Genomic DNA, 57,671 nt, shown 5'->3' on the forward strand with positions numbered 1-57,671 from the left:
TACACAATCTCATATGATCAAGACGATGAAACAAATGAAAATGTTGGGAATGCGTATAATTCCTACATTATCAAATCCCTGCTTCGCAATAAATACGGTTATGATGGAGTTGTCTGCACGGATTGGGGAATCACAGGAGATGAACCGGTTACAGTTGATATTTTTGCAGGAAAGTCTTGGGGTGTGGAGCATTTAAGTGTAGCAGAACGGCATTATAAAGTATTAATGGCTGGCGCAGACCAGTTTGGTGGAAATAACGAAGCAGGACCTATTATAGAAGCCTATCAAATTGGTGTAAGAGAACATGGCGAGGATTTTATGCGGAAGCGATTTGAAGTGTCTGCTGTTCGACTACTATTAAATATTTTTAGGTTAGGGCTCTTTGAAAATCCGTATTTAGTTCCTGAAAAAAGTGCAGAGATTGTAGGGCATTCCGATTTTATGAAAAAAGGATATGAGGCCCAACTAAAATCCCTTGTTTTGTTAAAAAATCAACAAAATGTCTTGCCAATTCAAAAAGGAAAGACTGTTTATATTCCGAAACGCTATATTGCTGAGGGTAGAAGCTGGTTTGGGCATGTAATACCTGAAAGACTGGAATACCCTGTTAATTTAGATATTGTGAAAAAGTATTATAACGTAACTGATAATCCTGATAAAGCGGATTTTGCTATAGTTGTCATTTCTAATCCGGAAGGTGCTGGGTACAGTAGGGAAGACTTCGAAGCTGGAGGAACAGGATATGTTCCAATCAGCCTGCAGTACAAGCCGTATAAAGCAGAACATGCACGTGAAAAAAGCATTGCCGGTGATTCGAGAGAGGTTCTTGATCGAAATTACCTCAATAAATCATTCACACCACCGAATACAACAGATCTCGATTTAGTATTAGAGACAAAAAAAGCAATGAAGGAAAAACCAGTCATTGTTTCGCTTCTACTGTCTAAACCAGCTGTAGTTGAAGAATTTGAAAAAGAAGTAAATGTAATTCTAGCAAATTTCGGAGTTCAAGATCAAGCACTTCTAGATATTATCAGTGGGAACAATGAGCCATCAGGTCTTTTACCTATGCAAATGCCAGCAAATATGAAAACGGTTGAAGAACAATTTGAAGATGTTCCACATGATATGGAATGTCATGTCGATACAGAAGGAAACAAATATGATTTTTCGTTCGGACTTAATTGGTCAGGAGTTATTAATGATAAAAGAAAGGAAAGATACAATAAGGAAAAAATGGAAAAAAGTAGACTTTAGAAGCGGGAATTAGTGTGACACTTATACAGCTAAGCTTTAAATCAAAAGCCTTATCAAAAAAATGAGTTTGGAGACCATGAAAGGTAGATCATGTAATAATGATATTTTTATGTTATTAAAGAAGTTATCTGCAAGTACTGGTTGAAAACCTAAATTATTCTTAGCATGTGGAACGGAAGATTTCCTCTATGAAGATAATAAGAAATATAGAGATTCCATTGCTGAAATAGGTGTTGAACTAAGATTCAAAGATGGCCCAGCTGGTCACTAATGTAAGTATTGGGATACAAAGATAAAGAGATTAATTGGATTGACTCTCATCAGAAATTAGCAAAGTCATAGTTTAATATAAAAAAACAATCTAAAGTAAGTACGATTTTAGATTGTTTTTTTGTTAACAAAGCCTAAAATACTTTACTTGCTCCTTTTTAAAACCGTTTTCTGAGAAGATTCAGATGTAAATAGCTCGAATCCAAAACACCGCTAGACTGATGAAGTTAAAGAACAGACTTTTTCAGTTTTTGAACTTTTGCTCATCATAGTTAGACGGTGTCTTGCACTTTTAGTTCTTTCAAGATGATTACTCCCGATATTAATTGGGTATTCTGTAACAAAGATGCACAATTTTTTTTTGAAAATGTGATATAATTTTTACATAATTTCAAGGAGGTTTCCTCTATCCTGATAGTGCGAATTGGGGAATGTTCATGGATTTTTATTCGATAAAAGAATGGTTTACTCTTGAAAATGTAATAGACTTAATAGATAAATACCGGTCTTTTGGACCACTACCAGGTATTCTTTTACCTTTATTGGAAGCTTTCCTTCCCTTTTTACCTTTATTTCTATTTGTGATGGCTAATGCAAATGCTTTTGGCTTAGGATGGGGCTTTTTCTTGTCGTGGTTAGGAGCTTTGCTTGGCTCCCTTCTTGTTTTTTTGCTAGTGCGAAGATATGGAGAAACACGTTTTTTTCAATTTTTACAAAGGAACAAGAATGTACAAAACTTAACAGGATGGGTAGAAAGAAGAGGATTTGGTCCATTATTTTTATTATTATGTTTCCCTTTTACGCCGTCAGCGATAGTTAATATAGTTGCAGGGCTATCGAAAATCAATGTATATCAATACATGCTTGCTGTTATTGGTGGAAAAGCGGTTATGATTTTTATATTAAGCTTCATTGGCTATGACATTGTTTCTTTGGTTAAACAACCGATTCGTACAGGAATTGTTTTAGTAATTATTTTCATTCTTTGGTATGTTGGAAAGCATATTGAAAGCAGAATGAAGAACAAAGTCCATACACGAGGTTAAAAGTTGTCTAAATCGACAGCTTTTTTTATTTCTTTTGGGAATGTATGTTCGTTATGTTATAATAGTGATAGATTGTATATTAAAAAGGGGTTGGGAAAATTGTCGCTTCGTTTCGTCATAGGAAGGTCAGGAACAGGGAAGACTACTTTGTTCCTAGATGAAATCAAAGAAAAATTGATGAAACAGCCTGATGGTCACCCTGTTCTTTATATAGTTCCTGAACAAATGACATTTTTATCTGAATATCGGTTAGTTAATACTCCTGGAATATCGGGAATGATTCGAACTCAGGTGTTTAGCTTTACGCGATTAGCTTGGAGAATTCTCCAAGAAACTGGGGGAGCAAGCAGAAATCATATATCTAGTGTTGGTCTGAATATGTTAATTCGAAAAATTATAGAGGACCATAAAGATGATTTGAAGCTTTTTAAAAAAGCAGCTGATAAAAAAGGCTTTATTGAACATATTGAAAGATTGCTCACTGAATTTAAGCATTATTGCATAACACGTGAGGATCTCATTAATACACAAAAAGAGCTCTCATTTAAAGCGTCAACTAGAGCTCTTGCTGACAAACTGCATGATTTAGAACTCATCTATCAAAAATATGAAGAAACTCTTATTGGAAAATATATTGATTCAAACGATTATTTGAATTTGCTAGCTGATTCTATAAAGAATTCTAGCTATTTAAAGGATGCAGAAATATATATTGATGGATTTCATAATTTTACTCCACAAGAAAAAAGGGTTATAGAACAATTGATGATACATTGTAAAAGGGTGTCTATGGCTCTTGTTTTGAATCGTCCTTATAAAAATGGAGCGAAGCCTGATGATTTAAATTTATTTAGATTAACCGGAGAGACGTATTCGGACTTATTCGAGATGGCTCGTAATGGAGACATTTTAATTGAAGATGATGTGTTTCTTGCCGAAACGCCGAGATTCAAGGATGAAGGGTTACAGTATTTGCAGGAGAGATTCGATAAGCGTCCAATCAAAACATTTAATCATAATCCCGCTATTGAAATTAGAGCAGCAGCAAATAGACGTGCCGAGGTAGAAAGCATAGCTCGGGAAATTCGCAGGCTTATTAGGGAGGAAGGATATCGTTATAACGATATTGCGATATTATTACGAAATGGCCATGAGTATCACGAGATAATGGAAACTATATTTCATGATTACGAAATTCCTTTTTTCCTTGATCAAAAAAGGTCGATGTTAAATCATCCGCTAATTGAATTTGTACGTAGTGTACTTGATATCGTCCACAGCAATTGGAGATATGAGCCAATATTCCGCGCGATTAAAACTGATTTACTCTTTCCATTTGGAGCTGATATAAAGAGGCTTAGGGAACAAATGGATAGACTCGAAAATTACGTTCTTGCCCAAGGGATCAAGGGTGATAAGTGGTTAGATAAGAAACCTTGGCGTTACAAGCGTTTCTTTGGCCTTGACCATGGAGATTCTCCACAAACTGATGCTGAAAAGCAAATGGAAGCTGAACTAAATGAATCTCGAAACCTAGTTGTATTACCTATTTTGCGATTATCCAGAAAAATAAAAAAGGCAAAGAATGTTCGTGAACTTTGTGAAGCAGTTTATTTAGCTTTAGAAGATTTAGATATTCCAAATAAACTAATGGAAAAAAGTAAAATTGCAGAAGAAAAAGGACAATTGGTCATGTCAAGGGAACATGATCAAGCTTGGGATGCAGTAGTAGAAATACTTGATCAATTTGTTGAAGTATTGGGAGAGCAACCAATATCGATTGAAACATTCATTGATATTCTTGATTCTGGTTTGGAAGCTGCAAAATTTTCATTAATTCCTCCAGCGATTGATCAAGTCTTTGTCGCGGATTTGGAGTTATCGCGTCTTTCAAATATTAAAGCTTCTTTTGTCGTTGGGTTAAATGACGGTGTTTTACCAGCTAAGCAATTGGACGACGGTGCGTTGTCAGATGGAGATCGAAGCGAATTATATGCTACTGGATTAGAGCTTGCACCAGGCGGTAAAAAGAAGTTATTAGATGAAGACTTTGTCGCATATAGGGCTTTTACAATCCAAGAAGAACGTCTGTATTTGTCATATCCACTTGCTGATAATGAAGGGAAAGGTTTGCTGCCTTCACCTTATTTTAAAAGAATTAGAGAGATTTTCCCTGAAATAAAAGTATTAAGCGATAGTAATGAACCTAGTGAGCTTTTAATAAAAGATCAATTAGCGTATGTATCTCATCCAAATACAGCGATTGCCTATTTAACTTCACAGTTGCAATTAAAAAAGCGAGGATATCCAATCGCTGATTTTTGGTGGGATGTTTATAATTTTTATTTGGAACAATCCAATCATGTGTTAAAGGCGAAAAAAATTCTCTCAAGCTTATTTTATAATAATGATACAAAAACACTTTCACAAAATACAAGTAAAGAATTGTACGGAGAGGAAATGCTGGCTAGTGTTTCAAGGATGGAGCTTTTTCAAGGATGTCCTTTTTCTCACTTTACTTCACACGGACTCCGGTTACGTGAAAGGGAGATTTATAGGCTTGATGCGCCTCATATTGGGGATTTATTTCACGCTGCACTTAAGTGGATTTCTGATGAAGTCATTCGTAAGGGGCTTACATGGTCAAGTTTGACGAAGGAACATTGTGAATGGCTTGCAAAAATGGCAGTTGAACAATTTGCTCCAAAATTACAAAATCAAATTTTATTAAGTTCAAATCGGTATTTTTATATAAAAAGGAAGCTAGAACAAATTATTGGTAGAGCTTCGTATGTTTTAAGCAGTCACGCGAAGGTGAGTGGGTTTATGCCAGTAGGCCTAGAGCTTGACTTTGGACCGTATAAGCAATTGCCTCCTCTTGCATTTACTTTAAAAAACGGAACAAAAATGCAGCTTCAAGGTCGAATCGATCGAGTAGATAAAGCAGAAGACGAGAATGGTGTTTATTTACGTGTCATAGATTATAAATCAAGCTCCAGGGCATTAGATTTAAATGAAGTGTATCACGGCCTTGCATTACAAATGCTTACTTATTTAGATATTATTATTACTCATTCAAGCAAGTTGGTAGGAACAGAAGCCTCGCCTGCTGGAGTTCTATATTTTCATGTCCATAACCCAATGATTAATAACGATAAATTAATAACTTTGGAAGATATTGAAAATGAAATTTTAAAGGAATTTAAAATGAAAGGTCTACTACTTGGCGATTCTAGTATCATTCGCCTTATGGATAATTCCTTGGAGGCTGGAGCTTCAAATATAATATCTGCAAGCATCAATAAGGATGGAAGTTTGTCGGCAAATTCGCAAAAAAGTTCTGCAAGTGAAGAAGACTTTAAAGCAATTAGACGTTATGTCCGTAATCTTTATCAAGAAGCAGGTAATAGGATTATTTCAGGCGATGTCCATATTGATCCATATAAACTTGGAGACAGAACTCCTTGCCAATTTTGCTCCTATAAATCCATTTGCCAGTTTGATCAATCATTAGAAAGTAATGGGTATCGTATTATTCCACAGCAAGACTCTCTTGATGTACTTGCAAGGATTCGTGGGGAGGTTGTTACGTTTGAAGACAGTCATACCAATTAAGCCAGAACATGTAACATGGACAGACGATCAATGGAAAGCGATTATGGCTAAAGATCAAGATATCTTGGTGGCAGCCGCTGCGGGATCAGGAAAAACGGCAGTTCTTGTAGAACGAATTATTCAAAGAATATTAGCAAGTGAAGACCCTTTAAATATAGACGAAATACTTGTCGTTACTTTTACAAATGCGTCTGCTGCAGAAATGAGGCATCGTATCGGAGAGGCACTTGAAAGAGCCATAGATGAAGATCCTTTATCAACACATTTACGAAGACAACTCAGTCTATTAAATAGCGCTTACATTTCAACATTGCACTCCTTTTGCCTTGATGTTGTACGAAAATATTACTATATGATTGACATAGATCCAGGCTTTAGAATTGCTGATCAAACGGAGGCAGATCTCCTTCGTGATGAAGTATTAGATGAACTTTTTGAGAGTGAATACGGAAAAAAAGAAAATGACTCTTTTTATCATTTCGTTGATACATTTTCAAACGATCGACATGATGGTGCGGTTCAAGAACTTGTCCTAAAACTATATGATTATTCTCGTTCCCATCCAAATCCGTTCATTTGGCTAGATCAAATAGTGGAGATGTATGACGTTACCGAAAGTTCAAAAATTGAGAATCTCCCCTTTTTTGATGTTTTAAAATTCGATATACAACTCCAATTATCTGGGGCTAAAGAATTGCTTAAGCAAGCATTAGAACTATCAAAAGCTCCAGGGGGACCAGCTCCACGTGCGGAAAATTACTTAAGCGACCTTTCTATTGTAGAGAGGATGGAACATGCAGAAGCGCAAGGGTGGGACCCCCTATATAAGGTAATGAATGACTGGAGTTTTTCGAGAGCGAAAACTTGCAAGGGGGATGAATATGATCCTGCATTAACAAAGGAAGCAGATGAATTAAGAAAAGCTGCTAAAAGTATGTTGGACAAGCTTTCATCAGAATTGTTCTCGAAGTCACCCGAAAAGTTTCTTAAAGACATGCAGGAAATGAAACAAGCTATTGCTACATTAGTTGAGGTTGTAAAGCGGTTTTCCAATGTTTTTGAAAAAGAAAAAATGAATAAAGGTTTGGTAGATTTTTCGGACCTTGAACATTTATGTCTTGAGATATTAATGGATAGTGAAATTGAGAATAATAAAATTTTCCCTTCTGAAATTGCCATTAACTATCGTAATCAGTTTAAAGAAGTACTTGTCGATGAATATCAAGATACAAATATGGTTCAAGAAACGATTATTAAGTTAGTCTCTGCTGATAGTGAGTTTGATGGAAATCTTTTTATGGTTGGGGATGTTAAGCAATCCATCTATCGCTTTCGTTTAGCTGAACCGAATTTATTTCTAGGTAAATATTTGCGTTTTACAAGTGAAGGGGTGAATACAGGTCTTCGAATTGATCTTTCCCGCAATTTTCGGAGTCGAGTTGAAGTGCTAGATGGTGTGAATTTTGTATTTAAGCAAATTATGGGCACCATGGTAGGTGAAATTGAATATAACCAAGATGCAGAGTTAGCCAAAGGATCAGGATATCCAGTTGACGAAGCTTATCCAATAGAAGTTTGTATTATCGATCAATCTAATGATGATGTATCACATGAAGAAGTGCACGAAGACATTTTTGATAAAAGTGAGTTAGAACAGACGAAGCTAGAAGCACGCTATATGGCGGAAAAAATCAGAAAGATGATTGATGAGGAACATCCTATTTATGAATTAAAAACAAAGACTATGAGGCCAATCCGCTATAAGGATATTGTGATATTAGCACGTTCCTTAAGTTGGGCTCCTGATATTATGGAAGAATTTAAACATGCAGGGATTCCAGCACATGTTAATTTATCTACCGGATATTTTGAAGCGACGGAAGTGTCGATCATGATGTCTTTATTAAAAATCATTGATAATCCTGATCAAGATATTCCACTTGCAGCAGTTCTTAGGTCTCCAATTATTGGCTTATCCGAAGAGGAACTAGCGCATATTCGCTTGCAATCGAGAAGAGGAAGTTACTACGAAGCAGTCAAAACGTTTGCAGCAAATATGCCTGAACATTCTTTCGGTGAAGCTTGGGAGCAGGCTTCACACTTTTTAAATCAACTCAATGAGTGGAGAAATATGGCTCGAAACGGTGCTTTATCAGAATTGATATGGCAATTGTATCGTGATACTGGTTTTTATGAATTTGTCGGTGGGCTTCCGGGTGGAAAACAAAGACAAGCGAATTTACGTGCTTTTTATGACAGAGCTAGGCAATATGAAAATACATCATTTAGAGGGTTATTTCGTTTTCTTCGCTTTATTGAGAGAATGCAAGAAAGAGGAAATGATTTAGGAGCTGCAAGGGCTCTTGGAGAACAGGAAGATGTCGTTCGAATTATGACTATTCACTCTAGTAAAGGATTGGAGTTCCCGGTCGTTTTTGTTGCAGGAATTGCAAGGCAGTTCAACATGAAGGACTTGATTGCAAGCTATATGTTTGATAAAGAATTCGGCTTCGCATGTAAATATGTAAATCCAGAGAAACGTATTTCGTATTATTCACTTCCGCAGCTTGCATTAAAAAGAAAGAAAAAAATGGAGATGCTTTCTGAGGAAATGCGTGTCCTGTATGTTGCTTTAACTAGAGCGAAAGAAAAGCTTTTCTTAGTTGGATCAGTAAAAAATATTGAAAAAGAAATGAAAAAATGGATGAAAGCATCAAGACAATCAGAATGGCTCTTATCTGATCATAACCGAGCACAAGCCAATTCATATCTTGATTGGATTGGTATGACGCTAGCTAGGCATCGTGATGGAGATATTATTAGAGCTATAAGTGAAGGGCGATCGATTAAGGAGATATTAGATCATCCCTCAAGTTGGAAACTTGAAATTTTATCAAAAAACCAATTCGCTGAAGAGATTGAGAATATTGAACATATTGATTTAGAGTGGCTGGAATCTGTAAAAAAAGGAAATAAAATCGAAAGTGAATCTGAGCATAGGGAAGAAGTAGTGTCACGACTTTCATGGGAATATGCCTATCCTCAAGCAACAAAAAGGATGTCAAAGCAATCTGTATCCGAGATGAAAAGAATGTTTGAAATTAGAGATGAGGCAAGTGGAACACAAATCATTCAAAAGAAATCTACTCAGCAGTATGATCGACCAAAATTTATGATGGAGCGTGGTATTCTATCTCCAACGGAAAGGGGAACCGCCATGCATACTGTTATGCAGCATATACCGCTTAACGAGCAGCCAACATCATTTTCCGTGGAAATGGTTTTAGAGGAATTAATAGAAAAAGAAATTATTACAATTGAACAGGCTGAAGTAATTTCTAGTGAGGAAATTGTCCAATTTTTTGAAAGTAATATAGGCAAAAGAATGATTTCTGCTATAAAAATTCATCGAGAAGTACCCTTTACAATGGGGGTTCCGGCGAAGGAAGTTTATTCCGATTGGGACGGATTTGATGAAAATGTCCTTGTTCAAGGAATTATAGACTGTATTATTGAAGAGCAAGACGGGGTTATTCTACTTGACTATAAGACAGATGTTATCCAAGGTAGGTATCCAAATGGGGTTCAGCAAGCTAAAACAATACTGTCTAGACGTTATGAAACCCAATTAAATCTTTACGAAAGAGCAATTTCCGAAATATGGGGTAAACCGGTTATCGGAAAATATTTATATTTCTTTGATAGTGGGGAGTTTTTGAATCTTTAAAGAAAAGCGAAAGCACCTTACTTATTGACGAAATTGTAATCTAGTTTATTTTAGTAGACTATTTTTATTTGTAGTATGTCTATAATAAATGAAAGGCTGACCAAATTTGGTTCAGCCTTTAATTATTTCCAATTGTTGGTTGGTCAACTAAGTTTGAATCAACTGTTGGATTTACACTAGCTCCATTTAGAGTTATGATAAACCCGCCTGTATTACCAGATCCCGATCCTTCACTTGTCTTTGAAGCGCTTTTCGGAGAAATAACTGCGGAATCCCCAAAATGAACAACCCCACCACCAACATTAACAATTTGAACTGGCCCTACTATGGCTGGCATAAAATCAGTCCCTTCGTAACTCTACTCTTGTTCTAGGGCGGATTGCTCGATCTGAAAGCTGCCGTATATGGTCTACCTTTGCCTCCGAATAAACGTGTTCTGTATTTCCAATTTGAACCATACCTGAAGTAGAAATCCCTTTTATGGAAATCCTCCCTACACATATATTTGGTTTTTCATGATATTTCCTAGTAAATGGTGGGGGAAAGGCGAATGGTGGAATGGGTATATTTTCTGAAAAAATACGAGGCTGGTAGTTTGCTTCCTTCCCAAAATATAATTCTTGTTGTCTTTGGACTGCAAGAGCTTGTGTTGAAGGACGTAAAAATACAGTATCCCCTATTTCCAATACCCCGTTTGAAAGAATACTATATACCAGTATATGCTGCACAACGGAATTTCGTCCCCACATTTGTCTTACCTGGAAAGTGGGACAAATGGTCCGATGATTAAAGATTCAGCAGGTGTGTCAAATGTAGAGGCAAGTTGAATTGTGTTCGCATCACCGACTAAAAGTAACGCTGAAGTCGTTACCCCGATTACGTGAATTTCCCCTACGTTTAATTCCCGATTTATGACATTGAGTTCCATGATGATTATTTTCCTTCCTTTCTATTTTGAGGCATTTGAGCTATAAAAGTGTGAACCCCATTATTAATATCAGCAACGATTGTTTTGTACATTTTTTCAAAAAGCTGTTCATTCGTCATATTTTCATTCGTTCTCGTGCTGAAAAAATGAAGATAATGTTCTGCACGTGTTGGCAATTGTTTACGTATATCTTCTTTTATTAAGTTGAAGTAGGATTCTTCCAATTGAATACCAATTTGGCTTTCTGAATCATGTATAATGGCATCTAATTGCTGCTCAACATATTCATTCAATTTTTCAAGGAGATTTGTTTTCATTTGCTGATTTTCTTCTGGATTTTTTTCTTTCCTCATACTCGGTACAGCGGAAAAATCATCAATGTTATTTAAATCTGCTGGATTTAGACCGATATTTAATGTACCTTCCAATGTTTCCACTTTTAATTGGTCAAATTTGTATTCTAGCCTCTCTACTGTTACTGAAGGTTTTTCTTTTAATTTTTGTATATCCGCGGATAACTGAGCCATGGTTTCTTGCAGTCGATTGATTTCCTGTTGTTGCCAAACGACATAATCATGTAATTGTTTAAGATATAATTTTAGATCCATGTCATCTCCGCCTCATAATTTTATAGTGGTACTAGAATCGGATGCTCTATTGCCTCACCCATAGCTCCTTCTTTTGCTTCAGCGATAGTAGAAGGTGCAGCAGCTGTAAAACCACCCGTATTAAATAAATTGGAAGCTTCTGTAATAATTCCTGTTGTACCGATTTGTAGTACAGAGGAGTTAGTAATTCCTCCAATTTTAATCATATGAATATGAATCGATTGTTGAACATTAATGATCAAAGAATATCCCTCCCATTGGAAGTATCTAGTCTTTTTTTATTCCTCAGTAAACTTATCATTACGCGTTTAGCATGATATTCCTATAAGGTAAATCCTATTCCTTGATCAACTAAATCTGCATCAAACGTATTTGTAGATGATAATTCGTTAATAACTTTAACTTGATCTGCCGTATTAAAAGATCCAGCACCCGCAAAAACTTTCGTGGAAGATATGGGCTGGATTTGAAATACATCCCCAATATTAAAAACCCCGGAGGATGAAATATTAGCAATTTGAACGGCACCTACAAAAGCTGGCATCGCCGTTCACATCCTTTTTATATTAGAATATTTTTAGTCACTTTACCTAACAACGATCACTTTATCATATGAAGAGCATAAGGATTTGTGATTAAACTGCCTAGGGGTTAAAATGTAAAAGAATAAAATCTATAATATTGGATGTATAGGGGACGTGGGGGAGAAGGGAAATGGAACAAAGTTTGGCACCAATCCGCCCAGATGAGCGGATTCACTCAATTGATGTTTTAAGAGGAATTTCATTGTTAGGTATTTTACTTGTTAACATGATTAGTTTTCATTCACCATTCAGTTATTATAATCCGTATGAATGGTGGCAATATGATAATGCAACAGTATATATGTGGATTGATATTTTCGTTCAAGCGAGCTTTTATCCTATTTTTGCGATGATGTTTGGTTATGGAATGGTCATTATGCAAGAGCGCTTGAATAAAAAGGGCTACACCTTTTGGAAAATTAGTGTAAGACGATTACTTGTTTTATTATTGTTTGGAATATTTCACGCTTTTCTGATTTGGTATGGTGACATTTTAATTACATATGCAACGATGGGACTTGTCTTGTTGTTGTTGTTACGATTGTCGGGACCATTATTAATGGGACTCGGCGCAATTCTCTATTTATTACCCCAGCTCTTTTTTGGAGCTTTAATAATGCTTGCATCTTTTTTCAGTTCCGAATCGCTTACTGATTATATCGATATTGTAAGCCTTCAACAATCTTCCGAAATATATGCAAATGGCACTTTTGCTGATATTACAATGCAACGTATAGCTGATTGGTCTATGAATAATGGACCGAGTGAATTTTTTATATATCTTTTTATGATATTGCCTTTAATGATGATAGGTGCAGGAGCAGCTAAAATGGAATGGCTGCAAAAGGCTAACGTTCAGAGAAAAAAGTGGATCATTATTTTACTAACAAGTTTGCCTATAGCATTATTCGTAAAAATTCTGCCATTTTTATTTGGACTAACGATAAGTATTCAATATATACAAGATATGATAGGAGGTCCATTATTAGGAATAGCCTATATAGCTGTCATTGTACTATTAATGTCGTATAGGCCAATGGAAAAGTTATTAAAACCATTTGCATCTGCAGGAAGAATGTCTATTACCATATATTTATCACAGTCCATTATTGGAACACTTATTTTTTATAATTATGGACTAGGATTATATGGTGAAGTTTCCATGGCAACCGGTACTTTACTTGCTTTTGCCATTTATGTGATCCAAGTGATATTTGCAGAAATATGGCTATCAAAATTTAGGTATGGACCGGTAGAAAAATTGTGGAGAATGTTAACTTATGGAAGACGAAAGAAAGAACGGAGTGATAAAAATGAAATTCGTATCGTTTAAACTGAATGATGAAGAAAGATTTGGTGTAGTTGATATTGAAACATCAAGTGTGTGGGATCTGATTTCAATTTCTCAAGATAGTGGGTTGCCATGTTCCTCAACCTTAATCAAAGGTATTGAAGAAGGAGAGCATTTTATAAAAAATGTTGAAAAGCTATTAGAATGGGGAAATAACAACGAAAACAATTCATATTTAATCCCACTCTCTGAAATAAAATGGTTGGCCCCAATACCAAGAGTAGCAAAAAATATTATGTGTGTTGGTAAAAATTATCGTGAACATGCGATTGAAATGGGGAGTGAAGCTGATATACCCGAACATGTTATGGTGTTTACAAAAGCCCCGACAACAGTGATTGGACATAATGATCCAATTGATGCCCATACAGATATTACTGACCAGCTAGATTACGAAGGTGAGTTAGCCGTCATTATTGGAAAAAAGGGAAAAAAGATTTCTCAACAAGATGCACTTGAATATGTATTTGGTTATACGATTTTAAATGACATAACTGCAAGAGATATACAACAGCGTCATAAGCAATTCTTTATTGGGAAAAGTTTAGATTCGTCATGTCCTATGGGACCATGGATTGTCCACAAAGATGACTTAAACAATCCAAACCATTTAAATATAACGACAAAGGTAAATGGAGAAATTCGTCAAAACTCAAATACCGAACATTTTATCTTTCCTGTTGAAGAAGTCATTTCGGTGTTGTCGCAAGGTATGACGCTTGAGCCTGGAGATATTATTGCTACAGGAACGCCAGCAGGAGTAGGAAAAGGCTTTAAACCACCAAGGTTTTTAAAGCAAGGGGACGTAATAGAAATTGAAGTAGAGGGTATTGGTAAATTGAACAATATTGTGAAATAATTCATCAATAAATGTGGGCTCAAGAAAAATATGGTAAGATTAGAGAAATTATGCCACTTTGAACTGAATGAAGGAGGAAAGAAAAATGTTTGATAATACACACGCGCATATTACTACATGGGCCATTGCAATTATTTTATTTATCGTTGCAGTATTTTTACACAAAGCAGGTAATAAAAAAGCAACGAATATTGTCCAAATGATATTACGTGTTTTTTACTTATTGATCATTGCAACAGGAGTCATATTATTTGCAAAACATAGTAGCTTCAATCCCGCTTTATACGGAATAAAGTTTTTATTTGGTATAGTAGTAATCGCAATGATGGAAATGGTTTTAATTCGATTGAAGCTTGGTAAAAAGACAGTGCTATTCTGGTCTATCCTTATCATTGCTTTCATTATTACATTCTATTTAGGTGCTAAACTGCCGCTAAATTGGAACTGGTTTGCATAAATTTTCAGTCTTACCATGAAAAATGTAAAAACCATCGTAAATGGTTTTTACATTTTTCTTTTTGGTGACTTTTAGGCAATAGTTCATTAAAATAAAGTTAAAGATTATGGCAAAAAATGTCGAAATTGATACAGCGGTGGTGAAGGGCAACTTGAGTAAATCATATACTTATATATATAAAGACAAAAACGATTTGCTTGATTTTATGAACACGCAAAATTTTGCGAGCAATGAATTATATGTAATAAAAGCTTCTTTACCAGATTGGGAGAGTACAGAAATTAATCAATTAAAAAAATTTCTATTGAATTTTCTGCCTAATTCCGTGTTTATTCCAGTACATTCATATAATATAGACGAAGCCTCATTGACATTTAATCGTTATGGATCAATAACTGAAACGTTTAATCATGAAAAAGTAAATCACATTGAAAATGATTCAGCGATGGCTGATTTACTTAATATCACAACAAATCAATATATCAATTTATCAAAAAAATATAATGAAATAAAAGAATACTTTTTTTCCATCGTTGAGAATATACCAGATATCATTTTTACTACTGATTTAAACGGATGTTTCACAAGTATTAATACTGCATTTAAAGAAACATTTGCATTGAACATGAATGAAATAAAAGATAAATCTGCACTTGATTATGTTACTGCTAAAGATGTACCAATAAAAAGGTATTTTATAAAAGCAGTTCATGGAATCCCCGTTCAATTTGAACTTAATCAAATCGTTAAAACAGGAGATTTGGCTACTTTTATTATCCATATGATTCCTATTAATGTTCAGGATAAGACCGTTGAGGTTTTTGTCATTGGACGTAATATTACAAAGCAAAGAAAAATAGAAAAAAAGATGGAGAGAATTGCATATTACGATGCTGATACCGGACTTCCAAATCGTATGAAATTCGATGAGATTCTTCAAAAAAGAATCACAAAAGCAAGAAAGGGAAATAGTGAATTTATCATTATGTTTCTAGATTTAGATCGCTTTAAAACCGTCAATGATATGCTCGGTCATAAATCCGGAGATAAAATATTGAAGACAATTGCAAAAAGAATATTTTCATTAATTCCAAAAGATGCTTACCTTGGAAGATTTAGTGGCGATAAATTTTCTATAATAATGCCAGATGGGACAGAACCAGAGGTAGTGTTGCAAATTGGTAAGGAATTATTGCAATCCATCCAAATGCCATTGCATTTTGAAAATCAGGAATTGTATGTGTCAGCAAGTATTGGAATTAGTACATATCCTACAGATGCCAACGATAATGTTAATTTGATGAAGAATGCAGATGCAGCATTGAATCGAGCAAAACAACAAGGTGGAAGTTCAATTGTTTTTTTCTCGGGAGAAATGAATAAAGAAACATGGCAGCGAATAGAAATCGAACGCAGTTTAAGGAAAGCACTTGAAAATAATGAGCTATATATAGCGTACCAGCCGATTATTGATATTAAAACGGGAAATCTTTCTACTTGTGAAGCATTACTTAGATGGGACCATCCGGAGTATGGATTAATCCCGCCGATACAATTTATTCCCATAGCCGAAGAGATTGGTTTAATACATTCTTTCGGAAACTGGGTTTTGAAAAATGCATGTAAACAAACGAAAGAGTGGCATCAAAGAGGAATTGAAAACTTAAGTATTTCGGTCAATGTTTCAGCCTTTCAATTCCAGAATAAGTTTTTCATAGAAGAAGTTAAAGAAGCATTAAAATACTCAGGACTTGAAGCGAAATATTTACATTTAGAATTGACTGAAAGTGCCATGCTAAACCATACTATGGAAGCAATCAATACTATGCATATTCTAAATGAAATAGGTGTAAACATATCAATTGATGATTTTGGGACAGGATATTCATCTTTAAGTTATTTGAAACAATTACCAATTCATCGATTAAAAATAGATCGTTCCTTTATAAATAATATTAAAACAGACTCAAGAGAATATGCTATTGTAAATGCCATAATGACGATGGGACATGGTCTAGGATTAAATGTAGTTGCTGAAGGCGTTGAAACAAAAGAACAATTAACCTTATTAAAAAAATTAAAATGTGATTATATACAAGGTTACTTTGTCGAGAAACCAATGCCACCAAAAAAGTTTGAAGAATGGTATTATAGTACTGATTTAAAGTCAAAGCTATATTATTAATATACGTTTTTAATGTTGTCAGGAGGCAATAATATTGTTTAAAAAAGTTTTATGCTTCATTTTTTCTACGTTTTTACTACTTTCTGCTATAAATGTTCATGCTGATGAACAAAAATCTTGGGAAGATGAAATTATTTATTCTTTAATGGTCGATCGATTTAATAATGGCGATTATAACAATGATTTTGATGTCAATTTGACCGACCCTAATAGTTACCAAGGCGGAGATTTTAAAGGAATTAAAGATAAATTGGATTACTTAAAAGAGATGGGATTTACGTCTATACAGCTTTCACCTATTTTTGACAATGAAGATGGTGGATACCATGGAGCGTGGATTAAGGATTATTATAATACGGATGAACATTTTGGTAGCATTGAAGAATTTAAACAATTAGTTGATTTTTTTCATAAAAACAATATGCGTATCATATTGGAATTTCCTATTCAAAAAGAAATGGGTACCGATGAAATCATTGATGTTGTAAAATGGTGGATTAATGAAACAAAAATTGATGGGTTTAAAATGACAAATATTAATGCAAAGCCTGTACTATTTTGGAAAGAGGTTCTTTCTGACATATCGAGCTTTAAGGATAATTTTTATTTATCAGGGGCTGCTAGTAACTTAAGTGAAGAAGAAATGAACGAATACAGTGAAGCAGGATTTACTAGTATTTCTGATAGTTCTTTAGTAAGACCATTACGTGATGCCTACTCTAAAACAGATGTTTCCGCATCAGCATTGTTAAATTCGTACGGTCACTCCACATCAGGATTAAGGGAAGCTTTTTTTGATAATCAGAATACAGATAGATACACAAGAGAAATGGTAAATAATAATACTTATCCTGTTACTAGATGGAAAGTAGCTCTTAGCTTCTTATATACGCAACCTGAGATTCCAGTTGTGTATTACGCAACAGAAATTGCAGTTAATGGTGGTGAATCACCAGATAATACTCCAATGATGAATTTCAGAACAGATAAAGAGATTATTGATTATATTGCTGATTTGGGTAGAGTTCGAAATCATCAAAAGGCGTTGACTAGAGGTACGATGGAATTATTGTACGAAAAAGACGGGATGACCGTTTTTAAACGTCAATTTAATTCAGAAATAGTAGTAGTTGCCATTAATAACACAAGTGCCGATCAAAGTGTTACCCTCCATGAGGATAAACTTGAGAGTAATAAAGAATTACGAGGATTACTTGGAACAGACTTAGTACGAGTTGATAATAATGGCAATTACAAAATCGCGATAGAGCGCGAATCAGCAGAAATTTATAAGTTAACAGAAAAAAGTGGATATAATATCCCATTCATCTTATCAATTTTTGTTGTGTTTGCAGCCTTTATTCTCTTTATGTATATAACATGGAAACGCGGAAAGAAATTGAATCCAGAAGAAAAGTGAAACCGTCAAGGCTTGACGGTTTCATTTTTTTAGGTAGTTAACTTAGGCTTTCACTGTCTAAATTTTGACACTATCAGTAGGAGTTCAAAAATGAGAACCTGCTTTAAGGAAGGAGTATGAAATCCTTCCAGGAACAATTGCTTGTCGCTTAAGTTATGCACCTTTCACTTTTCTAGTTAGCCATTAATGACCTCTCCGCCATTAATGTGAAGCATTTGGCCAGTAACATAACTGGAATCATCGGATGCTAGGTAAACATAACCAGGACCTAATTCAGAAGGTTGTCCAGGACGACCTAATGGTTGGGTTCCACCAAATTTACTAACCTTCTCTGCATCAAATGTAGCTGGGATAAGTGGTGTCCAGATAGGACCAGGTGCTACACCATTTACGCGAATTCTTTGTGCTGCGAGTGATTTTGATAGTGATCTTGTAAATGAAACGATCGCACCTTTTGTCGCTGAATAGTCTAATAATTCTGGGCTTCCCGCATATGCAGTGATTGATGCTGTATTAATGATGGAGCTCCCTGCTTTTAAATGGGGGAGAGCAGCTTTTGTTAGAAAAAAATACGCATATATATTTGTACGGAATGTTTTTTCAAGTTGAGATTCGGTAATGTCTAATAGACTTTTTTGAGGATGTTGTTCCGCAGCATTATTTACAAGAATGTCAATTTTTCCAAATTCCTCCATCACTTGTTGTATTACATGTATACAATGCTGTTCTTGACCTACATCTCCTCGGATTAATTTACATTTTCGGCCCTCTTTTTCAACAAGTGCTTTTGTATTTTCTGCATCTTGCTCCTCTTCAAGGTAACAAATAACAATATCTGCACCTTCCTTAGCAAAGTGCAGAACAACAGACTTTCCAATGCCGCTATCACCACCTGTTACGATAGCAACTTTTCCCTCTAGCTTTCCACTGCCTTTATAAGATGGTTTAATTGATTCTGGCTCAGGGTTCATTAACGTTTCGAGACCGGGTTGCTGTACTTGTTTTTGCTTAGGCATCGTTTGTTTCTCATTATTCATGTGATCACTCCTAAAAAGATTGATAAAAATAAAGAACGGATATATACATTGATATACCCGTCCACTTGTTTTTTATTCTTATCTATAATTTACAAATTGTACATCTATCGAGAGATCTGCAGAACGGATACTATTAATGATCTGTTGCAAATCATCTCGATTTTTGCCAGTAACTCTAATTTGGTCGTCTTGAACCTGGCTCTTTACTTTTAATCCACTATTTTTAATGAGAGTGTTAATTTTTTTAGCGTTTTCTTTATCAATGCCTTGAACAATTTTCGCACGTTGACGTACAGTTCCACCAAATGCATTTTCCATTTTTCCATAATCCAGATTTTTAACTGGTACTTCACGCCGTATTAATTTTCCAATCAACACGTCTTTAAGTTGTGACATTTTAAATTCATCATCAGAAATAAGAACAAGTTCTTCATTTTCAAGTTTAATGTCACTTTTGCTGCCTTTAAAATCATACCGATTTTGGATTTCTTTCAAGGCAATATTAATTGCATTAGTGACTTCTGACATATCGACTTTAGAGACAATATCAAAAGAGTTTTCCTTAGCCATTTTCTACCTCCGTTGCACCATTTTCCACCATTATAGTTGATTTGCAACGTTCCAACAAGACTATAGAAAAACAGCTAATCAAAGTATTATAGGTGATCTGTTTTTTTAGAGTATTTGTCTTTACCTTCCTGGAGATTCTTTTCTCTTAAAAGGTTCTTTTCTTCGCGTGCAGCTTGATTGTCTCTTGGCTTTTTATCATTATCAGATGTATTGTAGCGCATTATATTTTCTCCTTTCAATAGGGGATTTATTAAATAGTAGTATCTCCCACTATTAGAGAAAAATATTATGCTTGTTTTTCATTTAAGAAAAAAATGGCCAATGTCCCTGGACCTGCATGAGCGGCAATAACAGAACCAATAATATTAATGTAAAAGTTCTTTGTTCCAAATCGATCTTCAATCATCTTTTTTACTTCAAGAGCTGTTATTTCATCATCACCGTGACTAATCCCTATTGTCTGGTTACTTAGATCGACGCCTCTTTCTTCCATCACGTCTAGAATTCTCTTAATGAGTTTTTTCTTTCCTCGAATTTTTTCGATTGGTACGAGTTTACCATCTTCAACATGTAATAGAGGTTTTATATTTAACAATCCGCCCAGAAAAGCGGATGCTTTAGAAAGTCGGCCACCTCTAGCAAGGAAATCTAAATCTTCAACTGTAAATAAATGTTCCATATGTTGGCTTTTGAATGTGATATTCTTAATTAATTCTTCTTTTGTAGTACCTTTTTTAATTTGTTCAACAGCAGACATAACGGTTAATCCATAACCAAGAGAAACACATTTTGAATCAATGATTGTTAAATCTAAACTAGGGTATTCTTCTAGTACTTGATCACGAATCATAACGGATGTTTGATATGTTCCTGAGAGCTCTGAAGACAAGGCTATATAGAGTCCTGATTCACCAGACTTTGCTAAGTTCGTAAATAATTCTTCAAATTGTTGTGGTGAAGCCTGCGATGTTTTTGGCATTTTTCCTGCACGAATTTCTTCGTATACCTTTACCGGTTGAATCGTTAGCAAATCTTTATACTCATCGTTATCAATATGTACTTGTAGTGGGATTAATTGAACATCATGTTCTTGAAAAAAAGATAATGGCAAGTCTGATGCGCTATCTGCAAATAGTTTAATTGACATAAAAATTCACCTCTTGTGGGAAAATAATGTTAAATTTTTTGGGTATATATTATTCAGAAAATTATTCCATATTTTTAGTGTACCGAGTTTATATGAAAAGTACAATCGTTTATAGGAAAAAAGAAGGAGGGGATGGTTGTTGGTGAAAAAACAATTTTCTCTTAGGACTCATACAAAAATTTTTGTAGTTGTGTTAATCGGTGCTTTTTTAAATGCCGTTGCATTAAATTATTTTTTAATCCCAGCAGGTGTTTATGCAAGTGGTGTAACAGGAGCAGCTCAGCTAGTTTCAAATATTTTATCTGATTTTACACCTATTCACATATCGACTGGAATACTAATATTACTATTCAATTTGCCGGTAGTCATTTTGGGCTGGCTTAAAGTAGGTAAATCTTTCACAATGTATAGCTTTATTTCAGTTTTGTTAATGAGTATTTTTTTAGAGGTTCTTCCAGTCATAGCAAAAACAAATGATATATTACTCTATGCAGTTTTTGGAGGGGTGATTGCAGCTGTCGGAATCGGTATTACATTAAGAGTTGGAGCTTCAACAGGAGGATTAGATATAATTGCGATGGTTCTTTCACGTATGAAGGATAAGCCAGTAGGGATCTATTTCTTTATCATTAATGCAATTATTATCGCTACAGCTGGAGCAATATATGGTTGGGATAAGGCGCTTTATACATTAGTTTCGCTATATGCATCTACTAGGGTAATTGATGCAATACATACAAGGCATCAGAAATTGACAGCAATGATTGTTACGAAAAAGTCTGCTGAACTAAAGGAAGCAATCCATGCTCGTATGGTAAGGGGAATAACAGTCGTACCAGCAAAAGGCGCTTTTTCTAATGAACAAAAGGAAATGATGATGATTGTAATTACACGTTATGAATTATACGAACTCGAACTAATTGTTAAAAAGGTTGATCCGAAAGCTTTTACAAATATTGTTCAAACAACTGCTGTTTTTGGTTTTTTTAGAAAAGATTAATAACATAGCCCGAGGCGATATTCTTGAGGAAGGAACATTTATAGTTCAATTTTTGGATGCTTTTTTTACTGAGATAGATTGGCACAAAGATTTGGAACCATTGAGGGGTGACGGGAATTATTCCTAAATAAATATAGCATGAATAAAACGGGAGAAGGACTCCCGTTTTGAATGTTATTGAAGACGATCAAGTACCTTTTGAAATTCACGAAGTTGCTCTTGCTCGGCGAACGTCGAATTGGCATAGGCAGAGGAAAGGGCGTTCTTCGCTACTTGTAAGGCACTTTCCTTTTCGTCTGTGGAACCTCCTGTTAGGAAGAGTTCTTCTGCGTGTTCAACAAAATCCCGAGCTTCCTGGAATAATCTGTTTCCCACTACTCACTACCTCCTAGAGATTCCTCATTTTATTTTCCGCTTCCTCTAAGGTTGATCTGTATGGAAAACGTTCTGCATGTTTTTCTATTGAATTCTTACCATGTATGATAAAACGTTTTGATTTACTCTTTTTACCCACACGTATCACTCCTCATTAGAATTGGAAAGGGAACGTTTACTTACGTTCTATCGTATTATTTGTAATTTGGTTGTTAAAAACACGTGAAAGATATGGTAGTTCTAAGCTCATTTTTTGAAATTCCCAAAAAAGGAGTGCTAATATGTTATATGAAGGCTGTTTTTATGAAGGACACAGCTCTTTTCTCATCAGAGTAACTAAGTGTTGAGCTTCATCTGATAATTTCAATTAATATAAAATAGCAACAATGTTTAAGAAAAGAGCATATGTGAAAGAAAAAAGGGAAAAGGGGATAGCATCGTGATTGAAATTAGAAAAGAACAAGTAAATGATATTCCGTTACTACATGTAGTAAGAAACGGAAATGAAGAACAGATGCTACCGCTTATTATATTTGTCCATGGATTTACTTCTGCTAAAGAACATAACCTTCATTTTGCTTATCTCTTAGCGGATAAAGGATTTCGTGTTCTCCTACCTGAAGCCATGTTTCATGGTGAAAGAAATAATGGAAGAAATGATGATACAATAATGTATCATTTTTGGGATATCGTTATGAACACGATTTCCGAATTGGAGGAAATAAAAGCCGATTTTGTTAGAAGAAGGTTAGCAGATTCTGAAAAAATTGGCTTAGCCGGCACTTCGATGGGCGGTATTATTACATTAGGTGCTCTTACACAATATGAGTGGGTTAAGACAGCCGTATCCTTAATGGGAAGTCCTCATTATGTGGCATTTGCAAAAGCGCAAATTGACCAACTTAAAAAATCAAATCCAAGCTTGTCTTTGCCAGAAGAAGAGTTAGAAAAAATGTATGAAGGATTGAAAAAATATGATTTAAGTAATCAGCCGGAAAAACTTCGGGGAAGACCAATAATGTTTTGGCATGGAAAAAAAGATCCAGTAGTTCCTTTTCAGCCTACATATAATTTTTATCAAAATATTAAAACGGATTATGAAAAAAATCCGTTCAATTTGAAATTTATTGTTGAAAATGAAGCCGATCATAAAGTAAGCAGGGAAGGGCTATTACAAACAGTGGATTGGTTTGAAAAGCACTTATTATAAATAGCATATAGGACAAATTGGTGTTAGCGTGGTGCCTTTATCCACAATTAGCGTATATTGGTCAAACTATTTGATATTGTGAAGCCCTCTGTCCAACATAAAGTATTTGACGCATCATTTGCTAATGTGAATCTTTTGTACAAAATAAAGTGTATATAAGACAAACCTTTTGTTAGTTTAATCCTAATGTTTTTACGTGGTAAATCGAAATTGTTAACACCATATATTGACAGAGTCTAATACACAAAAACATTGTTAATATAATAAGTTCATTTCAGTTTGTTTTTTTTTCATGTTTGGTATGATAGTAAGGGAAGCATTTTATTTCGTGAAGGAGTGTGTTGAAATGGATGAGGCTTTGAAGGAAAATATTTACGGCGCTCTTGAGCAAGTGATCGACCCTGAATTGGGTATTGATATAGTAAACCTAGGTCTAGTTTATGATGTAGACCTTAACGATGAGGGCGTTGCAAAAGTGACGATGACGCTTACTTCTATGGGCTGCCCACTGGCTCCAATAATTGTCGATCAAGTACAAGCTGCACTTGCAGATATTCCTGAGGTTAAACAAACAGAAGTTGACATTGTTTGGAATCCGCCGTGGACAAAAGACAAAATGTCACGATATGCTAAAATTGCACTTGGCGTAACATGATAAAGGAACGCCGTTATTAAGTACCCACATTTAAAAAATAGCGGAATGCTCCTTTTCATAAGAAGCTTTCCGCTATTTTTACATATGTTTTCAACTAAGGAGATGATTTCAATGGATTTAAGTAAAATGACTACGACGATGCAGGAAGCATTTGCAGAAGCGCAGCGAACAGCCATAAGGCTCAATCATCCGGAAATTGATATTGTCCATATTTGGAAAGCATTATCAGATCGAGATGATAGTCTCCTTAATAATTTATACGAACATTTAGGATTAGGAAAAAGTGCATTACAACATAAAATAAATGAAGTACTAAATAAAAAGCCGGAAGTAACAGGTTCGGGCGTAAAAGGCGGTCAATACTTAAGTTCTGATGTACAAAATCTTATGAATCATGCTGAGAAAGAAAAAGAATCCTTTGAAGATGAATACTTATCTGTTGAACATTTTGTACTCGCATTAATGGAACAAAAAGGAAATGAACTCGCCATATTTTTAGTTCAACATGGAATAACGAAACAACATTTACGTGCTGAAATTGAAAAAGTGAGGGGGGGACAGCGAGTGGTATCACAAAATCCAGAAGCAACATATGAAGCATTAAAAAAATACGGCAGGGATTTAGTAGCTGAAGTAAAATCTGGAAAGCTGAATCCTGTAATTGGCCGAGATAATGAAATTAGGAATGTAATTCGTATCCTTTCTCGAAAAACAAAAAACAATCCCGTGTTAATTGGAGAGCCCGGTGTTGGAAAGACTGCTATCGTGGAAGGGCTCGCTCAAAGAGTTGTTAGGAAAGATGTACCGGAAGGGTTAAAAGACAAAACCATTTTTGCGCTAGATATGGGTGCCCTTATAGCAGGTGCAAAATTTCGAGGGGAATTCGAGGAAAGGCTAAAAGCAGTTTTACAGGAAATTAAGAAAAGTGATGGGAAAATTCTTCTCTTTATTGATGAAATCCATACGATTGTTGGAGCGGGAAAAGCTGAAGGTTCTATGGATGCAGGAAATATGTTAAAGCCTATGCTAGCTAGGGGAGAACTGCATTGTATCGGAGCTACGACACTTGATGAATATCGACTTTATATTGAAAAAGATCCTGCACTTGAAAGACGTTTCCAAAAAGTATTAGTTCCTGAGCCGACTTTAGAGGATACAATCTCAATTTTACGTGGATTAAAGGAACGATTTGAAATTCACCATGGTGTCAATATTCATGATAGAGCACTTGTCGCAGCTGCAACATTATCAGATCGTTATATTACCGATCGTTTTTTACCTGATAAAGCGATTGATCTTGTTGATGAAGCTTGTGCCAATATTCGTGTTGAGATTGACTCGATGCCAAGTGAACTTGATGATATTACAAGAAGAGTTATGCAGCTCGAGATTGAAGAAGCCGCTCTCAGGAAAGAAGAAGATGAAGCGAGTAAAGAAAGACTTGGAATTCTTCAAAAAGAGTTGGCTGATTTAAAAGAAAAGGCAAATGAAATGAAAGCAAGATGGCAGTCAGAGAAAGATGAGATATTACAAATAAAAGATAAACGTGAAGAGCTGGAGAAATTGCGTAGAGATTTGGAAGACGCCGAAAATGAGTATGACTTAAACCGAGCCGCGGAACTTAGGCATGGAAAAATACCTTCAGTCGAAAAAGAATTAAAGACATTAGAAGAAAAGTTACAAATGCATCAAGAAGATGAACACCGTCTCGTAAAAGAAGAAGTGACTGAAGATGAAATTGCAGATATCGTTTCTCGCTGGACAGGGATTCCTGTTTCAAAGTTAGTAGAAGGTGAACGGGAAAAGCTATTAAGGCTTGAAAGTATATTGCATAAACGAGTAATTGGCCAAGATGAAGCTGTTGAATTAGTTAGCAATGCAGTTCTTCGTGCACGCGCTGGAATCAAGGATCCGAATCGTCCAATTGGTTCATTTATCTTCCTAGGTCCCACAGGAGTAGGGAAAACCGAGTTAGCAAAAGCACTAGCTGAAACACTATTTGATAGTGAGGAACATATGATTCGAATTGACATGTCTGAGTATATGGAAAAACACGCTGTTTCAAGACTTATTGGCGCTCCTCCAGGATATGTGGGGTATGAAGAAGGTGGGCAGCTTACCGAGGCGGTTAGAAGAAAACCATATTCTGTCATTTTGCTTGATGAAATTGAGAAAGCTCATCCTGAAGTATTTAATATATTGCTTCAAGTATTAGATGATGGAAGGATTACAGATTCACAAGGAAGACGGATTGATTTTAAAAATACAGTCATAATTATGACTTCAAACATAGGTTCCTCATTTTTATTAGAGCGTGAAAAAAATGAAGAGCATATTGATGAAAAAACAAAAGATCTTGTGATGGCTCAACTAAGAGCTGCTTTTAAGCCGGAATTCTTAAATAGAGTGGACGATATCATTTTATTTAAGCCACTAACTATTGAAAATATTAAAGGAATAGTCGGTAAATTGGCAGAGGAGTTACAGCTTCGTTTACGTGAACAAAGTATTCAACTAAAGATTTCCGAACATGCAAAAGAGTTTATTGCTCATTCTGCTTACGATCCGGTTTACGGTGCCCGTCCATTAAAAAGATATATACAAAGTCAGATCGAAACAAAACTTGCAAAGGAAATTATTGCAGGGACTGTTCGCCCATATGATTCTATATTAATTGATGTGGAAAATGAAGAACTGACAGTTTCTGTACAAAAATAACAAAATGGGAAAGGAGAGATATACTCCTTTCCCATTTTAATGTTCCTCAGCAGCAGCTGGAGGTGGAAGAATTGTTGAAACAACAAGTATCAATATAAAAGCACCAATCCCTAATATAGATGCTGTTTTAAAATCATATTGGGCAGATAGCATCGATCCCGCTACGTAAGTTAACATATGGACAAGAATAAAAGTCCAAATAAAACCCCATACAAATTTCATAAAATTCACCCCAATTCAAAATGAAATGTATGTAAAAGAATTTTTACCACATTGATATACCTATAAAATCATACCATACATAACAGTAATGTAAAAGTGATAATTCTGTGATCTAGGTAATACATTACTCCACTTGCATAGGATGTAAGTAAGGGATATTTAGAAAGGAGATGGACGACTTGAAATCGGCCGTTGTATTTGGGGCGAGGCAGCCTCTCGGTTACGAACTTTGTGTTCAATTACTGGAGAAAGGATATAAGGTATATGCAAAAGATTTTGCTGAATGGCAGAATGAAGATCATGAAGAAAAATGGTTATATATTGGAAGAAATGCTAATTTACAATACGAGCATTTGAACCATATTTTCGAAGAAAAACATGATTCAATTCAATATTTTTTCATTCCACTTGCTGATTTTTATAAGAGAGATTTTCCAGAGATTCAAGAACGTTTCACCCAATTATTAAAAGAATATGGCAAAGAGAATGTATTCTCAAATTCAAACATTGTCCTCATTCAATCATCCGCTATTCATTTTAGAAATTCAAACTTTTATTCAGAAATAGAAAGGTTTAAAAAAGAAATACAAGAAAATATAACAAATGTAATTGAATATTGTATACCTATCAATGAACAAGATAAATTCCTTCTTTCCACAACTAATCAAAGAGAGGATTGGTGCACTTTAAAAATCTCATTATCTTCGAATTCGATTGTAAATGAGATTATTGAACATATAGAGACGACTGCGTATTAAAAAAATAATGGTTATAATTATTATACTTTTCAATTATTAAGTGATAGGCTTAAGTGTAAAGAAAACAAAGAAGGGGGATAATTGGACAAGTATTTACATAATACATAAAATGGGAATGCCCCCAAACGAAATAGAACCAATCCCGATTTACAAGAAATCGCTCCGATGTTATAATTAGTACCAAGTCTTAATATATGATAATAATTTTATGTTTAACGAAAGTAGGGATCGGCTACATGAATGCTGGAGTAATCGGGGTTGGAAAATATGTTCCTGAAAAAGTCTTAACAAATAAAGACTTGGAAAAAATGGTGGATACATCAGATGAATGGATCAGGACACGAACTGGCATCGAAGAGAGAAGAATAGCGACCGATGATATGGATACAGCTGATATGGCGTATGTAGCTGCTCAAGAAGCAATAAAAAATGCGGGACTATCTTCTGATGATATTGATATGATTTTAGTTGCAACAGTTACACCTGATCGTCCTTTTCCAACGGTAGCATGTACATTACAAGCTAAATTAGGATGTACTAAAGCTTCTGCTATGGACCTTAGCGCAGCATGTGCAGGTTTTATGTATGGAATAGCTACAGCGAAGCAATTTATAGACAATGGTGCTTATAAACATATTTTAATAGTTGGCGCTGAAAAACTATCCAAAATTACAGATTGGAATGACAGGAACACTGCAGTATTGTTTGGAGATGGTGCAGGTGCTGTAGTTATGGGACCAGTTTCAGATGGAAGAGGAGTTCTTGCATTTGAATTGGGCGCCGATGGTACAGGTGGAAACTATCTTTACCAAGAACAATTTATTATGATGAATGGTAGAGAAGTTTTTAAGTTTGCAGTAAGACAAATGGGTGAATCATCGGTAAATGTACTTGAAAAGGCAGGTCTATCGAAGGATGATGTTGATTTCTTAATTCCTCATCAAGCTAATATTCGAATAATGGAAGCTGCAAGACAAAGGTTAGACCTACCTGAAGAAAAAATGTCCAAAACAATCCATAAATATGGAAATACATCATCTGCCTCGATTCCAATGGCACTCGCAGATGAATTGGAAGCCGGAAAAATTAAAGATGATGACATTATTGTAATGGTTGGTTTTGGCGGAGGACTAACTTGGGGTGCAGTAGCTCTAAAATGGGGACGTTAAATACATCGCTTTAAAACCTTCTTTGTTTATTTAAAGGAGCTGATATTGAATGAAAAGAAGAGTTGTAGTTACTGGAATTGGGGCTGTGTCTCCAGTAGGAAATGATGCATTGGAATCATGGCAAAATGTAATCGCAGGTAAATCAGGAATTGGTCCACTAACACGATTGGATCCTGATCAATATTCTGCGAAAGTCGCAGCAGAAGTAAAAGATTTTGATATAGAAAAATATGTCGAAAGAAAAGAAGCTCGCAAAATGGACCGTTTTACCCATTATGCGATAGCAGCTGCGCTTATGGCTGTTGAAGATGCTAAGTTAAAAATTGACGATAGCAATGCTGAAAGAATCGGAGTATGGGTTGGTTCTGGTATTGGTGGAATGGAAACATTTGAACAGCAATTTGAAACATTCCAAAAAAGAGGGTATCGACGAGTAAGTCCATTCTTTGTACCGATGATGATACCGGATATGGCTACAGGGCAAATTTCAATATACCTTGGAGCGAAAGGGGTCAACTCTTGTACGGTTACAGCATGTGCTACAGGTACAAACTCGATTGGTGATGCTTTTAAAGTTATCCAACGTGGCGATGCTGATGCAATGATTGCTGGAGGAGCAGAAGCACCGATTACACAAATGTCGGTAGCTGGATTTTGCGCAAATACAGCATTATCCACAAACCCAGATCCACAAACAGCAAGCAGACCATTCGATTTAAACCGAGATGGTTTTGTCATTGGTGAAGGAGCGGGTATTGTTATCCTTGAAGAATTAGAGCACGCGTTAAGTCGCGGTGCCCATATCTATGCAGAAATCGTTGGGTATGGTTCTACAGGGGATGCCCATCATATTACCGCACCTGCTCCAGGTGGAGAAGGTGGCGTTCGCGCAATGAGAATTGCTCTCCAAGATGGAGGTCTTGCTCCTGAGGATATAGATTACATCAATGCTCATGGTACTAGTACTCCGTATAATGATAAATATGAAACGATGGCTATAAAAGAAGTGTTTGGTGAGCATGCATATAAATTAGCAGTGAGCTCAACAAAATCGATGACAGGTCACCTTCTAGGAGCGGCTGGTGGTGTTGAAGCTATTTTCTCAGTCATGGCTATAAAAGAAGGAATCCTTCCGCCAACAATGAATTACGTAACACCGGATCCCGAATGTGATCTCGATTATGTTGCAAATGAGGCAAGAAAAGCTAATGTTAAGGCAGTCCTGAGCAACTCACTTGGTTTCGGCGGACATAACGCGACTATCGCTTTTAAAAAATATGAATAACCTTGAGAACACGATCTAATGATCGTGTTTTCTTTTTTTTTCGATGATAGCTGATTTTTGATAATAGAGCTGATGGAGACAGCCAACAGAATTTTTTCAGAAAAATCTATGTACCTCCCTTTGTATTTTTTAATAACATAACAAAAGGAGGCGGTTAATAATGGGGGTAATTGAAACTGATAAATGGTTAGAAAATTATTTTAATCAGCCTTGGGAGCTAAGCAGGCTAGCAAAACCAGAAGTTGATGATGCCGAGGATTTTTATGAATACTTAACGAGATTTGGTATGTACAGACCTTCACGAAATGCGTATGAAATTTTAAATAAATTAAAGGAAGAAAAAGTTTGGGATAAAATAAACAATATTTACTTAAAGTATCGTAAACAATGGAAAGGTCCAGCAGTAGATATTTATATATTTCCTATTCAACAGCAAACTTCTTTATTTCGCCGTAGAACTAATGGAAGATCGGGATTGGCTTTTCATAACAAATTATTTCTATTCATTTCTGAAGGACTTAATGAAAAAGAGCTTGAAGCTCTCTTTGTTCATGAATATCATCATTCCTCAAGATTGAGCAGGATTAAAAAGAAAGAAAATGATTATACATTATTGGATTCGATTATGTTTGAAGGATTTGCTGAATTAGCAGTTCTCAACAGTTGTGGAATAAAATACTTAGCTCCCTGGACGAATTTATATACTAAAGAAAGACTCAGAAACGATTTAAGACGTATGTATGAACCAAATTTTTATATAACTCGAAAAGCTCGTGAGCACGATGACCTATTATTTGGAAGAAGAGGAGTTCCATTAATGTTAGGTTATGCGATTGGATTTGAAATGGCTAAAGGTTATGTAAGGCGGAATAAGATAACAATACACGATACATTTTCGATGCCATCTGAAAAAGTCCTCTCAAATAATGAATTTCTGGAATCTTAGAGCTAATGAGACCGGGACATAACTATTTTCGACAAAGATAAATCCGAACAATAGGTTGATTAGTTTATATACCTGCTCCAGAAATATACTTCGTTTCCGTAGGCGGCTGGTGAGCCTCCTCGCTCGTCCCGTCCCGAGCTGCGGGGTCTCACCTATGTCTTTCCTTCCACAGGAGTCTTCGCATATTTCCTCCGCTAAGTTAGATCATTTTTCATCTTTAGGTTTAATTGTTTTAGTTATGTCCTAGCCTCTTCTTTTTTGTGCATGTCCTATCCATATAATACATATATTCAGAATGAGGACGAGCTAAGGAATAGGATGTGCAAAGCTATGTTTTTTAGAGGGTGTATTGTGCTGCTCGGTTTTGGCTTTGCGGTATCGGGTGGCGTAAGTATAATCGGCTATTTAAACCTACTTGCAATGGGACGAGGTTTTATTGATTATCTCATTTTTATTACTAGAAGACCTGAATGTTACCTTTTGCCAATTGGAATCATAATGATTACTGGGGCTATTTTTTATAATGATGAGAAAAAAAGCAATGACCAGATTTAAGAGGAATAATTTAACTTAACCCTGCCTATACTGATTGACAAAAGGTGATGAAGTGAGGGATATAAGGATGCTATATCTTCATGATGTATGGGTTAATTGGTTTGAAGGAGAGGAAAACGGCTATAATGTTTGCCATTTTCATGAGTGGCGAAGGGGAGAAGATGTCATCGAACTCCTCGATCAAGTACCGTTATTGTTGATAGAGCCTGTCCTCTTCCACTACATAGAAAATAATATGGCAGAGCTGCCACAGACTTTATTAAACGATGTTTATAAAAAAGCATATTTAAGAAAAAATCACGAGCGGGTTCAATTGGAATATTGCTTTGTAGTAACAGATGGAAAAGGAATAATAGCAGTTGATACAATCGGCTATTCAATTCCCCTCAGGAAAAGTAGGTTAATTCCTCGTCAAGAACAGTTAGTATTCGAAATGACGGCGAAAAATGAACCATTTCCTTATAAATTTGATCAAGAGAATATTAGTAAGGAACACCATATCTTGTCGCCGGAGCCTGAATTAATGTACGGTTTGACGAGGAAAGAACGGCAATTAAAACACTTAATGTTTATGGCGTTAGATCAACTATATACATCAAAAAACACTCCAGAAATTCGTTATTGGTACACGGAATGGGCTCCTGGTAAATATCATGAAATCCAAACAATGGATTTTGACGAAGTATGGAATTGTCTTTACGAAGAAACGAAGGTTGGTTGGTCGGAAAAACATGTTATGCTTTGTGAAAATCTTATAAAAGGTCAACCATTCTTTGAAAAACTATGGGATATGGAATGTGATTCAAAAGTGAACTAGTTTTAAGAAAATGAAAGAGCCAGTCTCAAATAAAATGAGATTGGCTCTTGTTTTGATTAACGTCTTTTTCTTCCTAGACCCATAGCATTTTCCATTTTCTTAACCATTTTATTTGCTTTTCTTGATGCTTTTTCTGCTCCAGCATCAAGAATATCATCTAGTTCTTTTGAGTCAAGCAATTCTTTATACCGATCTTGGATAGGGGTTAACGCTTTAATTACCACATTGGCAAGATCCGCCTTAAAATCTCCATAGCCTTTTCCTTCGTAATCTTGTTCAATCTCAGATATCGGTCTATTTTCTAAAATAGAGTAAATTGAAAGTAGGTTTGATACTCCAGGTTTGTTTTCTTTATCATATTTTACAATACCATCAGAGTCTGTCACAGCGCTCTTAATCTTTTTCTCAATTTGATTAGGCTCGTCTAATAATGTAATAAAAGCTTTTTGATTTGCATCGGATTTACTCATCTTTTTCGTTGGTTCTTGCAATGACATAATCCTTGCTCCAACCTTTGGAATTCTTACTTCAGGTATCGTGAAAATATTATTATAACGGTTATTGAAACGTTCAGCCAAGTCTCTCGTTAACTCTAAATGTTGCTTTTGATCTTCCCCAACTGGGACAAGATCAGCGTCGTATAAGAGAATATCTGCAGCCATTAGTGGTGGATAAGTCAGTAGTCCAGCAGAAACAGCCTCTTTCCCTGATGACTTATCTTTAAATTGTGTCATTCTCTCTAATTCACCAATATATGAAATACATTGTAGCATCCAAGCAGCCTGTGAATGTGCTGGAACTTCCGATTGAATAAAGAGAGTTGCTTTTTCAGGATCTAATCCAGCTGCTACATAAAGCGCTGCTAATCTTTTAATGTTTTTCCTTAGTTCTAGACGATCTTGAGGTACCGTAATAGCATGTTGGTCGACAACACAGTAGTAACAATCATAATCATGCTGTAATTCGATAAACTGTTTAATGGCACCTATGTAGTTTCCAAGTGTTATCACACCACTCGGTTGAATTCCAGAAAATATGGTTTTCATGTAAAAGCCTCCTTAATATTAGAAAAGCGCAAACGTCTTGTTAATCGACGTACAGGCCCACAGGTGGGTCCGTCGACGTTCCTTTATCGGCCTTAGCCTTGAGAGGAAAAGGAAGAAGTACAAGTCTGGCTTCATTACGTAAATGAAAAGGACAAGAGGTGTTTGCTAGTCGATATCTGCTTGTGCTAGCAAGCGAAAATCTTATTTAAAAAAATAATTGATTTGTATCAATTTATATTTTTAAAATATAAAAAACCATCCGCCTTGAAGAGGATGAATGCTTATCAGAAGTATGATAAATGCGAAAATCCTTAATTAATTATAACCTCATAAAATATGACAATCAAGCCAGGTCGAAAGAATCAACTTTACATTTAATCATGAATCATTCAATAAAACAATATCAATTATTTAGAATCCTTGTTAAAATAGAACAGGACATTAAATCTTATATTAAGACAAGAAACGCCAAAGGGAGAGAGTTAAGTTGAGATGGTTTAAGATTGTCACAGTTGCAGGACTTGCAGCTTCATTATTATGGCAGCTTCAAACAGAAGGTGCATCTGCTGACGAGCTAGAAAAGGTAAAAAACCTCGATACTAGGCAGTTGTCTATTCAGAAAAAGGTTTTGCCAGATAGTCTTCCTCGTTTTGTTTTTAATTCAGGTCGTCACTTTGAATATCCTGATGCTGTTCGAGGGATTTATGTGACTGGCCATTCTGCAGGTGGAAGCAGATTTAATGAATTAGTAAAATTAGTAGACTCCACAGAACTGAATGCTATGGTTATTGATGTTAAAGATGATTGGGGACAAATTACATATAAACTTCCTGATGATTCTCCATTTGCTCATTTAGGCCAAAATTATATAAAAGATCCTAAAGAAATGTTGGATGTATTGGAAGAAAAACAAATATATCCAATTGCTAGAATCGTAGTTTTTAAAGATTCTACATTACCGAAAACGAGGCCAGACCTTTCATTTATGGATGGTAAGAACGTATGGGTAAATGGTAGAGGCGAATCATTTGTGAATCCATTTTTAAAAGAAGTCTGGGACTACAATATCGATATTGCCATTGAAGCCGCAAAACTAGGTTTTCAAGAAATTCAATTTGACTACGTCCGTTTTCCTGAAGGCTTTGAAAAACGTGATGCAGAGTTGAAATATGGGATAGGGGATTATAAGGATTCCAAGGAAGACAATGTTCAGAAACGTGTTCAAGCTGTAACAGATTTTGTGGCATACGCAAGGGAGAAGTTAGCTCCTTATGAAGTTAAAGTGTCTGTTGATATTTTTGGATACACTGCAACTTTGCCAGAAGCTCCGGGTATCGGACAAAATTTCTCTAAAATATCTGAGAATGTAGATGTAATCTCGTCGATGATCTATCCTAGTCATTGGACTTCATATTTTGGTATTGCCAAACCCGACCTAGAACCATATAAGCTTATTAGAGAATATGCGAAGTTGGAGAAAGCAAAACTAAGTGAATTGAATAGTCCTCCTATATCACGTCCTTGGATTCAAGATTTTACAGCCTCTTATTTAGGAGCGGGAAATTATCAAGTTTACGGAAAAGAACAAGTAGAAGCTCAAATAAAAGCTCTTTACGACGAAGGCATTAAAGAATATCTACTTTGGAATGCAGGAAATAAATATTCACCGAATGTGGATTATACTTTTGATAAAAAATAGTGCCGGAATTTTTTCGGCATTATTTTTCCTTTTTGGGAAACTATATATTGAGAATCTTGAGAATCTCTTTTAATGAACTTGATTTGCTTCGAGTTTATTCATTTAACATTTACAGAAGCTAAGAAATGTAAAAAAAACAACAAAAAATATGCAACTTTTTGTTTAAAAATGATTTGGTGGTGGTATAAAAAATATATAAAAAAGGGACTATAACAGCAGTACATATTTCATAGTAACAGATTTAGAAATTCCTTAATAAATCTATTCATTATGCTAGAAATAGTGTATAATGAATTAATAAGGGTGTTTCTATATTTGGATTTATATTGAAACATGATATCTAAATTCTGTAATATAAGAGCAATTTTATAAAGAATTTAATTCTTAAAAAAGGAGTGTGATTTGTATTATGGTAACATTGTACACATCACCTAGTTGCACATCTTGTAGAAAAGCAAGAATATGGCTTGAGGAACAAAGCATTCCATATAAAGAAAGAAATATTTTCTCAGAACCACTTAGCTTAGAAGAAATAAAGGAAATCCTTAGAATGACAGAAGATGGTACAGATGAGATTATTTCTACACGTTCAAAGATATTCCAAAAGCTAAATATTGATTTGGATTCCCTTCCACTTCAGCAATTGTATGATTTGATCCAAAAAAACCCTGGACTTCTAAGAAGACCAATTATTTTGGATGAAAAAAGACTACAGGTCGGTTATAACGAAGATGAAATTAGACGCTTCCTCCCAAGGAAAGTAAGAACATACCAATTACGTGAAGCACAGAAAATGGTAAATTAAGCTTTTTGAACATAGATTATATGCAGAAAAAAGCGGCTGTTCCTAAAAGCCTGTAAGGCAAAGGGGCAGCCCCTTTTTCATTAGAATAGTTATAACAAAAAATCTAATCTCTTTATCTTCTTACATCTATGGACCCATGTTTGTAAGCTAGGACTTCGGTCGACTAAGCTTCCGCTTTTTTTGCCTAGCTGTAAGTGCCATCGCCTCGAGGTCAAATAACCCGAGTCTTTATAAAGTAAAGTATAACTTTTCACGTCTCAAAATATGGCTTTTCGCAGATAAGCGGTTCCGTTCCGCTTTTTATATAAAAATTTTGAAAATTGGCTTGATTTTAGTGAGTATGTTAGATAAAATAATCGAAACATAAATAATAGCTGTGTTGGGCACTTGACCATTTTTTAATTGGGAATATCTTTTATTTCCAATTTGACTACAGTTATCATAAAATATAAGTACAAGGAGAAAAGCATTAAGCACTAAGTACTTTGAGTACGGGATGATGATCCCTTCAACACCCAATTATAGAAGGGAGAGTTAAATGTATGGAAATAGAACGTATTAATGAACACACTGTTAAGTTTTACATTTCATATGTTGACATAGAAGAGCGTGGGTTTGATCGAGAGGAAATTTGGTACAATCGTGAAAGAGGAGAAGAATTGTTTTGGGAAATGATGGATGAAATTCATCAAGAAGACGATTTTGTTCCAGACGGACCTCTTTGGATTCAAATACAGGCAATGGATAAAGGGCTTGAAGTAATCGTAACTAAGGCACAACTGTCAAAGGATGGCCAAAAATTGGAGCTCCCAATCTTGTCAGATAAAGGCGATATCCATGTAGATGATAAAATCGAAGAATTTTTAGACCAGCATTTTCAGGTTAAGCATTATGATGATGAAAAAGTTGATGATTTAACTGAACTTGAATTTGTTTTATGGTTTAGGGACTTTGAGGATTTAGTTGCCCTTTCCAAAGTACAAGACCTAGCTGAAATGGAAACAAAACTTTATTCTTATGAAAATAAATATTATTTATTTGTTAAGTTCGACGAAGACCTATATGACGATGACCAGATTGACGATGCCCTAAGTGTTCTCCTTGAATATTGTACAGAAAGTAATTACACCATTCATCGTATTGGCGAATATGGAACAAGCATAATCGATACTGATGTTTTTAACACACTTCGTCAATATTTTAAATAATACGACCGATTTCATTATGATGGATCGGTCTTTTTTTGTGCTTAACAAAAACGACTTTCGGTGGATCAGAATTTTTGCTTACCTCTTAAGGTTCGAACCAGCTTTTGTTCTTAAATAAAGGAATTTGAGATATTTTGTAGAATAGTTTATATAAGAAAGGAAGTGGTGTTTATTGCTTACAGCGTTAAATAAAGAAGGAAAACAAATTACCTTAGTTAAATCTTTTCATAACAAAGAAATAATTGAAAGGATGCGTAGTGAAAAATATTTTTGTCCCATATGCAAGGAATCTCTTATTTTAAAAGCCGGTCATATTCGCATTCCTCATTTCTCCCATACCCGAGACTCTCTTTGTGCCACTTTTTTAGCAGAACCCGAAAGTCCTCAACATCTAAAAGGCAAAAAAAATTTGTTTGATTTTTTCATGAATGAAGGTTTAAATGTTTCTTTAGAACATTATTTACCTGAGATCAAACAGCGTGCTGATCTATTCGTACAATTTCAATCTCATTCTTTCGCTATTGAATACCAATGTTCTCCCCTTTCTAGAAGTATATTAGAAAAACGAACTAAAGGGTACAAAAGTATAGGAATTGAACCATTATGGATTATTGGGGGAAAACCTTACCAAAAAAGTCGAAAAGACATCTATCTTTTATCGGATTTTAACTGGGCAATGTTAAGGAGGAAGAGAAAAGGTGGACGTCATCTTTTAAGTTATGATACTGAGAGCAAAAAATTTTATTTGTTATCAAATATTACCTCATTTTCTCAAAATAAAGTTTCAGCAACTTTGTTTTCTCGCCAAATATCTACTGCCACGCTCCCATTAAGGTTTCCGCAAACTTCAAAGAGTATTAACCATACATTGTGGCTCCAAAACAAAAGAAAATGGCTCCATCATAAAGTTCAAAATGGTAATCTTGTAAATGATCTCTTTCTAAAAAATATTTATACCTCTGGACATAACCCTTTTTTACTACCTCCTATATGTGGTCTCCCGGTGCAATATATGGAGAATTTTTATTCCCACCCCATTGAATGGCAGTTTCTCATTTATCTAGAATGCTTACGAAAAATACAAGTAGGCAAACGTATCTCTTTAAAATATATTTATCAAAAAATTCAAGCCTGGGAAAAGGCAGGATTAATTGTTATTCGAAATTTTCCTTTAGATCAAATAAACAATTGGAGAAATGCTGTCGAAAATTACTTTAGCTTATTAACAGAATTGGAATATTTCTCGAATTTAGGCGAAGACTTATTTGAGAAAGAAAAACAAATAAAAATACCACATTCTATTGAAGAAGCAACACTTTGGGAGGATAAGGTTTTTCAAAAACTAAATAATCGGAGCTCAAATGACTCGGAAATAGACGAATCTTGTTTCTTATTTGAATATATAGCAGGATTCTCCAAATTTAAGTAGAATAGGTATAGGTACAATAACTTTCGATATACGAAAGAATTAAAGAAAAAAGAATGGAGGATTTCAATGGCCAACGAAAGTGCAGTTAAAACACTTCCTGCCCGAGCTGAGATACAAGAGGAAATGACATGGAGGCTGGAAGATATTTTTTCATCAGATGATTCTTGGGAGAAAGAATATGATGATATAAAAGAATTATTAAAAGATGCAAGTCAATTTAAAGGTAAACTAGGTGATAGTGCGGAGCAATTATTTGAAGCACTAGATTTCCAATCAAAAGTTTCAGAACGTATGGGAAGACTTTATACATATGCACATATGCGATATGATCAAGATACTGGGAATTCCCTTTATCAAGGTTTTAATGCGAGAGCGGAAAGTTTGTATTCTATATTAGCAAGTGAATTTTCCTATATTGTACCGGAGATTTTAGACATAGAAGAAAGCAAAATTTCTCAATTTTTAGAGGGAAATAAAGAACTTCAGTTATACAAAAAAGCTTTGGAAGAAATAAACTTGCAAAGAGGCCATGTGTTATCAGCAGAACAGGAAGCATTACTCGCTCAAGCATCGGAAGTGTTAGGTGCTTCAAGCACTACCTTTGGAATGCTGAATAATGCTGATTTAGAGTTTCCTGTCATGAAAGATGAAAATGGACAAGATGTACAAATTTCTCACGGCAACTATATTCGTTTTTTGGAAAGTTCTGATCGAAGAGTTCGTGAAGAAGCTTTTAAAAAGGTGTATGAAACATACGGCAAATTCAGCAATACATTCTCTAGTACTCTAAGTGGCGCAGTGAAGAAAGATAATTTTTATGCAAAAGCTAGAAATTATAAATCTGCAAGACATGCAGCGCTATCAGCAAATAACATTCCAGAAAGTGTATATGACAATTTAGTTGAAACGATTAATAAGAACCTCCATTTATTGCATCGTTATGTAAAGTTGCGTAAAAAAGTCCTTGGTGTCGATCAATTGCATATGTATGATCTTTATACGCCTTTAGTAAAAGATGTAAAGATGGATATACCTTATGAAGAGGCAAAAAATTTGGTAGTTGAAGGACTTGCTCCACTTGGAGAAGAGTATGCTAATATTCTTAAAGAAGGTTTTGAAAATCGTTGGGTTGATGTATTTGAAAATAAAGGAAAACGGAGCGGCGCTTATTCATCGGGTACATATGGAACCAATCCATATATACTAATGAATTGGCAAGATAATGTGAATAATTTATTTACACTAGCCCATGAATTTGGTCATAGTGTGCATAGTTACTATACAAGAAAATCACAACCTTATCCATATGGAGACTATTCCATTTTCGTAGCTGAAGTCGCTTCTACATGTAATGAAGCACTTCTCAACGATTATATGTTAAAACGGACAGATGACAAGAAGGAACAATTATATTTGCTTAACCATTACTTGGAAGGGTTCCGCGGAACGGTTTTCCGTCAAACAATGTTTGCGGAATTTGAACATATAATTCATCAAAAAGCTCAAAATGGGGAAGCATTAACTGCTGATATGTTAACCAAGGAATATTATGAATTAAATAAGAAGTACTTTGGTGATGAGGATATTTATATCGATGAAGAAATCGGACTAGAATGGTCGAGAATCCCTCATTTCTATTACAATTATTATGTTTATCAATATGCGACAGGATTTAGTGCAGCAGCTGCGTTATCTAGCCAAATTCTCGAAGAGGGAGAACCGGCGGTAACACGATATATCGATTTCTTAAAAGCAGGTAGTTCCGATTATCCAATAGAAGTATTGAAAAAAGCAGGTGTAGATATGACTACTGCCGCTCCAATTGAAGCAGCATGTAAGGTATTTGAAGAAAAGCTTGCTGAAATGGAACAACTATTATCAGAATAAAAAAACAAGGAGAGGTGCTTCCTGCAAAGTCGTAGTATTTTACTTTGGGAGGAGGCATCTCCCCTTTATTTAATTGGACATTGTTAATCTGGAATGTTGTTTTCTGCTATAGGTGTTACTTGCGAAGATCGAAATGTGGAGAACCTTATACCTAACGCCTGCAATATCTCAACTTTTCCATATTCCAGAAGGAGTCTCACAGCTTTGTTCAAAGTCCGCTAAGTCTTTTTAGTGGAGAAAAGGGAACCTTTTATCCTTAATTGTTTTTTGGGGAGCTAAATTAAAGAGCTCCTTTTTATCCGAGTCTTGTTCGGCACCATTTTCTTTTTTTAATGAAACCCACGAAATTTGTTTCTGCCGTTTAAAAAGTTCAATAATAAGAGCAATGAGATAAAAAGTAAAGGTGATGTAATATAAATCGGAATTAAGTTCATCAAACCGAGGATATTAAAGAAAAAGCAGAAACCGATGAATGTCATCATTATGAAAATAACAATTTTTCTCAGATCCCCGTCTCCTTTCTCGCATTATTAATAACTTATATGCAAAAAATCCACCAGTCATACTTTTAAAAGAATATCTTGTGAAAAAAACTTTAAAAAATAAATAGAATGCAGGGCAAAACCTAGCATTCTTTCCAAAAATGTAATATTGATTTTTTCTCTACAAGTGGTTTGGTTTATAGTCTACAACAAGTCGTACCTGTTCTTTTCCTTGCTCATAAGTCAACATTGATTCACATACGTTATGATTATTGATGCTCAGTAAAACTGATATTAGAGCAAGCTCTAAAACATTGCTATCTATAGACCACCGGATGTGTATTTCCAAAAATGTCCGTTTTTTGCGTTAATTTTTTGTACCTTTCGTTGTAGCTGCAATTTTTTCATTTGCTTTTCTATTTGTTGGACAGGTACATCATAAATCATAGCAAGATCTTTAGATGCCATGATTGGGTTAGTGGACAAGAAAAGTTCTAATGGGGGTTTTTCAGCTGGCTTTGGGAACCGTTCAAGCATTTCGGTTAATAGTTGGACGTAAATATCATATGAATATAGCCCGGTTATTTTTAAACCTTCATCTTCTATGTTCTCGTTAAAAAATACCATTGCAGGCATTTCGTTAACTTCCATTTCAGAGGAAATTTTTAAGTCACATTGAAATGCATTTGCAGAGCTTTGTGAATAAACATCACGAATAAATTCCTCTATATCTAAGCCTACATGCTTGGCACATTGTTGTATGACATTAATATCTGTAATATCAGCATTTTCCACGAAAAGTAATTCTTGCAGTCTTCTAATAAACCGAATTCCAGCTTTTTTTCCCTGCAGCTCAGCAGCTTTAATGCTAATTGCCGCCAAATGGGGTGTGGGAAAAATTTGATGATCATTTTTTAATTTCTTAATATTTTTCTTATCACCTAAATTAACACCCTTTTGATTCCAGAATGAAAGATTACCACATAAAACGTATTTTAAAGTAAAATAATCCCCATATTCAATTTGTAGCTTATTAATAATAGGTGATAATGACCAGCATTCCGCACAGAAAGGATCGATAAACAAGTAAATCTCCATAGGCTTATTGTCCATATAATGCGAGTTTATATTATTTGCTGACCGATTGTTATTCAATTCCATTCACCTGTTACTATAGGTATTATGTCAATATGCCTTTCGACATGGAATGTAATTTTAATATATTTATTAGCACTAAGTGCGTCATACGGCCCAACACGTTTCATAACCATATGAATCGCTCCTTTTTCTAAAATTGTATGTTTATTGTAGCAACGAGAACGTAATAACTCAAACAAATAGCATTGGATTAAAAAACAATAATAAAAAAACTGCCCAACAATGGACAGTTACATTCATTTATACTGATTTTCTTAACTATAAAATGTCTCAGTAACTTTACGAACATAGTTCTGTGTTTCCGTAAAAGGTGGAATACCGCCGTATTTATCCACATTTCCTGGCCCCGCATTATAGGCTGCTAGTGCTAGTACAAGATTACCATCATACTTGTCTAGCATAGTTCGTAAATACTTGCTTCCACCCATCACGTTTTGCAATGGATCAAAAATATCGGAGACACCTAGACCTTTTGCCGTTTGTGGCATAAGCTGCATCAATCCGGAAGCTCCAGCATGACTGACAGCACTAGAATTAAAATTTGATTCATGCTTAATGATTGATTTTATTAGTTTAGCAGGAAGGTTGTACACTTCAGAAGCTTTTTGTATAATTTCTTCTAAACTTTCCGGTACTTTAGTATTATCCTTAACTGTTGCATGTATGTTGGATGCCATTTGAATGGCACTTTGACTGGATAAAATAGGTGAATGATTCAATTGCATTTTGTATATAGCACCTAGAGTATTATTATCTAACGTTTGTGGTGCAGAAGAATTAACAGAGCTCATAACTGTTTGCTGTAATAATTGTGCAAACGAATTATTATCTTGATTAAGTTGATTTTTATCTATGGAAAAACTCTTTAATAATTGTATGTCAAGAACCGTTTTTAATTGCCCAAGTGTATTCATGGCGATACGTCCTTCTTTCCTTGTGTTACTTTGTATAGCCTGCTAATTTTATTATCGGCATATTGAATCTTGATGTTTAACTTATCAAGCAGCTTATAAAATTTTTTTTCGCCTTCATCTCGATTGCTTGTTTCATATTCTATCTCAAAGTCTTCAATTCCTTTATAAAAACTATGATCAAATACTAGAAGACCATTTTCATATTCTATTTCAGCTCGTTCCGTACGAAGTGACCCAAAAAGAATGAATTCATTCAAATTGATGTGCATTTGAAGTAATTCGTCTTTTACTTCACCGCTTGGAAAAATAGAATTTTTCATTAATAAATCTGCTTCTGACTGACTTATAGTATCATTTATCTCCCAAAGTCCATTAACTGCGGGTTTTTTTAATGTTAGCTCATACTTTTCGGATAATTCTCGAATACGTAAAGCGGCCCCTAATTTTTTTAAAGAGTAATTTTTCGTATCAAAATAGTGATTTGTCTGTGAGAAAAAATTTTTTTTGGTAATTTGAAAAGTTTTCAGAAGAAGTTGGAATTCTTCTTCGGTAACCATATTTTTAAATTCAATTTCGAGGTTTTTAGACAAATTCGGTCTTCCTTCCATATAAAGCTATTCTTATTATTACCTTAATATGGATTGATTTCAATAATTGATGATAGTCAAACTTTAAGAATTTATTGTTTGTGCTAAAATAAAGAGGTAAATCTTTCATAAAGTGTCAGCTCCAGCGTCAATCGACTAGTAAACTTCTTGTCCTTTTCTTTTGGGTATGAGAGTGCAGATTCGTCCTGTCAGACTTATCGTGCTTCCTTTATCTTACTCTTGGTCCGAAAAAGGAACGTCGACTAAAACAGCTACTTCCTGTGGCGACGTCCAAGAATCCACATCCTGTGTGCCACAGTACGTCGATGAGCAAGGCGCTTACGCTTTTCTTATTAGGCATTATTTAAGAGGTGACAATCTAGTGAACCACTGGGAACAATTTTTAGCTCCATATAAGCAAGCGATAGATGAATTGAAAATTAAATTAAAAGGCATGAGAGGCCAATTTGAACAAGAACATATACATTCACCAATTGAGTTCGTAACTGGACGAGTTAAACCGATTGCGAGCATATTAGATAAAGCACAACAAAAGAATATTCCATTGGACAAAATTGAATATGAAATGCAAGATATTGCTGGACTTAGAATGATGTGTCAATTTGTTGATGATATTGAAACAGTTGTAAAGCTACTGAGAAAGCGGAATGATTTCCGAATTGTGGAAGAACGAAATTACATATCAAATAAAAAGCCAAGTGGATATAGATCTTATCATGTTGTTATAGAATATCCAGTCCAAACGATTAATGGCGAGAAAAAAATATTAGCTGAAATCCAAATCCGTACACTTGCAATGAATTTTTGGGCTACGATAGAACACTCTTTGAACTATAAGTACAAAGGGCAATTTCCAGAAGAGATTAATAAGAGGCTACAAGGTGCAGCTGAAGCAGCCTTTCGTTTAGATGAAGAAATGTCACAAATTAAAGAGGAAATTCAGGAAGCACAAGTATATTTTACGAAAAATAAAGAAGCTGTTAAAAAGTTGGATAAGAGAACCGAATAGGGAGAATTCATATTTGCATGAAAGGATGAGAATTGTGAAATTTGCGATTACATCGAAAGGAAATCCAACATCCAATGCATTAATGCATAAAATGAGAATGTATTTGCAGGATTTTGATATGGTATATGATGAAGAACAGCCGGATATTGTTATTTCCGTTGGCGGAGATGGCACATTACTTTATGCTTTCCACCGCTATAGTTCGAGATTGGATAAAACTGCTTTCGTAGGGGTTCATACAGGACATTTAGGCTTTTACGCCGATTGGGTGCCGAGTGAGATTGAAAAACTGGTTATTGCCATTGCGAAAACACCATACCAAATTGTCGAATACCCATTGCTGGAAGTTTTAATTAGATACCGCCACGGTGGAAAAGAAACACGTTATTTAGGATTAAATGAATCTACAGTAAAGAGTATTGTGGGTACCCTTGTTATGGATGTAGAGATTCGTGGTGATCATTTTGAGCGTTTCCGGGGTGATGGTTTATGTGTCTCTACCCCATCTGGAAGTACTGCATATAATAAAGCGCTAGGCGGGGCAATTATTCACCCATCACTTCATTCCATTCAGCTTGCTGAAATGGCATCGATCAATAACAAAGTTTTTCGAACGGTTGGCTCACCGCTCATTTTGCCAGAACACCATACTTTAGTCCTGAAGCCTGTCAAAACTTTTGATTTTCATGTAACTGTCGACCATTTAACAGTCATGCATCGTGATGTAAAATCGATTCAATTCCGTGTGGCAGAAGAAAAAATTCGTTTTGCTAGATTCCGTCCTTTCCCATTTTGGAAAAGGGTCCACGATTCATTTATTTCTGATGGTGATTAATTATATGGATTACTACTCGTTAAAATGGACCATTGAAAAAGCAGATGCTGGGCAGATTATTAAAGAATTTTTATATACAAAAGGGATATCGAGAAGAGCATTAACAAACATCAAATTTACAGGCGGTTCGATAAAAGTAAATGGAGAAGAACAAAATGTCCGCTATCTTTTAAAGGAGTTTGATGTATTAATCGTTGATTTTCCTCCGGAAGAATTAAATGAAAGAATGAAAGGGGAGAATATTCCTCTTTCTATTTATTTCGAAGACCAAGATATTATTGTTCTAGAAAAGCCACCCTATATGAGCACTATTCCGTCACGTGAACACCCAACTGGAAGCCTTGCTAATGCACTCGTGTACTATTATGAGAGAACTAATAATACTTCAGCTATTCATATCGTAACACGATTGGATAGGAATACATCGGGCTTAGTATTAATTGCTAAGCACCGTCATGCACATCATTTGCTAAGTTTGCAGCAACAAAATGGAAAGATTCAACGTTATTATGAAGCTTTTGCAGAAAAAGCTTTTGATGAAATTTCCGGCTGTGTCGATGTCCCAATCGGAAGAAAACAATCCAGTATTATAGAAAGGGAAGTAAGGGAGGATGGCCAAAAGGCGGTTACTTATTTTGAAGTAATACGTAACTATCCTGAATTTTCCCATATAAGACTTAAGCTAGAGACGGGGAGGACTCATCAAATTCGAGTGCATATGTCTTATTTAGGCCATCCCCTTCTTGGTGATGATTTATATGGTGGTAATCAAAAAATTATTGGGCGCCAAGCACTTCATTGCAGAGAATTATGTTTCGAGCATCCAATTACAAGAAAAGAATTGTCATTTATTGCTCCACTTCCTTTAGATATGGAAACAATTATTAAGAAAGAAAACGTGTAAATTTTTCAGCAACAAGCGGCATTGTTGATGGGACAGATTCAGTTATAAATTCAGGATAGCGCAAAGCCGTCAATTTGCCACCAAAGACGGCTCCTGTATCTATATTTATCGTATTGCCAACTAAACGAGGCTCCTCGACAGGAGTATGTCCGTATACGATGAATGGCTTACCTTTATAGTTTTTCGCCCAATCACGCCGTACTGGCATACCATTAGGGAGAGTTTCACCCGTTACATCTCCATATAAAACAAAGGATTTAACACTTTTATGTTGTTTACCAATATAATCTGCTCTTATTCCTGCGTGAGCAATAACCAACTTCTCATTATCTAGCACATAATGTAGAGGTGATTCCTCATAAAGTTCCATAAACATTCTCTTATATTGATTCTGTTCTTTATGTGATAGGGCTTTTAGTTCAGCAACGGTTGTCTCAAGACCATGGGATATTTGCACATTCCTGCCGAGAAAATAACGATATAATTTATTGCAATGATTTCCAGGGACATAATAAGCTCCGTAATGTTTCCAAAGTGTCCAGACGATTTCTATCATTTTTAAAGAATCCGGCCCCCGGTCAGTAATATCGCCAACGAAGGCTAATTTTCTATTCTTAAGGCTAGGGACTCCTTTTTGCCACGAATAATCCATTTTTTCTGTTAAAGTAACAAATTCTTTGTAACAACCATGTATATCTCCAATAATATCGATATTCAACTTATTCACCCTATTTCATTTTTTTTGAGCTTTGTTGATGAGAAAGGTCGAAACTCCAACTGTAAAAAATTCACACCTCACAGGTACGATGACGCTGAAGAGTATTTGTTGTCATCAAAAAGAGAGCAACTGGAACGGGAAGCGTTGTATTTTTATTATGAAAGAAATCGAATATTGTAATACTTTCTTTTGATTATGTAGCGACAAAAGTAAACAGATTTGTTAGGATAGTGTAGACAAAAGGGAAGGAGGAGTCAATCATGGACAATATAATTGAAACAAATGGCCAAATAAATGAAGAACTTCTCATTAAAACAATAGAAGATGATAACATTCTTGGATTTCGAGAGGAGTTCATGACTCTTCACCCGTATGATCAAGCACAATTTTTTTTCAGATTATCTTCAGATGAACGTATAAAAGTTTACAATTTTTTATCTCCTAAAGAGCTTGCTGATTTTTTCGAGATGCTTGAAATTGAGGATTATGAATATAAAAGTATTTTAGCAGAAATGGATCCTAAATATGCGGCTGACATGCTTGCCAACATGTTTACTGATAATGCCGTTGATGTTTTAAATAACTTGGATAAAGATCAGACTGCCAGTTATTTATCCATAATGGACCACGTTGCTGCTCAAGAAATAAAAGGATTACTTCATTATGAGGAATATACCGCTGGAAGTATTATGACGACTGAATATATTGCAATTTCTGCAAATCAAACAGTCCGCTCCGCGATGTATATTTTAAAGAAGGAAGCACCAAAAGCCGAAACCATTTATTATGTTTATGTAGTAGACGAGGATGGAAGACTTGTGGGTGTAATCTCTTTACGTGATTTAATCATTAGCAGCGATGATACTATGATTTCAGACATTATGTTTGATCGGATTGTTTCTATTTCTGTTAGTGCAGATCAGGAGGAAGCTGCTAAACAAATGAGAGACTACGATTTACTTGCACTACCTGTTGTCGATTTTCAAAATCATTTACTTGGAATTATTACAGTTGACGATATTATTGACGTTATTGATGAAGAGGCTTCCGATGATTATTCTAAGCTTGCAGGGGTTTCTGATATGGATACGATTGATAAAAACCCATTTGCAGCAGCAAAAAAAAGATTACCATGGTTAATCATATTGTTGTTTTTAGGTATGTTTACTGCAAGTCTAATCGGCAGATTTGAAGACACTTTAAGTAAAGTTCCTATCGTAGCTGTTTTTATTCCACTAATTGCAGGGATGGCTGGTAATACAGGTACTCAAGCATTGGCGGTTGCTGTTCGAGGAATTGCTACTGGTGAACTAGTTGAATCAAGTAAATTAAAACTAATTCTCAGGGAATCGGGCACAGGTTTAATAACCGGAACTATTTGTGGATTGTTGGTAGCATTGATCGTATTTGTATGGAAAGGTGAATTATTACTAGGATTTCTTGTTGGTATTGCTATACTTGCATCACTATTTGTTGCCACATTGGCAGGATCTCTTGTTCCTCTAATTATGCATAAATTCAAAATTGATCCCGCTGTTGCATCAGGTCCTTTTATTACAACTATGAATGATATTACATCTATCCTTATCTATTTTGGTTTAGCCACGATGTTCATGAGTTATTTAATTCATTAATATATCTTCAGGATATTCTTGGAAAGTTGGTACACATCATGGGTCAAGAATCATCTTTGTTATCATTAGTCATTGTATTAGTCGTTGCATTTTTTACACCGCTTGTATTACATCGTTTTCGTCTGACATTTATGCCAGTGGTAATAGCAGAAATAATTATGGGACTTATTATTGGAAAGAGCGGATTGAATCTAATACATGAAGGTACGTGGTTGAACACTCTCTCAACACTAGGCTTTATCTTCCTAATGTTTTTAAGTGGGGTAGAAATTGATTTCTCTGCGTTCAAAGCTAGTAAAAAGAAAATAGTTTTGCCTAATGGAAAAACAGAACCAAATCGCCTTATCATTTCTACAGTAATATTTATTGGTATATTTATTTTATCGATTGGCCTCTCTTTTCTATTTGTGAAAATGGGTCTGATTGATAATGTGTTTTTGATGACTTTGATTATTTCAACGATATCACTTGGAGTTGTTGTTCCTACTCTAAAAGAAGCGAATATCATGAAAACGGGAATTGGGCAGATCATTCTCCTTACAGCAGTTATTGCTGATCTTGTTACAATGATTCTACTAGCCGTTTTTGTATCTGTTTCCGGAAATAGCCAAGGTAATATGTGGTTATTACTCATTTTATTTGCTGCTGGGATTATTTTGTATTTTTTCGGGAGACGTTTCAAAAATCGTGCAATTATGGAAAGATTATCTGAAGGTACTGTTCAAATTGGCACGAGAGCAATTTTTACATTAATCATCGTCTTAGTCGCATTATCTGAATCAGTAGGTGCCGAAAATATTCTTGGGGCGTTTTTAGCAGGTACTCTCGTCTCTTTATTGAATCCTAAGCAAGAAATGGTTAGGCAATTGGATTCTTTTGGATATGGTTTTTTAATTCCTATCTTCTTTGTAATGGTCGGAGTTGAACTTGATTTATGGTCTCTATTTAAGGATAAAAATTTGTTAGCATTGATTCCATTATTATTGATAGCACTATTAGCTTCAAAAATCTTTCCAGTTTTTATTTTGAGAAAATGGTATGATACGAAAACAGTACTCGCTTCAGCGTTCTTGCTTACTTCAACATTGTCCCTAGTTATTGCAGCTGCAAAAATAGCAGAGAGAATTGAGGTAATAACACCCGAAATGAGTGGCACGTTTATCTTGGTTGCGGTTATTTCGTGTATTTTTACACCGATTTTCTTTAGAAAGTGGTTTCCGAAAGAAATTACAAATGAACGAAAGCTTACTGTAGCTTTAATTGGAGCAAATCAACTGACTCTTCCTGTATCTAAGGAGTTAAATGAGGAGCATTTTAAATGCACTGTTTTCCATAAAAGAATGGATAAACCAGATACTCAAAATGGTGATACTGCATTTAATATTGTCGAAGTTGCTGGTTATGAAAGCGAGGAGCTCGAAAAAGCTGGAGTTTTCGATTCAGATATTATCTTTATTTCTACTGGGGATGAAAAGCTGAATGAAGCTCTGGCATACGAAGGAAAGGCCCTTGGGACTGAAAGAGTAATTGCTAGAATTGAAACACCACAAGTAGTAAAGCAATTGAAAGAAAATGATATTGAAGTATTTTCAACTATTTTGTCTACAACCTCATTATTAAAAGCTCTGTTAGAATCACCAAATATTGCTCAAATCATGACTAACGGTGAAACAGCTTTATACGAAATAGAAATGTTGAACAGACAGTATGCAAATATGACTTTACGAGAATTCCCTTTTCTTGGTGATGTAATTATTGTAAGAATATTTAGAGGGAAGGATTCACTCGTTCCCCATGGAGACACAGAACTTCAAATGGAGGACCGCCTGATTGTTACTGGATCAAAGGAGTTTGTTGATCACCTGACGAAGGAACTTCAATACCAATAGAATGGACCATTTTAATCCTTTACAATAATCAAAGTTATCATGTATGATTAGGACTAGGTACTAATATCTTGTTAAAACTTTTTGATCTGATAAAAGGGGATGAATTCATGAGTCTTTCTTTAAAAGGAAAAACATATGTTGTAATGGGTGTAGCTAATAAACGTAGTATCGCCTGGGGAATAGCTCGTTCCCTTCACAACGCTGGGGCAAAATTGATCTTTACATATGCTGGAGAGCGTCTAGAAAAAAGTGTTCGTGAACTAGCTGATTCATTAGAAGGGGAACAATCCCTCGTATTACCTTGTGATATTACGAATGATGAAGAGATTGAACAATGCTTTAGTCAAATTAAAGAAGCTGCTGGTCCTATCCACGGTATTGCGCATTGTATTGCATTTGCAAATAAAGAGGAATTAAGTGGCGACTATTTAAATGTAACAAGAGATGGTTTTTTATTAGCTCATAATATAAGTGCTTATTCACTTTCTGCTGTAGCGAAAGCAGTTCATAAGCTAGACATCATGTCTGAAGGAGGCAGCATTGTTACATTGACTTACCTTGGCGGGGAGCGTGTCGTAACAAATTATAACGTTATGGGCGTTGCCAAAGCTTCACTTGATGCAAGTGTTAAATATTTAGCAAGTGACTTGGGTAAGTATGGGATCAGAGTCAACTCTATTTCAGCAGGTCCGATCAGAACTCTATCTGCTAAAGGAATCAGTGACTTTAATAGCATCCTAAAAGATATCGAAGAAAAAGCGCCGCTTCGTAGAACTACTACACCTGAAGAGGTTGGAGATACAGCATTGTTCTTATTCAGTGATCTGTCCCGTGGAATTACAGGGGAAAACATTCACGTAGATTCTGGGTTCCATATTTTAGCAATCTAATTAATAAGCGGTTGTCACTCTTGTTGTGGCAGCTGTTTTTATTTTTTAGAACTTGAAAAAAATATGTAACGGTTTGTAATCCGATCATACTTAATAACGCTATATTTAAGAATTTAGTATAGATATTAAATAGAACTACTTGAATTTCAAATTTCTTAGAGAATGGTGTCTTAATTCACGGCGAAGTATTATAAAAACCTTATTTAATAGGGAATCCGGTCTTAATTCCCGATGAATTCTATTTTGGTAGTGAATCCCTGTCTTAATTTACAATGAATCAACATGAAAACATGATTTCATAGAAATTTCTACAAATATCCACGTTGAAAATAATTCAAACTCAATGATATGAATCCCCACAAAATCAAATGAATATGGCGTATCATTCCAATTTGTTCTTTAGGAAACCTTAGGCTCCTGCTTGCATACATATAAAACGAAGTAAGAAGAACGGAGGTGCTCTTTCATGGAGAATAAGAATGAAGGAAATAAAGAGGAGCCTTTACTATATATCCACCAGCCGAAATTTAATAAACCCGGTAGAAGTATGCAGGATCATTACTTATCTGAAGACTTACCAGAAGAGGTTCAAGTAGATAGAAATTTAACGCAAAATAGGCAGAAAAAGCATTTATTTACTCTTCCTCCTCTAGAAAATGAAAAGGTTATTGAGGTAGTGGAGGAAATTCAAGAGGAAGCAAAAAATGAAACACAAAATGAAACAGAGGTAGAGACACAGGGGGAAGTACAAGAAGAAAATCAGGGTGAAGAAAAGAAGACGATTTCTGCAGCTGATTATTTTCGGCGAAACGCTGCAACAACTAAAAGAAAAAGTTGGAACCTCACACCAGTAAAAACTTTTAGGGACATGTCCATCCCGGAGAAATTGCAATACTTATCAGGATTTCCAAGCAGTCAACAGCCATACTCTTGTGAATTTATTACTGAGAAGGAACAATATAGAGGTACATTAAGTAAGTATGATAACAATCAAATTTTTGTCAAAAACTTTCAAGGTGACATTGAAGAAGTAGATGTTAAAGATTTACAAGCAATAAAAATAATATTGTGAAATGAAATGGGGCAAATTCGCCCCATTTCACTATCATACTTCACAAATTCCAAGATTAACATCTGCGATACATTGAACAGCGCAGAAGCAATGTAAGTCAACTGTGATACAGCTGTTACTTGAAGCCCAATTATTTACAGAACAAAGTGCGTCATAGCTAAGTGTTCCGTTAGGGAATAAGTTAACGACTGTTGTATCTTTTAAAGGAACTAACACACGTAATGTGGCGCAGCAATTATCAAAAATGTCTTCAACTCTGAAAAATACTGATACACATTTTCCAGCAGTACCTTTAAATAATGCTTTAAATAAGTCTCCGTTTTTATTAGTTAAAGTAAAAACACGAGTATCCGAACGATGACGGGCAGGAAGTGCTAATTCACCTAGAGGTTCTACAAAGCAGTTGGATGTACAAGCAAGACATTCTTCTTCGACTGCTTCATCTTGTATGTCCTTAATTGCACGGACTACTTGACATACGCAGTTCAGCTGACATCCGCAACCTGAACCAGAATGAGAACCAGTGTTATGCACTTCACTTGATTCCATCTCTTCAAAAGTCATGGATTTTTCCTCCTTATCTTTAAATTGATTCATTTACACTACTAACATATTAGGTAAATGCCAAATGAGTTACGGACAGACGCCCCATTTTGGGAAAATAGGCAGGTTAGGAGCTGAGAAATGGATATTTCTTGGATTAAATTCGTATTGGTAAGTCTAGCTATATTTCGCATAACAAGATTAATTGTTTTTGACCAAATTACTGCATTTATTAGGGCTCCGTTTTTAATGGAATATGAACAAACAAATTTATTAGGGGAGAAAGAATCTTATTTAGTTCCGCGCGAAAGTGGACTCAGAGGCTGGATTGGGAAGCTGATAAGTTGTTATTGGTGCACTGGAGTATGGACGGCAGCAGCTGTTGTATTTTTTCAGTGGAAATTTCCAGTCATTGTAGATCCCATCATCCTTGTTTTTGGGTTGGCAGGTATGGCAGCCATTATTGAAACGATAGTCCAAAATCTAATATCAGACTAAATTGGCCCTTTTTAAAAACAAATCCTGAATACATTTCATAAAATATAAAAGTTAGATTCTAAAATAATCAGGAAGTGATTAAATGCAAAGACCACCTAGAAGGCCGAGACCAATTACACCAACACGACCAACTAAATCTGGTTGTGGCTGTGGCAGACCGATAAAAAAGCCAAGAAGTTATTAAATTGAATAACATAAGTGAAAAATAGGGATGACTCAACAGAAGAGTTATCCCTATTTTGTTTTTTATGACAATAATTTTCCAAAGTTTCTATCTTTAACTTAAGATTTCTCTACAAAATTACTGACATATCTGTTCAAAAATAAGAAACCTCTGATCCAAAAAGGAACCTTTTGCTCATCAAAACAATTACACGTCGCCGATAGAAAAAACCTTACGCTTTTTAAAATATTAAGGTCCCGCTCCCTATATTTAGCCATTCACTTCCACATATCTTAAAAACATCCCATTATCATTCATAATTTATCAAATGTAGTGAAAAATATTGATAACCTTACTATCTTTTCTGTAACCGAATTGTAGAAATCTACACATAATGCTTAATCTGGGAGGAGTCCATGATCAAAAAAATACTTGTCTCCGTTTTATTATGTTCAATGCTAATATCAAGCGGATGTTCAAATCAACCTAGCGAAAAAAAGAGTAATGTATCTTTAGTCAAGAAGACACAACCAGCTCCTATAGAAATCACCTATAAAAAAAAGGAAAAATCTATTGCTTTCCAAGTTAGAGAAAAGATGAAAAAGATTAACGAAATTTATGATGTAGCTATTATTGAAGGTGACCACAAAATATTAGTGTCTTACAAAGTGAAGCATCTTCAGCGCTTTCGAATGAAAAAAATCGAGAAGGATTTAACGAAATTATTGAATAAAGAATTTCCTAAGCATAGCTTCGTCGTTTCAAGTGATTATAAAATATTTCTTGAGGCCATTCGCTTAAAGGAAGATTTAGAAGACGGAAATATATCAAATAAGGAAGCAAAAAAGCGCTTTGAGAAGCTTATTAAACTAAAGAAGGAAATGACATAAAATGGCTCAAAAAAATAAAACAAAAACTCCCGAACAAATTAAATATGATGCAATGCAAAAGAAGCATGAACTCAAAAGACCTATTTTAAAAAATTGTATTCGTGCTTTTTTCGTTGGCGGAACAATTTGTTTAATTGGTCAAGCGATTACTTATTTGTATATTTATTATTTTGATTTTACCGAAAAGACAGCGGGAAACCCAACGGTGGCAACAATGGTTTTTATAGCTATGCTTTTAACCGGTTTTGGCATTTACGATAGATTAGGTCAATTTAGCGGGGCTGGGAGTGCTGTCCCTGTAACAGGATTTGGTAATGCAGTTATATCTTCCGCAATCGAGCATCGAACAGAAGGATTTGTATTAGGGGTGGGGGGAAATATATTTAAACTTGCGGGTTCTGTTATCGTTTTTGGAGTTTTTTCAGCATTTGTAGTAGCGCTTGTAAAAACCTTCATTCTTCAATGGGGGGGATTCTAATGCTTCAAGGTTCGCAAACATGGGTTTTTCAAAATCAACCAGTCATTCTTTCTACAGGAGTCGTCGGTGGCCCCTTTGAGAAGGACTCCAACGTTGCCAACGATTTTGATAAATTTCATGATGATTTATGGATGGGACAAGATTCATACGAAAAAGCTCAGCGTGTTTTGTTGGAAGATGCAGTACAGATTGCGCTACGGAAAAAAGGAATAAAAGAAGATGCTGTTCAATTTTTTCTTGCAGGTGATTTAATTAACCAGATTACTCCTACAAGTTTTGCAGCTAGGACAAATCAAATTCCCCATCTTGGACTTTTTAGTGCATGTGCAGTATCCACACAAGGCCTTGCACTTGCTGCTATGATCATTAATAATGGCGGTGCTAAGCATATTCTTACGGGAGCAGCGAGTCATAACGCATCTGCTGAAAAGCAATTTCGCTATCCAACTGAATACGGTGGACAAAAACCTCCTACAGCACAATGGACAGCTACTGGTGCAGGAGTCGGATTAGTCAGTACAAATGATAATATTCGAAACCCTCATCCTCGAGTAGTTGCAGCTACAATTGGAAAAGTAGTAGATTTAGGGCTTACTGATCCTTTTAATATGGGAGGAGCAATGGCACCAGCTGCTGTCGATACGATACAGCGCCATTTTTTTGATTTAAAAAGAGACCCTTCATATTACGATTTAATTATTACTGGGGACCTAGCAGAAATTGGAAGAAACGTAGCCCTAGAATTATTTCGTGAAAAAGGATTAAACATTGAGGAGCAAAAATTTCAAGATTGCGGTTTACTGCTTTATAGTCCAGAACAAGAGGTATTTGCAGGAGCGAGTGGTCCAGGATGTTCTGCTACAGTTATGTATGGTCATTTACTAAATCAAATGGCTAAAGGGGTATATAAGCGCATATTAGTCGTTGCGACAGGAGCTTTACTTTCGCCATTATCATTCCAGCAAAAAGAAAGCATACCATGTATTGCCCATGCAGTAGCCATTGAATTTAATTAAAAATTAATCGAAAAGGAGTGAAGCATATGCTCGCAATGTTTTTTTGGGCTTTCGTGATTGGTGGATTAATTTGTGTAATTGGTCAATTAATGTTTGATGCAGCAAAATTAACTCCAGCACACACTTTAAGCATTTTAGTTAGTGCAGGAGCAGTTTTGGCGGGCTTTGGTCTTTATGAACCTCTTATTGATTTTGCTGGAGCAGGGGCTACGATTCCGATCACAAGTTTTGGAAACGCACTTGTCAACGGGGCCATGCTGGAAGCTGAGAGACATGGAATTGTAGGTGTTATTACAGGAATGTTTGAAGTAACTTCTTCAGGTATATCTGCTGCAATCATTTTCGGTTTTATCGGAGCACTTATATTTAAACCAAAAGGATAATAAGGCGATTTTTTTATCTTGCAACAAATTCGCCCAAACAGAATACACTTTCATCACATAAATTATTAAAGATATAACAGAAGTGAGGTGAAAGTCTATGTTTGGATATGGATATGGCGGTTTCGGAGGTTTCGGTGGCTGCGGTTATGGCGGCTATGGAGGAGGCTTCTATGGGGGCAATGCGTTTGTTTTGATTGTTGTTTTGTTCATCTTGTTAATCATTGTCGGAGCTAGCTTTTGCATTTAAAACGTAAGAATGATGGAATGCACCAATATGTGTATTCCATCTTTTTTTCTTTCCCATTTCACTTATTGAGCATCAGCTTCATATCATATAAAGATGAAAGGGAGGGAGCGGCTAGTAATGGAAAATCAATTTTTCAAAAACATTGAAAAGAAAACCGGAGTTAATATGAATGATATCTTTGAATTAGCCAATTCTCTGCAAAATGCTAATTTCAAAGATGAGAAAACGGTTCGTGGAATCATAAAAAGGGTGTCAGAATTGGCAAATAAACCTGTACCAAAAGAGCTGGAAGACAAGATGGTGCAAACCATTATCAATGATGGCAGTAAGCTTGATTTAAGTGCCATTAGCAAAATGATGAATAAGTAAATTAGAACTAAATAGCTACTCACCTGTTGGGTAGCTATTTTGTTTGGAATTATGTTTATTTTACTAGAATGAGGGTATAGTGAAAGAAATTACTTGTAGGGGTGAGGACGATGGGCTATATTGCAC

General features: G+C 35.3%; 58 protein-coding genes (2 of these 58 cut by a window edge). 39 read left to right on the top strand and 19 right to left on the bottom strand.

Annotation, left to right across the window (positions count from 1 at the left end):
* The 4 genes from MT489_RS00705 to addA all read left to right on the top strand — a co-directional run.
* Positions 1 to 1,257, top strand: partial view of a glycoside hydrolase family 3 protein gene (locus MT489_RS00705; RefSeq protein WP_244679590.1) — the 3' portion only. The gene continues 990 nt to the left of window position 1, outside the view; the window shows 1,257 of its 2,247 coding nt (coding positions 991-2,247); its start codon lies off the left edge, out of view; it ends in the stop codon at positions 1,255 to 1,257.
* Positions 1,258 to 1,964: 707 nt separating this feature from the next.
* Positions 1,965 to 2,573, top strand: coding sequence for a TVP38/TMEM64 family protein (locus MT489_RS00710; protein WP_244679591.1), 609 nt, complete (start codon positions 1,965 to 1,967; stop codon positions 2,571 to 2,573).
* Between the two features lie 99 nt (positions 2,574 to 2,672).
* Entirely contained in the window at positions 2,673 to 6,188 is a 3,516-nt protein-coding gene (gene addB / locus MT489_RS00715; protein WP_244679592.1) for a helicase-exonuclease AddAB subunit AddB, read from the top strand.
* Positions 6,166 to 9,915, top strand: a complete 3,750-nt coding sequence (addA, locus tag MT489_RS00720) for a helicase-exonuclease AddAB subunit AddA (RefSeq protein WP_244679593.1) — start codon at positions 6,166 to 6,168, stop codon at positions 9,913 to 9,915. Before addB ends, addA begins: the two co-directional genes overlap by 23 nt.
* Before the next feature lie 118 nt (positions 9,916 to 10,033).
* Here addA and MT489_RS00725 read toward each other — a convergent pair whose 3' ends face one another.
* From MT489_RS00725 to MT489_RS00750, 6 genes are all read right to left on the bottom strand, one after another.
* Positions 10,034 to 10,252: a spore germination protein gene (locus MT489_RS00725; protein WP_244679594.1), complete on the bottom strand. Its 219-nt coding sequence runs from the start codon at positions 10,250 to 10,252 to the stop codon at positions 10,034 to 10,036.
* A 4-nt stretch (positions 10,253 to 10,256) separates the two neighbouring features.
* Positions 10,257 to 10,643 carry a spore germination protein GerPE gene (locus MT489_RS00730; protein WP_244679595.1) on the bottom strand — a complete coding sequence of 129 codons (387 nt, stop codon included), beginning with the start codon at positions 10,641 to 10,643 and terminating at the stop codon, positions 10,257 to 10,259.
* 26 nt (positions 10,644 to 10,669) lie between these two features.
* Complete coding sequence (locus tag MT489_RS00735) at positions 10,670 to 10,843, bottom strand: spore gernimation protein GerPD (RefSeq protein WP_244679596.1); 174 nt, start codon at positions 10,841 to 10,843, stop codon at positions 10,670 to 10,672.
* A 5-nt stretch (positions 10,844 to 10,848) separates the two neighbouring features.
* The gene (gene gerPC / locus MT489_RS00740) at positions 10,849 to 11,451 is read right to left on the bottom strand and encodes a spore germination protein GerPC (RefSeq protein WP_244679597.1); all 603 of its coding nucleotides are present in this window, start codon (positions 11,449 to 11,451) and stop codon (positions 10,849 to 10,851) included.
* Between the two features lie 20 nt (positions 11,452 to 11,471).
* A complete protein-coding gene (locus MT489_RS00745) occupies positions 11,472 to 11,693 on the bottom strand; it encodes a spore germination protein GerPB (protein WP_244679598.1) in 222 nt (73 codons plus the stop codon).
* Between the two features lie 80 nt (positions 11,694 to 11,773).
* Positions 11,774 to 11,995, bottom strand: coding sequence for a spore germination protein (locus tag MT489_RS00750; RefSeq protein WP_244679599.1), 222 nt, complete (start codon positions 11,993 to 11,995; stop codon positions 11,774 to 11,776).
* A gap of 170 nt (positions 11,996 to 12,165) precedes the next feature.
* Here MT489_RS00750 and MT489_RS00755 point away from each other — a divergent pair, with 170 nt between their 5' ends.
* The 5 genes from MT489_RS00755 (at position 12,166) to MT489_RS00775 (ending at position 18,307) form a co-directional block, all read left to right on the top strand.
* Entirely contained in the window at positions 12,166 to 13,368 is a 1,203-nt protein-coding gene (locus MT489_RS00755; protein WP_244679600.1) for a DUF418 domain-containing protein, read from the top strand.
* Positions 13,349 to 14,245: a fumarylacetoacetate hydrolase family protein gene (locus MT489_RS00760; RefSeq protein ID WP_244679601.1), complete on the top strand. Its 897-nt coding sequence runs from the start codon at positions 13,349 to 13,351 to the stop codon at positions 14,243 to 14,245. Before MT489_RS00755 ends, MT489_RS00760 begins: the two co-directional genes overlap by 20 nt.
* An 85-nt stretch (positions 14,246 to 14,330) precedes the next feature.
* The gene (locus MT489_RS00765; RefSeq protein ID WP_244679602.1) at positions 14,331 to 14,702 is read left to right on the top strand and encodes a YisL family protein; all 372 of its coding nucleotides are present in this window, start codon (positions 14,331 to 14,333) and stop codon (positions 14,700 to 14,702) included.
* Positions 14,703 to 14,853: 151 nt separating this feature from the next.
* A complete protein-coding gene (locus tag MT489_RS00770; RefSeq protein ID WP_244679603.1) occupies positions 14,854 to 16,887 on the top strand; it encodes a sensor domain-containing protein in 2,034 nt (677 codons plus the stop codon).
* A 34-nt stretch (positions 16,888 to 16,921) separates the two neighbouring features.
* The gene (locus MT489_RS00775; protein ID WP_244679604.1) at positions 16,922 to 18,307 is read left to right on the top strand and encodes an alpha-amylase family glycosyl hydrolase; all 1,386 of its coding nucleotides are present in this window, start codon (positions 16,922 to 16,924) and stop codon (positions 18,305 to 18,307) included.
* A gap of 176 nt (positions 18,308 to 18,483) precedes the next feature.
* On the opposite strand, the gene MT489_RS00780 is transcribed toward MT489_RS00775, so the two are convergent.
* The 4 genes from MT489_RS00780 to MT489_RS00795 form a co-directional block, all read right to left on the bottom strand.
* Complete coding sequence (locus MT489_RS00780) at positions 18,484 to 19,344, bottom strand: SDR family oxidoreductase (protein ID WP_244679605.1); 861 nt, start codon at positions 19,342 to 19,344, stop codon at positions 18,484 to 18,486.
* A 78-nt stretch (positions 19,345 to 19,422) separates the two neighbouring features.
* Positions 19,423 to 19,914 carry a YajQ family cyclic di-GMP-binding protein gene (locus MT489_RS00785; RefSeq protein WP_244679606.1) on the bottom strand — a complete coding sequence of 164 codons (492 nt, stop codon included), beginning with the start codon at positions 19,912 to 19,914 and terminating at the stop codon, positions 19,423 to 19,425.
* Between the two features lie 86 nt (positions 19,915 to 20,000).
* Complete coding sequence (locus MT489_RS00790; RefSeq protein WP_244679607.1) at positions 20,001 to 20,135, bottom strand: DUF3941 domain-containing protein; 135 nt, start codon at positions 20,133 to 20,135, stop codon at positions 20,001 to 20,003.
* A gap of 65 nt (positions 20,136 to 20,200) precedes the next feature.
* Entirely contained in the window at positions 20,201 to 21,061 is an 861-nt protein-coding gene (locus MT489_RS00795) for a DegV family protein (RefSeq protein WP_244679608.1), read from the bottom strand.
* Positions 21,062 to 21,200: 139 nt separating this feature from the next.
* Here MT489_RS00795 and MT489_RS00800 point away from each other — a divergent pair, with 139 nt between their 5' ends.
* Positions 21,201 to 22,061: a YitT family protein gene (locus MT489_RS00800; protein WP_244679609.1), complete on the top strand. Its 861-nt coding sequence runs from the start codon at positions 21,201 to 21,203 to the stop codon at positions 22,059 to 22,061.
* A gap of 174 nt (positions 22,062 to 22,235) precedes the next feature.
* Here MT489_RS00800 and MT489_RS00805 read toward each other — a convergent pair whose 3' ends face one another.
* Together MT489_RS00805 and MT489_RS22065 are read right to left on the bottom strand one after the other, a co-directional pair.
* Positions 22,236 to 22,436: a DUF3813 domain-containing protein gene (locus MT489_RS00805; protein ID WP_244679610.1), complete on the bottom strand. Its 201-nt coding sequence runs from the start codon at positions 22,434 to 22,436 to the stop codon at positions 22,236 to 22,238.
* A gap of 13 nt (positions 22,437 to 22,449) precedes the next feature.
* Positions 22,450 to 22,575: a hypothetical protein gene (locus tag MT489_RS22065; RefSeq protein WP_307414808.1), complete on the bottom strand. Its 126-nt coding sequence runs from the start codon at positions 22,573 to 22,575 to the stop codon at positions 22,450 to 22,452.
* Positions 22,576 to 22,875: 300 nt separating this feature from the next.
* On the opposite strand from MT489_RS22065, the gene yjfP reads away from it, so the two are divergent.
* The 3 genes from yjfP to clpB all read left to right on the top strand — a co-directional run bounded on the left by yjfP (position 22,876) and on the right by clpB (position 27,019).
* Positions 22,876 to 23,646 (top strand): esterase, encoded by a 771-nt coding sequence (gene yjfP / locus MT489_RS00810; RefSeq protein WP_244679611.1) that lies wholly within the window; start codon positions 22,876 to 22,878, stop codon positions 23,644 to 23,646.
* 346 nt (positions 23,647 to 23,992) lie between these two features.
* Complete coding sequence (locus MT489_RS00815; RefSeq protein WP_213122934.1) at positions 23,993 to 24,301, top strand: metal-sulfur cluster assembly factor; 309 nt, start codon at positions 23,993 to 23,995, stop codon at positions 24,299 to 24,301.
* Between the two features lie 111 nt (positions 24,302 to 24,412).
* Positions 24,413 to 27,019 carry an ATP-dependent chaperone ClpB gene (gene clpB, locus MT489_RS00820; protein ID WP_244679612.1) on the top strand — a complete coding sequence of 869 codons (2,607 nt, stop codon included), beginning with the start codon at positions 24,413 to 24,415 and terminating at the stop codon, positions 27,017 to 27,019.
* A 36-nt stretch (positions 27,020 to 27,055) separates the two neighbouring features.
* On the opposite strand, the gene MT489_RS00825 is transcribed toward clpB, so the two are convergent.
* Positions 27,056 to 27,241, bottom strand: a complete 186-nt coding sequence (locus tag MT489_RS00825) for a YjzD family protein (RefSeq protein WP_244679613.1) — start codon at positions 27,239 to 27,241, stop codon at positions 27,056 to 27,058.
* Positions 27,242 to 27,420: 179 nt separating this feature from the next.
* Between MT489_RS00825 and MT489_RS00830 the strand changes: the two genes are divergently transcribed.
* From MT489_RS00830 to MT489_RS00855, 6 genes are all read left to right on the top strand, one after another.
* Positions 27,421 to 27,999: a hypothetical protein gene (locus tag MT489_RS00830; RefSeq protein ID WP_244679614.1), complete on the top strand. Its 579-nt coding sequence runs from the start codon at positions 27,421 to 27,423 to the stop codon at positions 27,997 to 27,999.
* Positions 28,000 to 28,235: 236 nt separating this feature from the next.
* Entirely contained in the window at positions 28,236 to 29,168 is a 933-nt protein-coding gene (locus MT489_RS00835; protein ID WP_244679615.1) for a beta-ketoacyl-ACP synthase III, read from the top strand.
* 49 nt (positions 29,169 to 29,217) lie between these two features.
* A complete protein-coding gene (fabF, locus tag MT489_RS00840; RefSeq protein ID WP_244679616.1) occupies positions 29,218 to 30,453 on the top strand; it encodes a beta-ketoacyl-ACP synthase II in 1,236 nt (411 codons plus the stop codon).
* Positions 30,454 to 30,613: 160 nt separating this feature from the next.
* Entirely contained in the window at positions 30,614 to 31,399 is a 786-nt protein-coding gene (locus MT489_RS00845) for a DUF2268 domain-containing putative Zn-dependent protease (RefSeq protein WP_244679617.1), read from the top strand.
* Between the two features lie 330 nt (positions 31,400 to 31,729).
* A complete protein-coding gene (locus MT489_RS00850) occupies positions 31,730 to 31,954 on the top strand; it encodes a YuzI family membrane protein (protein WP_244679618.1) in 225 nt (74 codons plus the stop codon).
* A gap of 67 nt (positions 31,955 to 32,021) precedes the next feature.
* Positions 32,022 to 32,771: a YjbA family protein gene (locus tag MT489_RS00855; RefSeq protein WP_244679619.1), complete on the top strand. Its 750-nt coding sequence runs from the start codon at positions 32,022 to 32,024 to the stop codon at positions 32,769 to 32,771.
* Between the two features lie 56 nt (positions 32,772 to 32,827).
* Here the strand turns inward: MT489_RS00855 and trpS are convergent, their stop codons facing one another.
* A complete protein-coding gene (gene trpS / locus MT489_RS00860) occupies positions 32,828 to 33,817 on the bottom strand; it encodes a tryptophan--tRNA ligase (protein WP_244679620.1) in 990 nt (329 codons plus the stop codon).
* Positions 33,818 to 34,304: 487 nt separating this feature from the next.
* On the opposite strand from trpS, the gene MT489_RS00865 reads away from it, so the two are divergent.
* From MT489_RS00865 to pepF, 5 genes are all read left to right on the top strand, one after another.
* Positions 34,305 to 35,516 carry a putative glycoside hydrolase gene (locus tag MT489_RS00865; RefSeq protein ID WP_244679621.1) on the top strand — a complete coding sequence of 404 codons (1,212 nt, stop codon included), beginning with the start codon at positions 34,305 to 34,307 and terminating at the stop codon, positions 35,514 to 35,516.
* Between the two features lie 409 nt (positions 35,517 to 35,925).
* The gene (gene spxA, locus MT489_RS00870; protein ID WP_213128464.1) at positions 35,926 to 36,321 is read left to right on the top strand and encodes a transcriptional regulator SpxA; all 396 of its coding nucleotides are present in this window, start codon (positions 35,926 to 35,928) and stop codon (positions 36,319 to 36,321) included.
* A 542-nt stretch (positions 36,322 to 36,863) separates the two neighbouring features.
* Positions 36,864 to 37,529 (top strand): adaptor protein MecA, encoded by a 666-nt coding sequence (gene mecA, locus MT489_RS00875; protein WP_244679622.1) that lies wholly within the window; start codon positions 36,864 to 36,866, stop codon positions 37,527 to 37,529.
* Between the two features lie 172 nt (positions 37,530 to 37,701).
* A complete protein-coding gene (locus MT489_RS00880) occupies positions 37,702 to 38,958 on the top strand; it encodes a competence protein CoiA (protein WP_244679623.1) in 1,257 nt (418 codons plus the stop codon).
* A 66-nt stretch (positions 38,959 to 39,024) separates the two neighbouring features.
* Positions 39,025 to 40,845 (top strand): oligoendopeptidase F, encoded by a 1,821-nt coding sequence (gene pepF / locus MT489_RS00885; protein ID WP_244679624.1) that lies wholly within the window; start codon positions 39,025 to 39,027, stop codon positions 40,843 to 40,845.
* Positions 40,846 to 41,648: 803 nt separating this feature from the next.
* On the opposite strand, the gene MT489_RS00890 is transcribed toward pepF, so the two are convergent.
* From MT489_RS00890 to MT489_RS00900, 3 genes are all read right to left on the bottom strand, one after another.
* The gene (locus MT489_RS00890; RefSeq protein ID WP_425311308.1) at positions 41,649 to 42,488 is read right to left on the bottom strand and encodes a ClpXP adapter SpxH family protein; all 840 of its coding nucleotides are present in this window, start codon (positions 42,486 to 42,488) and stop codon (positions 41,649 to 41,651) included.
* 251 nt (positions 42,489 to 42,739) lie between these two features.
* Positions 42,740 to 43,399, bottom strand: coding sequence for a lytic transglycosylase domain-containing protein (locus tag MT489_RS00895; RefSeq protein WP_244679625.1), 660 nt, complete (start codon positions 43,397 to 43,399; stop codon positions 42,740 to 42,742).
* Positions 43,396 to 43,989 (bottom strand): CYTH domain-containing protein, encoded by a 594-nt coding sequence (locus MT489_RS00900; protein ID WP_244679626.1) that lies wholly within the window; start codon positions 43,987 to 43,989, stop codon positions 43,396 to 43,398. Before MT489_RS00900 ends, MT489_RS00895 begins: the two co-directional genes overlap by 4 nt.
* Before the next feature lie 379 nt (positions 43,990 to 44,368).
* Here MT489_RS00900 and yjbM point away from each other — a divergent pair, with 379 nt between their 5' ends.
* The 3 genes from yjbM to MT489_RS00915 are packed head-to-tail and all read left to right on the top strand — an operon-like array spanning position 44,369 to position 46,755.
* Entirely contained in the window at positions 44,369 to 45,016 is a 648-nt protein-coding gene (gene yjbM / locus MT489_RS00905; protein ID WP_244680597.1) for a GTP diphosphokinase, read from the top strand.
* Between the two features lie 34 nt (positions 45,017 to 45,050).
* Positions 45,051 to 45,851, top strand: a complete 801-nt coding sequence (locus tag MT489_RS00910; protein WP_244679627.1) for an NAD kinase — start codon at positions 45,051 to 45,053, stop codon at positions 45,849 to 45,851.
* 4 nt (positions 45,852 to 45,855) lie between these two features.
* On the top strand, positions 45,856 to 46,755 hold the full coding sequence (locus tag MT489_RS00915; protein ID WP_244679628.1) for an RluA family pseudouridine synthase: 900 nt from the start codon (positions 45,856 to 45,858) through the stop codon (positions 46,753 to 46,755).
* Here the strand turns inward: MT489_RS00915 and prpE are convergent.
* The gene (prpE, locus tag MT489_RS00920) at positions 46,736 to 47,473 is read right to left on the bottom strand and encodes a bis(5'-nucleosyl)-tetraphosphatase PrpE (RefSeq protein ID WP_244679629.1); all 738 of its coding nucleotides are present in this window, start codon (positions 47,471 to 47,473) and stop codon (positions 46,736 to 46,738) included. The genes MT489_RS00915 and prpE overlap by 20 nt on opposite strands.
* A gap of 260 nt (positions 47,474 to 47,733) precedes the next feature.
* On the opposite strand from prpE, the gene mgtE reads away from it, so the two are divergent.
* The 4 genes from mgtE (at position 47,734) to MT489_RS00940 (ending at position 52,958) form a co-directional block, all read left to right on the top strand.
* The gene (mgtE, locus tag MT489_RS00925) at positions 47,734 to 49,107 is read left to right on the top strand and encodes a magnesium transporter (protein ID WP_244679630.1); all 1,374 of its coding nucleotides are present in this window, start codon (positions 47,734 to 47,736) and stop codon (positions 49,105 to 49,107) included.
* A 38-nt stretch (positions 49,108 to 49,145) separates the two neighbouring features.
* Positions 49,146 to 50,996, top strand: coding sequence for a monovalent cation:proton antiporter family protein (locus MT489_RS00930; protein WP_244679631.1), 1,851 nt, complete (start codon positions 49,146 to 49,148; stop codon positions 50,994 to 50,996).
* Positions 50,997 to 51,103: 107 nt separating this feature from the next.
* Positions 51,104 to 51,886 (top strand): enoyl-ACP reductase FabI, encoded by a 783-nt coding sequence (fabI, locus tag MT489_RS00935; protein ID WP_244679632.1) that lies wholly within the window; start codon positions 51,104 to 51,106, stop codon positions 51,884 to 51,886.
* Positions 51,887 to 52,352: 466 nt separating this feature from the next.
* Positions 52,353 to 52,958: a CotO family spore coat protein gene (locus MT489_RS00940; protein ID WP_244679633.1), complete on the top strand. Its 606-nt coding sequence runs from the start codon at positions 52,353 to 52,355 to the stop codon at positions 52,956 to 52,958.
* Positions 52,959 to 52,991: 33 nt separating this feature from the next.
* On the opposite strand, the gene MT489_RS00945 is transcribed toward MT489_RS00940, so the two are convergent.
* Positions 52,992 to 53,522, bottom strand: a complete 531-nt coding sequence (locus MT489_RS00945) for a CotY/CotZ family spore coat protein (protein ID WP_244679634.1) — start codon at positions 53,520 to 53,522, stop codon at positions 52,992 to 52,994.
* A gap of 120 nt (positions 53,523 to 53,642) precedes the next feature.
* Between MT489_RS00945 and MT489_RS00950 the strand changes: the two genes are divergently transcribed.
* The 8 genes from MT489_RS00950 to MT489_RS00985 all read left to right on the top strand — a co-directional run.
* Positions 53,643 to 53,999 carry a DUF1360 domain-containing protein gene (locus tag MT489_RS00950; protein ID WP_244679635.1) on the top strand — a complete coding sequence of 119 codons (357 nt, stop codon included), beginning with the start codon at positions 53,643 to 53,645 and terminating at the stop codon, positions 53,997 to 53,999.
* A gap of 579 nt (positions 54,000 to 54,578) precedes the next feature.
* Positions 54,579 to 55,052, top strand: a complete 474-nt coding sequence (locus MT489_RS00955) for a sporulation protein (RefSeq protein WP_244679636.1) — start codon at positions 54,579 to 54,581, stop codon at positions 55,050 to 55,052.
* Between the two features lies 1 nt (position 55,053).
* A complete protein-coding gene (gene spoVAC, locus MT489_RS00960) occupies positions 55,054 to 55,530 on the top strand; it encodes a stage V sporulation protein AC (protein ID WP_244679637.1) in 477 nt (158 codons plus the stop codon).
* Entirely contained in the window at positions 55,530 to 56,546 is a 1,017-nt protein-coding gene (spoVAD, locus tag MT489_RS00965) for a stage V sporulation protein AD (protein WP_244679638.1), read from the top strand. Before spoVAC ends, spoVAD begins: the two co-directional genes overlap by 1 nt.
* A gap of 26 nt (positions 56,547 to 56,572) precedes the next feature.
* Positions 56,573 to 56,929, top strand: a complete 357-nt coding sequence (spoVAE, locus tag MT489_RS00970; RefSeq protein WP_244679639.1) for a stage V sporulation protein AE — start codon at positions 56,573 to 56,575, stop codon at positions 56,927 to 56,929.
* 97 nt (positions 56,930 to 57,026) lie between these two features.
* A complete protein-coding gene (locus tag MT489_RS00975; protein WP_244679640.1) occupies positions 57,027 to 57,176 on the top strand; it encodes a YjcZ family sporulation protein in 150 nt (49 codons plus the stop codon).
* Between the two features lie 117 nt (positions 57,177 to 57,293).
* A complete protein-coding gene (gene spoVIF / locus MT489_RS00980) occupies positions 57,294 to 57,545 on the top strand; it encodes a sporulation-specific transcription regulator SpoVIF (RefSeq protein WP_244679641.1) in 252 nt (83 codons plus the stop codon).
* 110 nt (positions 57,546 to 57,655) lie between these two features.
* Positions 57,656 to 57,671 carry the beginning of a hypothetical protein gene (locus MT489_RS00985; RefSeq protein WP_244679642.1) on the top strand. Its footprint extends 203 nt past the window's final position, so only the first 16 of its 219 coding nucleotides appear in the window; the start codon lies at positions 57,656 to 57,658; its stop codon lies off the right edge, out of view.

The sequence above is a fragment of the Lederbergia wuyishanensis genome, assembly GCF_022900255.1.
In the GTDB taxonomy this organism is placed as follows: Bacteria; Bacillota; Bacilli; order Bacillales; family Bacillaceae_C; genus Lederbergia; species Lederbergia wuyishanensis.

What these genes read in the sequence shown, in the direction of transcription:
- MT489_RS00765 (WP_244679602.1), top strand. Translation starts at nt 14,331, where the DNA reads ATGTTTGATAATACACACGCGCATATTACTACATGGGCCATTGCAATT.
- MT489_RS00780 (WP_244679605.1), bottom strand. Translation starts at nt 19,344, where the DNA reads ATGAATAATGAGAAACAAACGATGCCTAAGCAAAAACAAGTACAGCAA.
- MT489_RS00845 (WP_244679617.1), top strand. Translation starts at nt 30,614, where the DNA reads ATGGGGGTAATTGAAACTGATAAATGGTTAGAAAATTATTTTAATCAG.
- MT489_RS00790 (WP_244679607.1), bottom strand. Translation starts at nt 20,135, where the DNA reads ATGCGCTACAATACATCTGATAATGATAAAAAGCCAAGAGACAATCAA.
- MT489_RS00895 (WP_244679625.1), bottom strand. Translation starts at nt 43,399, where the DNA reads ATGAATACACTTGGGCAATTAAAAACGGTTCTTGACATACAATTATTA.
- spoVAE (WP_244679639.1), top strand. Translation starts at nt 56,573, where the DNA reads ATGCTCGCAATGTTTTTTTGGGCTTTCGTGATTGGTGGATTAATTTGT.
- gerPC (WP_244679597.1), bottom strand. Translation starts at nt 11,451, where the DNA reads ATGGATCTAAAATTATATCTTAAACAATTACATGATTATGTCGTTTGG.
- MT489_RS00785 (WP_244679606.1), bottom strand. Translation starts at nt 19,914, where the DNA reads ATGGCTAAGGAAAACTCTTTTGATATTGTCTCTAAAGTCGATATGTCA.
- MT489_RS00750 (WP_244679599.1), bottom strand. Translation starts at nt 11,995, where the DNA reads ATGCCAGCTTTTGTAGGTGCCGTTCAAATTGCTAATATTTCATCCTCC.
- spxA (WP_213128464.1), top strand. Translation starts at nt 35,926, where the DNA reads ATGGTAACATTGTACACATCACCTAGTTGCACATCTTGTAGAAAAGCA.
- MT489_RS00850 (WP_244679618.1), top strand. Translation starts at nt 31,730, where the DNA reads ATGTTTTTTAGAGGGTGTATTGTGCTGCTCGGTTTTGGCTTTGCGGTA.
- MT489_RS00755 (WP_244679600.1), top strand. Translation starts at nt 12,166, where the DNA reads ATGGAACAAAGTTTGGCACCAATCCGCCCAGATGAGCGGATTCACTCA.
- MT489_RS00940 (WP_244679633.1), top strand. Translation starts at nt 52,353, where the DNA reads ATGGAGAATAAGAATGAAGGAAATAAAGAGGAGCCTTTACTATATATC.
- MT489_RS00760 (WP_244679601.1), top strand. Translation starts at nt 13,349, where the DNA reads ATGAAATTCGTATCGTTTAAACTGAATGATGAAGAAAGATTTGGTGTA.
- MT489_RS00930 (WP_244679631.1), top strand. Translation starts at nt 49,146, where the DNA reads ATGGGTCAAGAATCATCTTTGTTATCATTAGTCATTGTATTAGTCGTT.
- MT489_RS00855 (WP_244679619.1), top strand. Translation starts at nt 32,022, where the DNA reads ATGCTATATCTTCATGATGTATGGGTTAATTGGTTTGAAGGAGAGGAA.
- MT489_RS00825 (WP_244679613.1), bottom strand. Translation starts at nt 27,241, where the DNA reads ATGAAATTTGTATGGGGTTTTATTTGGACTTTTATTCTTGTCCATATG.
- MT489_RS00945 (WP_244679634.1), bottom strand. Translation starts at nt 53,522, where the DNA reads ATGACTTTTGAAGAGATGGAATCAAGTGAAGTGCATAACACTGGTTCT.
- MT489_RS00890 (WP_425311308.1), bottom strand. Translation starts at nt 42,488, where the DNA reads ATGGAATTGAATAACAATCGGTCAGCAAATAATATAAACTCGCATTAT.
- spoVAC (WP_244679637.1), top strand. Translation starts at nt 55,054, where the DNA reads ATGGCTCAAAAAAATAAAACAAAAACTCCCGAACAAATTAAATATGAT.
- MT489_RS00735 (WP_244679596.1), bottom strand. Translation starts at nt 10,843, where the DNA reads ATGGAACTCAATGTCATAAATCGGGAATTAAACGTAGGGGAAATTCAC.
- fabI (WP_244679632.1), top strand. Translation starts at nt 51,104, where the DNA reads ATGAGTCTTTCTTTAAAAGGAAAAACATATGTTGTAATGGGTGTAGCT.
- pepF (WP_244679624.1), top strand. Translation starts at nt 39,025, where the DNA reads ATGGCCAACGAAAGTGCAGTTAAAACACTTCCTGCCCGAGCTGAGATA.
- fabF (WP_244679616.1), top strand. Translation starts at nt 29,218, where the DNA reads ATGAAAAGAAGAGTTGTAGTTACTGGAATTGGGGCTGTGTCTCCAGTA.
- MT489_RS00795 (WP_244679608.1), bottom strand. Translation starts at nt 21,061, where the DNA reads ATGTCAATTAAACTATTTGCAGATAGCGCATCAGACTTGCCATTATCT.
- MT489_RS00710 (WP_244679591.1), top strand. Translation starts at nt 1,965, where the DNA reads ATGGATTTTTATTCGATAAAAGAATGGTTTACTCTTGAAAATGTAATA.
- mgtE (WP_244679630.1), top strand. Translation starts at nt 47,734, where the DNA reads ATGGACAATATAATTGAAACAAATGGCCAAATAAATGAAGAACTTCTC.
- MT489_RS00815 (WP_213122934.1), top strand. Translation starts at nt 23,993, where the DNA reads ATGGATGAGGCTTTGAAGGAAAATATTTACGGCGCTCTTGAGCAAGTG.
- MT489_RS00915 (WP_244679628.1), top strand. Translation starts at nt 45,856, where the DNA reads ATGGATTACTACTCGTTAAAATGGACCATTGAAAAAGCAGATGCTGGG.
- MT489_RS00835 (WP_244679615.1), top strand. Translation starts at nt 28,236, where the DNA reads ATGAATGCTGGAGTAATCGGGGTTGGAAAATATGTTCCTGAAAAAGTC.
- spoVAD (WP_244679638.1), top strand. Translation starts at nt 55,530, where the DNA reads ATGCTTCAAGGTTCGCAAACATGGGTTTTTCAAAATCAACCAGTCATT.
- clpB (WP_244679612.1), top strand. Translation starts at nt 24,413, where the DNA reads ATGGATTTAAGTAAAATGACTACGACGATGCAGGAAGCATTTGCAGAA.
- MT489_RS00955 (WP_244679636.1), top strand. Translation starts at nt 54,579, where the DNA reads ATGATCAAAAAAATACTTGTCTCCGTTTTATTATGTTCAATGCTAATA.
- MT489_RS00725 (WP_244679594.1), bottom strand. Translation starts at nt 10,252, where the DNA reads ATGCCAGCCATAGTAGGGCCAGTTCAAATTGTTAATGTTGGTGGTGGG.
- MT489_RS00950 (WP_244679635.1), top strand. Translation starts at nt 53,643, where the DNA reads ATGGATATTTCTTGGATTAAATTCGTATTGGTAAGTCTAGCTATATTT.
- MT489_RS00975 (WP_244679640.1), top strand. Translation starts at nt 57,027, where the DNA reads ATGTTTGGATATGGATATGGCGGTTTCGGAGGTTTCGGTGGCTGCGGT.
- trpS (WP_244679620.1), bottom strand. Translation starts at nt 33,817, where the DNA reads ATGAAAACCATATTTTCTGGAATTCAACCGAGTGGTGTGATAACACTT.
- spoVIF (WP_244679641.1), top strand. Translation starts at nt 57,294, where the DNA reads ATGGAAAATCAATTTTTCAAAAACATTGAAAAGAAAACCGGAGTTAAT.
- mecA (WP_244679622.1), top strand. Translation starts at nt 36,864, where the DNA reads ATGGAAATAGAACGTATTAATGAACACACTGTTAAGTTTTACATTTCA.